Genomic DNA, 57,428 nt, shown 5'->3' on the forward strand with positions numbered 1-57,428 from the left:
TATTACTCACAAAACTGTCTGCATTTACTTTTATAACTTCCTCTGTATTCATTTCTAGTTCTTCAGCAATCTCTTCTGCTGTTATCAATCGACCTTTTTCTTGTTCAAGCCGTTCAGTCACGTCATCAATTTTTTTGGCTTTATCCCGCACGGAACGAGGAAGCCAATCTTCGCGACGGAGCCCATCAATAATGGCCCCCCGCACCCGAAATGAAGCATATGTATCAAATTTCAAATCACGACTTCTATCGAATTTTTCCAATGCATCGTACAAACCTATTAGTCCATGGCTGATTAACTCTTCTTTATCTACATTTTTAGGAAGGCCCACTCCAATTCGATGAACATGATAATGAACGAGTGACATATAAGATTCCACCAGCACATCAGCTGCGGTGCTTGAACGATTTTCTTCCCACTCTATCCAAGCTTTATCAAGCGTCTCTTCTGTAATTCGAATGACGATTACCCCCTATCGTTCATTGACCATTTCTTTTAAAACGTTTGCCGTAGCTTCGGCATTTTCTTCGGAGAAATCAGGGTCCTCTTTACGCTCAGTCTGGTAAGAAGAAGGAGAGTTTTCCTTCGTTTCAGCCTCTTCCTGTTTACGTTGTTCGATCTGTTCAGGCGAGTCTTCTAACTGAGTACCGTCATCTTTTAATAATGCTGTGTAAATAAGGTATCTAATACCATATGAAGCAACAAAAAACACCGCAAAGCCAATCCCTGCCCGAAGGAGGGCACGTTCAGGCAAAACAGCTGTCAGCGAAAGAAAAAATACTGTTAGAAATGCAAAGGTCGCGATTACAGCATTCATTTTCCAAGTTCCTATCATCATTAAATCACAACTTCTCCTTGGTTAACTGTTCGTATTTTCAAACTTGCATCCTCAGGATCAAATTCTATCGTCCTGCCATTACTTCCACCGGTGTCTTCGGCAATCAGCCTAATCTGATAATTGTTTAAAAACTTTTTAACTGCTTCAACATTACGAGGGCCGACGCGCATGATTTCAGATGAACCAGCAAATGAAAACATTTGTGCGCCCCCTGCGATTTTTGCTTGCATATTAATTTTCATGCTTCCAAAGGATTCTAGTTTTTCAATGGCAGCTGCAATGGCGGTGTCTGCATATTTAGCTATATTCAACGCCCCTGGCTTGCTCATTGACGAATCCGGGAGCATCACATGAGCCATCACTGCCCTTTGGCATTGCTCATCGTATATCACTAGTCCTATACATGATCCGAGACCTGAAGTACGCAACAGCTGTGGTGGACTGCAGTCATTCATATCCGCCATTCCCACTTTTACTACTTGTCTGACACTAGGCATGCAAGTCGACTCCTAAAGCGTGAAATAAAGGTGTAAACGAATCCGGATCCGGCAATAAAAAGAATTGTCCAGTTGAAGCATAGCCATATTCATTTGTCACTTCACGTATCTCCGTATCAATGACAATTGCAAAGTCACCAACACGTGAAATTTCAAGTAAGCCAAAACTAAGGATAGCCCCTGCCATGTCAATTGTTAACGAAGGAACGGATGGTTGGATGTTTAAATTAGTGAAATCCGATAACGCTGATAAATACGAACCAGCTAAAATGTTGCCTAATTCTTGTAAAGATGAGAGTCCCATTTCACTGTATCCTATTTTACTTGATTCCCCGGTTAAGTCATAAATCAACTGCACCGCTTCATCTTCAGGCACGATTAAAAACATGCTGCCGGGCACTTCGCCCTCTATCCGCAAAAAGGTGGCCGCTACTACCTCTTCAGCCCCGCCAACTAATTCGGTAATCTCTTGAAAGCTAACAATTCGAACGGAAGGAACTGTCATTTCAATCGGTTTTGCCAACAGTGCAGAAAACGCAGTGGCCGCATTGCCTGCTCCAATGTTTCCAATTTCCTTTAAGATATCAAGGTGATAAGACTGAATCCGCTTCATAATTTCCACCCACACGCACAACCTTTAATTTCCATTATTTTTACCCGCTAAGGTCTTAACGTCTAATTCAATTATACCATTTCCAGGCGAATCTTGGCATAATTTCGGAATTAATTCATTCCGTCAACAGTTTGGTTGGTAGCTGCTACGATTTCAGCAGCAACATCCGGAAGAGATACAACTGCATCAAGTTCGCACGCTGCTTCTGCTGCTTTCGGCATGCCATACACAATAGAAGTAGACTCATCTTCAGCAATCGCATAACAGTTACCAGCCTGCTTTAAATAGTGGAGGCCATTGCTCCCATCATCTCCCATACCAGTTAGAATCACTGCCACAGCAGCATAGTCTTCGAGCTGATAAGCTGATAAGAACAAGCTATCAACAGATGGACGATGCCCTTTTATTGGAGGTGCATCACTCAGTTGAATCGTAACGCTTCGGCCAGTCATTTTCACTTCCATATGAGAACCACCCGGCGCGATGTAAATGGTACGGTTTTGTACAATCTCGCCATCTTCTCCTTCTTTAACAGTTAAAGAAGTTAATGAATTCAAGCGCGCTGCCAGCGACTTTGTGAACTTCGGCGGCATATGCTGTACAATAAGCACGGGTACAGAAAAATCTCGCGGCAAGTCAGTGAGTACTTGTTGAAGAGCTTTGGGTCCTCCAGTTGAAGTCCCAATTAAGACAAGCTTTTTACCATCTGGTTCAAAAGAAAGGGGGGCAGCACTTCTTTTGCGAGCTGGCCTTTTCTCCAGTTTGTTCAAATTAATACTTGCAGCTGTTTCAATCTTTTGAAGCAATTCCTCTTTAACTTCTTCCATGCTAAGAGAAATAGCGCCTCCAGGTTTTCTCACTACATCAACAGCACCTAAGCTCAAGGCTTTAATCGTATTTTCTGTTCCAAGAGCGGTGGTGCTGCTTACCATAATTGTAGGAATGCGGTCGTGCTCCATGATTGCCTGTAACGTAGCTAACCCATCTAATACAGGCATCTCTATATCGAGGGTTATCACATCGAATCGTTCTTGAGAAAGCTTTTTCAGCGCATCTTCTCCATTTCTAGCAGTTGCTTTCACTTCCATGTTCAAAGAAGTATCGATGAAATCTGATAGAACCTTTCTCATAAATGCTGAGTCATCTACAACCAGCACTTTAATCATATCATCCCTCCTCTTTGCCAAAAAAACGGCGAAAACGGGTAGCAAACGCCGTAAATGTGGAAGAAGGATTCACGGCTTCTTCCCCTGAGAACGTTTCAGCCAAATGTTGTATCGCCCGGCTCGCTTTTGCTTTTGGCTGGTTAATTAGAACAGGCACCTGCCTCCGCACTGCTGTTAAAACAGATGAATCATCCGGGATGGTGCTTAATACTCGAAGCTCTTTTTGCAAAAATTGGGCGGTAACACGGCTTAAATTCTCCCCTGTCTGTTTCCCTTCATGAGGCGACTGGACCCGGTTAACTATTAAAGAAATCGGCAAGTCTTTATCTTCAAGGTGTAAATACTTTATCATCGAATACGCATCCGTAATTGAAGTGGGCTCCGGCGTAGTAACTAAGAGTGCTTCGTGAGCTGCCATTATAAAATGCATGCTGTCATGCGTAGCTCCCGCTCCCATATCGAGGACAATCGTATCAATATGTCCCTTTAATGATTCAAGTTGAGTTAAAAAGCGTTCGCGCTTTTGTTCATTCATTTCAAATAAATTGGTAAGTCCACTACCGCCAGCAATAAACTTCAACCCGTATGGCCCTTCATTCATAATGTCCCAGATAGAAAACTCACTATCTATCATGTCGACAATAGAATAAGGCGAGCTTTTCCCAAGTAAAATATCGATATTAGCCATCCCTACATCAAGGTCTAAAAGCAACACGCGCTGCCCTGCTTGTGAAAGAGCAACTGAGAAATTGACAGAGACGTTGCTTTTGCCTACGCCTCCCTTACCACTTACAACTGTGACTATTTTCATCTCTTCAACAGTCTTTGCTTGCCTCGCTTCCATCCGCTTTCTTAAATTTCTCGCTTGGTCACTCATTGGATAGTCCCTCATTTAATACTTCAGTCATGCGATCTGATGTAGCTTCAAACATATCATCAGGCACATTTTGACCAGTTGTGACGTAGGCGATGCCAGTACCATAAGCTGCAATCATATTCATAATAGCCCCATAGCTCGTTGTTTCATCTTTTTTAGTGAAAATCAACTTATGAATTGGAATTAATGAAAAAGATTCATATATTTGCTTCATATCTTGATATTTAGACGTTAATGCAAGAACGAGGTATGTTTCCATTTCCGTATCAAAGTCTATCAGCTTTTTTAATTCTTCAACGTATAGTTCGTTACGAAAGTTACGGCCAGCTGAATCGACGAGCACGACATCGTACTCTGCATAGTTTGCTTTTGCTTCGCGAAAGTCTTCGATTGAATAAGCTACTGACACTGGCACATTTAATATTTTCGCATACGTTTTCAACTGATCTACCGCTGCGATTCGGTAGGTATCCGTGGTTATAAGAGCGACTGATTTTTTCTTTTTTAATTGAAAATCTGCGGCCATTTTTGCAATAGTCGTCGTTTTACCTACGCCGGTAGGTCCAACGATGTTAATGAAGCGGCCTCCTCGCTCCGATTCTCCGCCAAAGGCAATGCCTTCCATTAATTGCTGAACGTAAGAAGATAACCACTGAAGAATGGTTTTTTCACTTGGTTCGCTCTCTTCCTCGTACCAACGCTTTAATAAATGACGCATCATATCGAGACGAAGCGTATCATCAACCTCTTGTTGTTCTAGTTTTTGATGAATGGTTTCCAATAGTGGTGGATAAGAAGTGTCTTTTTGCTGTGATAAACCTGCGATCATCTTTTTTAAATCTTTTACTTCTTCATGCAAGTCGTCTCGCTGAGCTTCTTTAGACACTAGCTTCTGCCGGTTATCTTCATTCTCAGCCAGCATTCCTTCTGGATGCCGGGCAGTAGTCTTTGGTGTTCGAAGCGGTGGCTCCTGCTGTTTATTCATATGAGTGGGCTTACTATGCTTTTGTTCAGCTTTTGGCGGTTTAGGGTCAATGGCGGCAATAACTTCAATTGATTGCCGCTTAAAAAAACCTAAAAAACCGCCGCGCTCCACTTTTTTTTGATTTAAAATGACAGCCTGGTCTCCCAGTTCATTTCGGACCTGCTGCATCGCTTCAGGCATAGAGCTTGCTTGAAATTTTTTCACTTTCATTGATCCTTCACCACCCCTACACTTTGAACTTCCACATTTGGCTCAAGCTCGTTGTAAGATAAAACCGGAACTTGTGGAAAGTACCTGGCTATGAGCTGTCTAACATGCAAGCGGACAGCCGGAGAACACAGAAGAACCGGAGTCTGCCCCATTTCAGACAGACGTTCAGCTTCTTTTGCGATCGACTCTACCAATTGCTGGGCTTCTTGCGGATTTAAAGATAGAAAGTTCCCGTGTTCAGAACGCTGAATATGATCTGAGATTTTCTTTTCAACTTCTCCGCTTAGTGTTACCACATACAACGTATCCCCGTCCGGAACATATTGTTTTGTAAGTTGCCTGGACAACGATTGGCGAACGTACTCTGTTACTAAATCCATATCTTTTGTCATTGGAGCATAGTCCGCCAACGTTTCAAATATGGTCGGCAAGTTTCGGATTGATACTTTTTCTTTTAGCATATTGGTGAGTACTTTTTGAATTTCCCCGAGGTTAAGGGGGTTGGGCGTCACTTCTTCTACAAGTGTCGGATAAGTTTCTTTTAAGTTATCAACGAGCTGCTTTGTTTCTTCCCGGCCCAGTAATTCATGAGAATGGCGCTTTATCACTTCGGTTAAATGAGTGGAAACCACAGACGGTGGGTCTACTACCGTATAACCAGACAGCTCAGCCTGCTCTTTCATGTCTTCACCAATCCAGAGAGCAGGCAGACCAAAAGCAGGCTCTACTGTATCAATGCCTGTAATATTCTCATCTTCCACCCCAGGACTCATAGCCATGTAATGGTCAAGCAGCAACTCTCCTTTTGCTACTTCTCCACCTTTAATTTTTATCACATACTCATTCGGCTGCAGCTGAATATTGTCCCTAATTCGGATTACAGGCACCACCATTCCGAGTTCGAGTGCCAGTTGCCGGCGAATCATAACGACCCGGTCTAGTAAATCGCCACCCTGGTTCGCGTCAGCCAACGGAATCAGCCCATAGCCAAATTCAAATTCAATCGGATCAACAGAAAGTAAGCTGACGACGTTCTCGGGTGATTTCATATCATCTTCTTTTTCTTCTTCTTCTGCTACTTCCTCGTCTGCTTCCTTTGCTCCTTGTTTTTCATTGCGATTAAGCAAGAAACCCCCACCTATTAGGAGACATGCCATCATCCCTGTAACTACAATAGTAATGGGTGTAAATATGCCTAGCAGCAAAATGGTAGCTCCTGCTACGTATAATAGCTGCGGATAACGGAACAATTCTCTTGTTACATCCTGTCCCAAGTTCCCATCAGACGTTGCTCTTGTGACTACAATACCTGTTGCTGTGGCCACCAACAGGGCAGGGATCTGTGAAACAAGTCCATCCCCAACGGTTAAAAGTGTATAGGTCGAAGCGGCTGTGCCAAGGTCCATTCCGTGCTGCATCATGCCAATGACTAAACCAAAAATGATATTAATAATAACAATGACTATTCCAGCAATGGCATCTCCTTTTACAAACTTGCTGGCACCATCCATTGAACCGTAAAAATCAGCTTCTTGTTCAATTTTCTCGCGTCGTTCTTTTGCTTCCATTTCTGAGATCATGCCTGCATTTAAATCGGCATCAATACTCATTTGTTTACCCGGCATGGCATCAAGAGTAAAACGAGCCCCCACTTCAGAAACACGCTCCGCCCCTTTTACTATAACAACAAACTGGATAATGACTAAAATTAAGAAGACGACAAAACCGACCAGCGGGTTGCCACCCACTACAAACGAACCAAACGTAGCGATCACATTTCCCGCTTCAGCGTTTCCTAAAATGGACCGAGTGGTAGAAACATTCAACCCAAGTCGAAAGAGGGTTACAAGCAGAAGCAGCGTTGGAAAAATAGAGAACTGAAGCGCTTCTTTTGTATTCATTGCGACCAAAATAATAATTAACGCAAGAGATATGTTTGTAATAATTAAAATGTCTAGAATTTCAGTTGGCAAAGGGATAATAAGCATAACAACGATCATGATTACGCCAACGAGTACAGATAAATCTCTTGCTCCCATACTGATAACTCCTCTTTCTCAAAAATGATTAGATCTCGCCTTGAAGGCGATAGACGTAGGCCAACACTTCTGCTACAGCTTTAAACAAATCTTCTGGAACTTCATCACCAATGTCTGTCTGGTGATAGAGGGCACGGGCGAGAGGCTTGTCTTCCACTAACACCACTTCATTAACTTGTGCGAGTTGCCGCATGCGCAGCGCCACAAAATCTACCCCTTGAGCTACAATAATCGGGGCGTCCATTTTCTCTTCTTCGTATTTCAGGGCTACTGCAAAATGCGTCGGGTTAGTTACTACAACATCAGCTTTTGGTACTTCCTGCATCATGCGCTGTGTCGCCATTTCTTGCTGTTTCTGTCTTCGTTTTGATTTGATTTTAGGGTCGCCTTCCATTTTCTTGTGTTCATCTTTCACGTCCTGTTTGGACATACGAATTTGTTTTTCATAATCATGTTTTTGATAGACATAATCGGGAATAGCAAGAAGTAATAACAAAAAAGCAACTAATACACCGATTAATCCAGTTAGAAAAGCTACTTCCAAAAAGCCTTCCATCACATCTTTTTGCATGAGCTTTAAAAGAGAATCCGCGTTCATCCACAAGATAAAAAAGGCTAACAGTCCAACTAGGGTTATTTTAAGCAAGGATTTTGCTAGTTCAACGAGGGCACGCACTGAGAAAATTCGCTTTAAGCCTTTAAGTGGGTTAATTTTTGATGGCTTCGGCTTGATTGCTTCAGGAGCAAACATGACCCCAACTTGAAGCAAATTAGCAAGTACCCCTCCTGTAACTGCCACCAGCATAATAGGCAACACGACGATCGCTGTTTCAACTGCTACTTCTTGAAGCATCGCAGGCAGAGATTGCATCGTGATTTCGTTTGTAAGAAATTCAGTAAAAACATGCTGTGTCATCAAGAAAATATGCTCACCTAAAACCCCTGCGTATAGGAACATAAAAAGAAAGACAAGCAGAAGCACAATAGCTGTATTGACGTCATTGCTTTTGGCAACTTGTCCTTTTTTACGGGAGTCCTGCTTCTTTTTCGGCGTGGCTTGTTCTGTTTTTTCTTGATTAAAAAACTGCAAATCTACTTGAAGTTTCATTCATCCACCCCTCCGAACATTTCTAAGAGTGTTCGGATTGTAATACCTATAAAATCAACCATATCACTGACGACTGTAAAAAAAGCAGGCAGCATTAACAATAGGATCGGCAGCCCGAGGAAAATTTTTAAAGGCAGTCCGACAACAAATACATTCATCTGCGGAACAGCCCGCGACATCATCCCCAGAGCAATATCCACCAGAAATAAAGACCCTACAATCGGAAAGGAGATTTGAAAGGCAATCAAAAACGTTTGTGAAAAAGTCTCAACAATAAACCGGGCAATTCCTTCTTCTCCAAACGGTAAGTAAAGTTGCGTGAGCGGTACATATTCATAACTATAATAAATGCCGTCAAGCATAACATGATGGCCGTCTACGGCTAACAAAAAAAGAATGGCAAATGCATTGAGTAGCCCTCCCGAAAGCGGAGTCTGCGCACCTGTTTGGGGGTCAATGACGTTTGCTACTAAAAACCCCATCTTGTAATCAATAAAAGCCCCTGCTGTTTGAACAGCGCTAAAAATAATATTTGCAGCCATGCCTAAAAACAAACCAAGCATGATTTCTTTACCTATGAGCAAAAAATACAAACCGTCAACAGGAATGGGGTCTGGTTCAACGATAAAAAACATAATAAATGATAAATAACCAGCGATTCCTATTCGAAATGTAGTAGGAAGGGTTTGAAATGAAAAAATGGGCAAAGCTGAAAAAAATGCTAATACTCGTACAAACATAAGCAGCCAGGCAGGAAACAAATTCAGCCATTCAAGTTCCACAGGCTCCCCTCCGTTCCATTACCCGACAAAATTGTGCAAATTACTAAGCACTTGGTTGGCAAAATTTACGACATGGTTTAGCATCCAGGGGCCAAATACAACAAGCGCTCCCATGACGCCAGCGATTTTTGGAATAAATGCTAATGTTTGTTCCTGAATTTGCGTGGTAGCTTGAAAGATAGCAACCCCTAGACCTAATAGTAAAGCTACCAGTAACAGTGGCCCAGCCACTATAAAGATAGTCAGTACGCCATTTTCAGCTACTGTAAGCACTGTTTCTGCGCTCATTTTTGATCACACCTTCTAATAACTGAGCAAGAGCGATTCGACAATTAAATACCACCCATCCACCAACACAAATAATAGGATCTTAAACGGCAGAGAAATCATAACTGGCGGAAGCATCATCATACCCATAGACATTAAAACACTCGCCACAATCATATCGATAACAAGAAAAGGAATAAAAATGAGAAATCCTATTTGAAAAGCCGTCTTTAATTCACTAATAGCAAATGCCGGCACCATCGCTGTTAAAGGAATATCTTCAATGGTTTCAGGCTGCTCCATTCCCGCATAATCAATAAAAAGTGCCAAGTCTTTTTCACGGGTATGCTCGGCCATAAATTCTTTCAATGGAATTGAAGCTTCTTCAAAAGCTTCATCCTGATTAATATCTCCATCTAAAAATGGAGTGAGAGCTTCTTCATTTATTTCAGCAAACACCGGCGCCATAATGAAAAATGTTAGAAAGAGCGCCAGGGCAATTAATACTTGGTTCGGGGGCATTTGCTGGGTCGCAATACCTTGCCGGACAAATGACAAGACCACCACAATACGAGTGAAGCAGGTCATTAAAATCAAAATCGCCGGTGCCAGCGATAACACAGTAAGAAGAAGTAAGAGCTGAAGAGCTGTCGACATGTTTTCAGGATCGTCCCCTAAAAAGTTTCCTATATCAATAGCTGGTACCATTGCAATCATCGGTTCTGATCCCTCACAACATTCTTGATGTCTTCTCTTGATTTGTTCACATCATCTAATCGTTCTTTCAGCAGTGGCTCTAGTTCTTGCGATGAAGCTTGGGGAGAATTTTTTGCCCTTTGCTGGCGCCACCAATCCAACGCTTTTTTGGACAGATCGGGCGCAGGAGCTTCATCTTCTTTTAGAAGCTGCTCAATTTCTGCTTCGTCTTCAATCTCCCGCAGCAATTGAATTGAATCCCCTACCCCGACAACAAGCAAACGGTCGCCAACCTTTACAATTTGGACAGATTTATTGCTGCCAAGTGGCACCCCGCCCACATTCTGAAGGGTCCGTTTCCCCCGGTACGCCTGGGACCTGCTTTTAATAATTTTCAGCAGGACATACATAATAAGAACAACAATCCCTAAGCCTATCATCATTTGAAAAAATGAACTGACAAGCGATTGATCAGCTAGAGGAGCAGTGTCGTCACCTTGTTCTCCTACCGGAAGTTCGCCTTCTTCTTCTTCTTCCTCTTCGGATTCTTCGGCTTCTTCGTTATTTAGCATGTCATCGACACTACCGTCTTCTTCCTCTGCTAACGCTGCACCTGGAGTCCCCAGTAAGCTAAGAAGCAGAATCAATATAAAACAAGTTATCCGTTTTCTCAGCTGAAACACATTGAGCACCCTCTCTTCTTCTTATGCCAGGGTTTTATTAATCGCTTCTAATACGCGGTCTGCCTGAAAAGGCTTGACAATGAAATCTTTTGCTCCGGCTTGAATCGCATCAATCACCATAGCCTGCTGCCCCATAGCAGAACACATAACGATATTTGCTTCCGGGTCGAATGTTTTAATTTCCTTTAATGCAGCGATGCCGTCTTTTTCTGGCATGGTAATGTCCATTGTCACTAAATCAGGAGTTACTTCTTTATAAAGATCAACTGCTTCCTGACCGTCTTTTGCTTCTCCCGCAATTTCATACCCATTTTTCTCTAAAATATCTTTAACCATCATGCGCATAAAAGCAGCATCATCTACGATCAAAACTGTATAAGCCATCATTTCCACCTTCCGTGTTCTATAGGTTTATTTCAATTTTTTGAGCCGGTCTTCTGGACTTACAATATCCGTCACACGTACGCCGAAGTTTTCTTCAATCACTACAACTTCCCCTTTGGCAATCAGCTTTTGATTCACAAGGATATCGACTGGCTCTCCTGCTAATTTATCCAGTTCAATAATAGACCCTTGAGAAAATTCGAGAATCTCTCGAATTGAACGCTTCGTTCTGCCCAGCTCGACTGAGACTTCAAGTGGAATGTCCATCAGCATATTTAAATTCTTCGTTTCTGTTTCATTTAATTGCGGCGCGTCAAATGAAGAAAAAGCAGCCGGCTGCACATCTTTTGCTCTATTATTCATGTGCCCTCCCAATTGCTGTGGCTCAGAAAAACCTCCCGGCGCCTGTTGATAAGCGGGCTCCTGATTCGTGCTCATGCCTTGATTCGGCTGGGTATTTGGCTGAGGTTCGGGCTCTATTTGTTCTGACTCACTTGTTTCAGGCGAAGCAAGAGTTTCTGCTTCCTCCTCAGGCGGGTTCATTAAGTCTTCTACCATTTGCTTCGCAAACCCTACTGTTACTAATTGCATCAACACTGAATCTATCAGATCTCCTACTTGGAGACGGAAGGAGATTTTTATTATTGTTTCATCTCCTGGCACTTTGTCTGTGCCTTCTTTTTCTGTAACATCCAGTACATCAATGCCAGGAGGGGAAATATCCACCCGTTTGTTAAAGACCGTCGACATAGAAGTCGATGCACTACCCATCATCTGATTCATCGCTTCTTGGACAGCACTTAAATGCATATCGCTTAATTCCTCAGCTGGTGCCGTGCCGTCGCCCCCCAGCATAAGATCGGCAATAATTGCCGCATCCGTTGAATCAATAACGAGTAAATTCGTGCCTTCAAACCCATCTGTATATTGGACATGGATCGATACATGTGGGTTCGGGAATTCAGCTTCTAATAATTCTGAGTGAATAGCACTTACGACCGGCGTTGTAATATCTACTTTTTGGTTTAAAAGCTGAGCTAACGCTGTTGCCGCGCTCCCAAATGAAATATTTCCGATTTCACCTAGAGCGTCCTGTTCAATCGTGGTCAAGTAATCATCTACATTTAATGCCGCTTTACTGTTCGGTGGAGGGTAGCCGTTACCATCTCCACCATCATCTCCGCCGCCTCCTCCAGTTGGAGGCTGGCTGTCACTGTCCTTATCTCCTGCATCATCATTATTTACGCCTTTTAGCAGTTCATTGATTTCATCCTGCGACAGCATATCATCATTCATCATCTTCACCCTCCTCAATTTCCTCGGTTACTTGAACCGCTAAATGGTGGTTCACTTGTCCCGGCTGTGCTTTATATTTTCTTTCGCCACCGACATAAACGGGCAATGGCTCGTCAATTCTTTGGTCAAGTTCCATAACATCGCCAGAGTTTAAATACAACAATTCTTCTACCGTAATCTGCGAGCGGCCAAGTAGAGCCTGGATAGGTAATGGAGCTTTTTTAACAGTAGCTTCAAGCGCTTGTTCCTCTCCTGCGTTTCGTTCTCGTTTTTTGGTCTGCATCCAGTGATGGACATTCAATTTTGGCAGAATCTCTTCTAGAACCACGTGTGGAAGACAAATGTTAATCATGCCGGTCGTTTCATTTATCGTGGTAGAAAGGGAAATGACAACGACCGTTTCATTCGGAGAAACCATCTGTAAAAACTGGGGGTTCACTTCTAAATCTTCCATAACTGGTTCCATGTCAATGACTGAACTCCACGCTTCCTGAAAGCTGTCAAGCATTCGTTGAAATAATTGAGATATAATTCTCGTTTCAATTTCAGTAAGATTATCTACTTTATTTATGCTTGACCCTTTTCCCCCTAACAACCGATCAAGCATGGCATAGCCAATGTTTGGGTTCGTTTCCATGAGTAAGCGCCCTTCAAGCGGATAAGAATCAAAAACATTTAACAGCGTCATTTTGGGCACTGACCGGATAAACTCTTCATATGGAAGCTGATCTACTGAAGCAACAGAAATTTGCACGAAGGTGCGAAGCTGAGCTGATAAGGCAGTAGTTAAAAGCCGGGCAAAGTTTTCGTGGATTCGAGAGAGGGAACGGACCTGATCTTTTGAAAAGCGAAGCGCTCGTTTAAAGTCATATGTTTTTACTTTTCGCTCCGTTTCTTCTTGTTTTAAATCATCCGCATCCATTTCTCCAGTTGATATCGCGGACAAGAGTGCGTCAATCTCACCTTGCGACAGAACATCGCTCATGTAGTTCACCTCTTTTCTTCCCTGTACAAACGTTGATTATTGAATCATGCGTTCTGTCGTATAGACCCGGATAATAGACCCTTCATCAAGAAGTTCATCGGCCTGGAGACGCACACGTTCCTCCAATTCATCGATGCCATCCTGTGAAGAAAGCTCAGATGCAGACATACCGGCCAATTCACGAATAATAATATTATTAACCTGAAAATCACGCTGCTCCAGCTCATCACGAGCATTACCCGAATCAGCATGAATTCTAAATTGAGCACGAATAAATTGGTTTCCATCTTCAAGGTTGGTCGTAATCTCTTCAGTTTCCCATGAATGTTCAATAATTTCATCAATCGTTGGCTCACCATCAGGTGACGTATTCCCTTGCGCAAACTGATTCACTAATACAAGAGTCACTACGCCGACAAGTGTCAGCGCTACGAGGATGATGAGCATGATATTTATGAGCCGATTTTCAAACATAATTAAGTCCCCTCCTCATCTGTCAAAAAACCACGGACTCCGACAAGGCCGAAGGACCGGTAGCAAGCATGAATTAACCGTTTCACTTCATCGAGCGATTCTTTAACCACAATCTTTTTGCTGTTGGTCAATGTAATCGTCGTATCAGGAAACGCCTGAATTTGTTCGATATGAAGTGCGTTAAGTAAAAACGCCTGTCCGTTCAGACGGGTTAGTTCAATCATATGTATAGGGGGGCCAGTGGCCAATGCCCCGGCCCGCACCTCCCTTAATAATAGATTCAAAACCTTACTGCTTTAAGTTTACAAGTTCCTGCAAAATTTCATCCGATGTTGTAATAATGCGCGTATTTGCCTGGAAACCACGCTGCGCGGTGATCATTTCCGTAAACTCTTCAGAAAGGTCGACGTTCGACATTTCAAGCGTCCCGGCTACAAGTTCACCAGCTCCATCGGCGGTTGGAGCACTGATTTCAGGCTCCCCTGAGTTAGCTGATTCTTGTAATAAATTATCTCCTATTTTATTAAGTCCCTCTGGATTTGCGAACTGAGCCACTTCGATTTGTCCCGCCACTTCTGTTTCTCCATCTTCTACAAAGTTCACCGTACCATCTTGTCCAACACTAAAACTCTCAGCATCTACTGGAATTTGAATCGTTCCATCACCATCTTGATCTCCAGCAAAGTCTTCCTCATCATTGCCAATCAAATATAAACCATCCTGATTTACAATATACCCCTCTTCGTCTAGGTAAAAATTCCCAGCTCTAGTGTAAGAAATGGCTCCATCCTCTTCCGGGTCTTCTTGTACCTGAAAGAAACCATCACCAGAAATCCCTAAGTCCAACTCTCGATTTGTATTCTGCAAGCTTCCTTGGGTATGGATGTTGTCAATAGAACCCATTTGCGCACCCAAACCAACTTGCTGGGCATTTACGCCGCCCCGTTCATCAGTTGGGCCAGTAGCGCCCTGTGACTGTTGGCTGACCATATCACTAAAGGTAGCCCGCCCTTTTTTAAAGCCGAAGGTGTTAACGTTTGAGATATTATTACCTAACACATCTAATTTTTCTTGGTGGTTGTTTAAGCCGGAAATCCCGGAATACATGGATCTTAGCATTCACTTCACGCTCCTGTATAAGTTCTTTACTCACCGCTTCAATCGGTCCGCGGTGGGTCGGCTTCCATTTTGGTCCAGCCGTTACTTTTTGTTCATCACAATTGTTCCGTCAATGTTGGTAAAAATGTGGCTTTCTGCTTCTCCCCGGTCCATGGCTGTCACGACAGTGTCATTTTTTGCACTGATGACAAGAGCAGCATCTTCAGTTAACACAAGCGAATCACGTACGCCTTTCTCTTTTGCTTCAGCTACTTTAGCTTGTATCTTCGTCCACTCTTCATCATTAATTTGAATATCTCGACTTTCCATCCGTTCGGCCGCATGCCTGCTCATTTTCAGTTCTTTAGTATCATCAATCTTTTGTTGAAGCATATCCTGAAAACGGGTCTGGCTTTCTTTACTTTCGGTTTCAGGCTTGCGGGTTGGTGTCGGTTTGGGCAACGGCTGGAGGCTGTACGGGTGGATAGTAGGATCCATAATTACGCCCCCTTATTTCTTCTTAAAATAGTTCGTCTAAGCTCGGATCTTGATCTTGGTCCACAGGCTCATCGATGAAATCTTCTTCCTCTCCGAAACTCTCATCAGCAGGCATTTCATCTACGACAAGCTGCCATCTGTGCCATCTGAGACGGTTTAATCAGATTCATCGTCCTCTGGCATCTCATCCATCTCTTCTCCTGGTGCAGCAACTTGAGCGAGCTGTTCACTCGATATCCAGTTATCATCATCTAATAAGAGACGTATATTTCCATCACTGTCTCGTTTAACAGATACAACTTCGTTTTCTACTAGCTCTGTTTCTGTCCGGTATTCATCAACTTCTACTTCTCGTTCCCACTGAATTTTATTACCGATCAGTTCGCTATGCTGTACGAGCGCACCGCCTTCATGAGCATCCACAAAGTCCTGGATGGCATCGCTCATATTGGTCATTTGTTCTAATGAAGTGAATTGAGCCATCTGCGCCACAAAATCTTTATCATCCATGGGGTCGAGCGGGTCTTGATTTTGAAGCTGGGCAATCAATATTTGCAGAAAGTCGTCTTTTCCCATGACTGTATCTTCGGGGTCTTTAATTTCTGCCTTTCGTTCCTGGGGAATGCTGTATGTTTCGTGGACTGTATTGGACAATCCTCTCACCTACACTTTTTCGTTAAATGTTAATTCATCAAGAAGTTCCTCAAAGCTTTTTTCTTCCTCTTCCTGGTCGTCAGCTACCTCGGCCTCTACCTTGTCTTTGTCTTGTTGTTCTTGCTGGCCTTTGCGTTGTTCACGTTCTTCATGCTGTTGCCAGTACGTAGACTGCTGTTGCAATTCAATCCGTTCAATATTGATATTCTGCTGCTGGAAAGCATTACGCAACTGATGAAGCTGAGATTCAACCAATTCTCTTGCAGCCGTACTGCTTGTCATAAGTCTTGCAATCACCCCTTCATCTGAACGCGTAAGTTGCACATCTAACCGCCCCAGATTTTCAGGATAGAGCTTTATAGAAAGCTGTTGGGTATGTTGGTTCACTTGTTGGAGATTCCCTTTTGCCAAAACATTTTCAAACTGCCGTAAAAACTGGCTTTGCTGTACTTCACTTGACTTACTTTCCCCCATATGAATCGCTAATTGCTGGGCCCGGTTTAAAGCCTGGTTCGTGTCACTTAATTGTAAGGATGGCTGGCCCACAGCTGAATCCGCAGATCGGGTAAACGTCCGGTTTAATAACTCCTGCATAAACGATTGCGAAGAAGAACGATTGTTTTCTGTACGTTGAACTTGTGTTTGCTCTCGTTCGAGACGCTCACCTGCACGTCCGTCTAACATGCTGCGGTCAAATCGCTGTTCAAAAGTCCGCTCTCTTACTAGTCCTTCTTGTCGATGCAAGCTATTCGCACTACTCTCATTGGAGTTTAAGTAAGCGGCCAGCCAGGCCACAGCCCCCTCTTCTTCGATCTCTTCTCCACCATCTAGAGTAGCTAGCCACTCATTCATTTCCGCTTGTACTTGCAGTGCTTCGTCACTTTCTGTGTTTTCTGTTTGCTTAAAAAGCATGGCAGTGGCACTTAATAGTGAAAGCGGATCAAGCTGAGCACTTTGGAGGTCAATTACCTGTTCAATCGACTCTTCATCTTTTATAGCATCTTCCAGCGTACGAGCAAGTTCTTCCGGCATACTTTCAAGCAATGCTTGAACCTCACCATCTTCTAGTAACTCTTTTTGAAAATAACCGTCTTCTAATGCCATAGTTTCGAAGAGCTCTTCCCATTTGGATAAGTCAAGGAGGCTTTCGTGTTCTCCTTTGTCTGCCCTCTCTTCTGTTAATAAAGCTAGCAGCTCTTCTTCGTCCATTCCTTCAGCAGCTTCTTTATCGGTGCCTGCTGCTCCGCTCAGTAATTCCAAAAAAGAAAACGCCCCGGTCCCCTTTTCTTTTACTGAAGCTTTGCCTTCTTGTCCGGGAACAGGCGGGGAAGCCGTTCCCATTTGCATCATGTTTGCCTGCACATATCTCACCCCCTTTCAACGTTTTACAAAGAAATCTTACTCCTTTCAGCCCTGTTAACTTACAAAGCTTTGAAAAGAACTATCATTCTTGAGCTGCAAATTGTTGCATGATTGTAGCTGCAAGTTCTGCGTCCATTTCTGATAAAATATCAGCCCGGTTTTCTTCATCCATCTCTGACATATGTAACAAGATTTCTTCTGTTGACATTTCCATTAAAATAGCTGCTGCATCATCAGAAGACATGTTTTCATATACGCGGGCAAGCCTTGAGATTTCTTCCTGTACATCAGTTGAGAATTCTTCCTCTAATTCGAGTTCAATTTCTAATTCCTCAAACTCATTGGCCAAGTCAGCATAATCCTCTTCTTGTTCTTCCAGCTCTTGTTCTAGCGCATCGATTTCATGTTCATAACGATCGATCATTGCCAAAAGTTCTTCCCGGCTCGGACCTTCCCCCTCTTCCTCTTCCTCTTCAGGCATCCAGTCAGAAACGATAGGAACCGCTCCGCCGATCGAACGAGCTGTATCAGCAAGGTTAAATCCCATAAAATAAAGCATTACACCCGCCAATAACACGGCAAAAAAACCAGGAATCATGACGATAAAAAAGAACCACTGCAACCTATTCGGGCCTTTTTGTTCGTTTTTTTCTTTACGTGCCATTTCCTCACCTAATTTCAGCGCATTGCGTAGAGCTGAGTTGCAATTTCATCCATCTGCTGTTCTTCATGCTTTTTTATTGTTTCTTCGTATTGTTGCCGTTTCATCGCTTTCATTCGTTCATATTTTTTCACTTCAACAGCAGCTTTCTGCACTTGTTCTTCCTGTTGATACATCAGATCACGCGCTTCGTTTGTCTTCGATTGTGCCTGCAAAATACGCGTTTTCATTGTCATTAATGCTGATTCTGCTTGTTGAAGCTCTAGTATGGCGACCCCGTTCTTTAATTTTTCGTTATAATCAGCTTCCATTTCTTCTTTTGCTTTCAATAATTCATAGAGCTGGGTTCCCATTTCTTCAAAGGTTGACCGTGAAGATTGGTAGTTTTCTTCGGCTTCTTTTTTCTCACGCTCTTTTAATTCCAAGAGCTTTTGCAATGAGAACTGAAACGACATAAATTACGACTCTCCTCTGCCAAATAATTCGACTAGTAATTCTATCGTCTCTTCAAACGAATAATTATCAGTTGTTCCTTGCTGTAAAAATTCTTCAATTTTTGGATACATCTTAACCGCCCGGTCAACTTTTTTCGAAGAGCCTCGCTTGTAGGCCCCAATTTGAATCAAATCTTCGGACTCTGTATAGGTAGAAAGCAGCTGCCTCACATTTTCTGCTGCTGCTTTATGATCGGGGGATGCTATATCACCCATGATCCGGCTTACGCTTTTAAGCACATTAATTGCAGGATAGTGACCTTTATTGGCCAATTCACGGTCTAGTACAAAATGGCCATCCAAAATGCCTCGCACCGCATCCGCCACCGGTTCATTAAGATCATCACCGTCCACAAGCACCGTATAGAAAGCGGTAATGCTCCCATGTTCACTGGTTCCTGAGCGCTCAAGAAGTTTAGGGAGTAAGGCAAATACAGAAGGGGTATACCCTTTTGTAGTAGGGGGCTCTCCTATTGCCAGTCCAATTTCACGCTGAGCCATTGCAAATCGTGTGACAGAGTCCATCAATAAGTTGACAGTTTTGCCCTGGTCCCGAAAATACTCTGCTATAGCTGTGGCTGTCTGCGCTCCTTTAATTCGCATTAATGCAGGCTGATCTGAAGTAGCGACAACGATTACTGTATTTTTTAACCCTTCCTTGCCCAAGTCCCGCTCAATAAATTCTTTAACCTCCCGGCCTCGTTCGCCGACTAGTGCAATCACATTTATATCGGCTGCGGAATTTTTAGTGAACATAGCAAGAAGTGTGCTTTTCCCTACACCGCTACCCGCAAAAATGCCAACCCGCTGGCCTTTCCCAACTGTAAGCAATCCATCTACCGCTTTCACCCCTAACGTTAACGGTTCTTCAATTCGGGGCCGCTCCAGCGGATTAGGTGGTACGTTGTTGATAGGGTAAGGGGAAAGACCTATGGGTGGAGCACTACCATCAAGCGGTTCTCCAAGCCCGTCAACAACCTTGCCTATAAGGCCAGTTCCTACTTTTACTTGCAAAGGTTTTCTGCTTGCTTCTACTAAACTTCCCGGACTGATGTCTCCCGTAGATGTTAAAGGCATAAGCAGTACATGTTCTTCTCTAAAACCGACCACTTCTGCTTTAACGGGTGGATGCAGTTTATTAGTGTAGATAAAACACAACTCACCAACCGCCGCTTGTGGACCTTTAGCTTCAATCGTAAGCCCAACGACCTGGGTCACGCGGCCGTACATTTTATAAGGGTTAATGGCAGGAACTTCGTGCACAAGGTCAGCGGCTCTCATGAGAATTCTCCTTCAAGCTGGTATGGAGCTGCGCTTTAATTTCTTCTAATTGGCTGTCGACTGACGCTTCAATACGCCCATAGCTTGTCTCTACCACGCAACCATCTGCCTCTAGTTGAGCGTCGGGATAAATAAGTAAATCCTGACTATAACTTAATAAAGCTTTTAATTCTTCTTTCTGTTTTAACGTCGTTTCATAGTGAGCTGGCGCGACAAATAGTTTCACTTCTTCATGTTCACGCACTTCTTGAATGGCTTCTTTCACAATATTCTTCCAAATGCCCTCATCTTGTTCTAATGCTTCACCTAAAACCCTTTTAGCTACGGCATGAGCTAAATCAATAATGACAGGTTCCGCCTCGTGTAAATGAGTCTGATAATCTTCCCGGGCGGAAGCAATGATTTTTTGTGCTTCCTTAATCTTTTTTTTATAAGACTTTTCTCCAGCTGTTTCACCTTTATTGAACCCTTCTTCATAACCTTCCTGTTTAGCAGTAGCAAACGCCTCTTCAATTCGTTGTTTGGAATCTGCTTCTTCAAAAGCTATCTGTTGACGGGCATTCTCTAGTTCCTCTTCAGCTTGCTGCCTTATTTGTTCGGCTTCTTCTTGTGCTTGTTGAAGACGCTCGCTTCTTTCTATTTCAATCTGTTTACTTGCCTCAGCAAGGCTGGGGGCAACGGTTTCACTATGTTGCCTTTCCTGCGCTGAATCTTCTAGCTCTTCTGGCTGGGAGTGTATTTGCTGAACAGAAATTGTTACTTTTTCACGTTCTAAACGATTGGCCCGAGAGGCCTTGATCAATTTAGACAATTACATCATCCCCTCCACCGCGGGCAATCACAATTTCTCCAGACTCTTCCAACTTGCGGATCACAGCAACAATGCGTGTTTGAGCTTCCTCAACGTCTTTCAGACGCACAGGGCCCATAAACTCCATTTCTTCTTTGAAGGTGTCTGCCATCCGCTGGGACATATTATTAAAGACGATCTCTTTCACTTCTTCACTTGCTACTTTCAGTGAGAGCTGCAAGTCTTCGTTTTCCACGTCGCGAATAACACGCTGAATGGACCGGTTGTCAAGAGTGACAATATCTTCAAATACAAACATACGTTTTTTGATCTCTTCAGCAAGTTCTGGGTCTTGAACTTCAAGTGAATCCAAAATGGTCCTTTCTGTACTGCGGTCAACGCTGTTAAGCACTTCCACTACCGCTTCGACCCCGCCTGCTTCCGTATAATCTTGGGTAGCTGTGGCAGATAACTTTTGTTCAAGCATGGTCTCAACTTCATTTATAATTTCAGGAGAGGTACTATCCATTGTTGCAATACGTTTGGCAACATCTGCCTGAACTTCTTGTGGAAGCTCGGAAAGAATCTGGCCTGACTGCGCTGAATCCAAGTATGAAAGAATCAAAGCAATCGTTTGCGGATGCTCATTCTGTATAAAGTTCAATATTTGCGTGGGATCTGCTTTCCGAGCAAAATCAAATGGCCTCACCTGCAAGGTGGAGGTGAGACGGTTGATAATATCCATTGCCTCATTTTCTCCCAACGCTTTTTCGAGCACACTTTTGGCGTAACCGATGCCACCCTGAGCAATATAATCTTGAGCCACTGCAATTTGATGGAATTCTTGAAGTACTTCTTCTTTCGTATCACTATCTACTTTGCGGACGTTGGCAATTTCAAGCGTCAACTTCTCAATTTCCTCTTCCGACAAATACTTATAAACTTGAGCTGATACATCTGGTCCAAGGGAAATGAGGAGCATTGCTGCTTTTTGTTTGCCGGTTAATTCTTCTTTGTTGCTTCTAGCCAACTACCTCTCCCCCTTTAATCATCAGATAACCACGAACGTAATAGTTTGGAAAATTCATCAGGACGTTCTTTAGCTAAGCGCTCTAACTGCTGCCGTGTCATTGACCCTTCCGAATCATCCGGTAAGTCAGGTACTTCTTCGACTGTTTCGATTTCTTCCATTTCTTCGCTTGTTTCGCCTCGTCTTCTAAGCGCCATTATGAGTAATAGAATAACAGCTGCAATTAAAATAACCCCTACGACATATACCCAGAGCGGGATTTGCGGCCCTGGCTCTTCAAAATCAGTCGCTCCCATAAACTCCTGCGATGAAACAAAGATATTTTCTTCAATATCGTCATCGTCAAGTTCTGCTAAGTATTCTTGGTCAATACTTGTGCGAGCAATTGTACTTAATATCTCTTCAATATCGTCTAAGGTCTCCGGCGGCAGAGAATCGGGATCTTCAGGATCAGGAGGCTCTACCATAACCTGTAACCCTAAATCCCTTAAAGCATAGGGACTTTCTTGAATCTCGCTATAAATTCGATTCACTTCATTGTTTACGCGCTCTTCTGTTCTTTCATAATCAGAGTCGCCAGCCCCGGCTCCGGCTGGGAAGTTCGGAATATCGTCTTCCCCTGCGCCAGGGATCCCGCCTTCATCTAATCCTTCTGTTTCGTATGTCTCTTCGATGTTTTCTACACTTATGGCAATGCCTTCCATGTTTTCTTCATCAACTGGTTCAACAAGTTGTTCTTCCCGATTTTCACGCGTAAAGTCCATATCAGTGCTTACGGACACTAGCACTTTTTCTTGCCCCATCATTGTTCCTAACATTTGCTGCACCTGACGCTGAATATCCTGCTCAATATCTTGTTGAATAGCTCGCTGCTGTTCATATATATCCCCAGTGGAATCGACACTTCCACCATCTGCATAATCAAAATGATTAAACATATGGTCCATGATGACGATATTATGAACAGGAAGGTCAGGAACACTGCGTGAAATCAAATGATAAAGCGCCTGAACCTGATCATCTTCCGGGTTGTAGTTCCCACTTGTCTCCAAAACGACAGAAGCCGATGCTTCTTCTGAATCTTCACCAACCCACATCGTCTCATCAGGCAGAGTAATCATTACATCAGCATTTGTGATCCCATCAATGCTTAGCAAAAGGTTGGAAAGTTCAGTTTGCATCGCCGCACGTTCCATGACAGAAAATTCATTATCTGTCATTCCAAAGCCCATTTGGTCCTCAAAAACACTATAATCAATGGTGCCGCTTTGTGGAATCCCTTCAGCTGCCAATTCCACTTTTAGTGTATCGACATGCTGTTCGGGCACTCTTACTGTTGTACCATCATCTGTCACTTCTGAAGAAACCCCTTGGCCGTCTAATGTTTCAACAATTTGTCCTGCCTCTTCCGGAGAAAGGTTTGAGTAAAGTGGAACATAGTGAGACCTGGTACTCAGAAGGATCGTCAGAACGATGAGAAGAAGAACTAGCAAAGTCCCTCCAATTAGGAGCCCTTTTTGCCACTTTGTGCGCTCCCGCCAATATGCAACTATTCGATCTCTGGCTTGTATAACTTTTTCGTTCATGGCCCCTCCTGCTTACCTTCCCTAATGATTAAATTTGCATCTGCATAACTTCTTGATACGCTTCAATTACACGGTTTCGTACTTCAGCGGTTGTTTGGAACGTTATATCTGCTTTTTGAGCTGCAATTGTTACATCATGAATATTATCTACATCTCCTGCAGCCAAGCGTTTAGTCATATCTTCTGAATGCAGTTGGGAGTCATTCACACCCTCCAGCGCTTCTTGAAAAGCCTGTTTAAATGACTCCTGAGCTTCATGAGCTGTCGCCGCTCCTTCCTGGCTGGCATTAACTTCCCTCTGTGGAGCTATCGCATTTGTTCCCGGCTGTTGCAACTGTCCAATTTCCATCACTTAATCACTCCTTATGTACCCAGATTATTGCCCCTGGCCAATTTCAAGACCTTTCAACATCATATTTTTATTGGCGTCCATTACCGTGACATTCGCTTCATAGGATCTGGTGGCACTCATCATATCGACCATTTCTTTTAAAGGGTCAACATTAGGTAATTCTAAATACCCATCTTCATTTGCGTCGGGGTGTTCAGGCCGGTATTCCGTTCGAAACGGAGCTTCGTCCTCCACAATCCGGGAAACCCTGACCCCTTCGCCCCCCTCTTCAGAAGCAGCCATCGCCCGACCCAATTGCGAACGAAACCCTTCACCATTCGGCATGAATTCCGTCATTTTACGGCGATACGGTTCCCATTCGCCATCTTCATTAAGCTGTGCTCTGGTAGTATCTGCGTTTGCCATATTTGAAGAAACGACATCCATACGCAAGCGTTGACTCGTTAGCGCAGAGGCGGTTGTATCCATACCTTGAAACACTGACATTACAATTAACCTCCCTGCACCGCGGTTTGAAGCTTATTAAATGAACTGTTCAAACGATCGGTCATCGCATTATAATAAATTTGGTTCTTAGCCATTTCAGCCATTTCTTTATCAATGTCAACGTTATTGCCGTTATGGTTATACATCGTACCTTCCTCCGTTGTGGTAAAAGGTTCATTCTGAGAAGTGCCAAACTGCATGTGCCTTTCATCCGTTTGATACGAATGCAATTTTTCGTTTTCAACTGCTTCACCAAGGGTATGTTGGAAATGAGTTCTTTTAGCACTGTAGTTTGGTGTATCGACATTGGCAATGTTATTTGAAATGGTTTGTTGTTTTAAAGCCGAACCTTGCATACCGGCTTCAGCCGCCTGAAGGGCACTACTCGAAAATAAGCTCACAGCCATACCTCCTTTTTTCTACAAACATTTCACACATAATGTTGTTCCTTTCCACCTATACCGTTATGCTACATAAAAAATAAAAATTCTCCTAGGAATAACTGATTAAATTGTATAAAAAGGTGTAATTAATGTCTAACTTTCATGGAAAATTGTCGAATTTAAAGAACAAAGACCTAACACTTTTATAGAGAAATAGAGCCACCCTAGGAACTAAGGTTTATTTCCCTCATTATTAAATACTTCTCGAATCTTATCGGATCTTGGCAAATATGTCTAGTCTATTCCAAGTTTATTATAAAAAATCACATCGATTGTCCCCTTCAATCAGTTTCCTGGTCTCAGAGAAATAACAAAAAATCCCTTTCCTTCAAGCAATTGAAGGAAAGGGATTTTTATTTCTGTATTACTCGTCTTTTAATTTTTCCAGTTCAAATAAAAATTTATCATTTAATACTTTAATGTACGTCCCTTTCATTCCAAGTGAACGGGATTCGATGACGCCTGCACTTTCAAGTTTTCTTAAGGCATTTACAATAACAGAGCGGGTAATCCCGACACGGTCTGCGATTTTACTAGCAACTAACAGCCCTTCATTACCTTCTAACTCTTCAAAAATATGCTCAACTGCTTCAAGTTCACTATAGGAAAGAGAACTGATTGCCATTTGAACAACAGCTTTACTTCTCGCTTCTTCTTCAATTTCCTGGGTTTTTTCGTGAAGGATCTCCATTCCAACCACAGTAGCTCCATATTCAGCTAAAATCAAATCATCATTATCAAATGAATCATTCAATCTGCCTAATATAAGGGTTCCAATACGTTGACCACCGCCATTAATAGGGACAATCGTAGTTAGGCTAGATTTAAACAATTCACTATTTTCCACTGGAAATGCTGTGAATTCACTGTCTATCCCTAAGTTTGAAGATGTTTCTTCAATCTTAAAGAGACCTGTGGTGTATTCTTGCGGAAACTGACGCTCTTCTAGCATCTGTTTCATCCGCTCATTTTCAATTTCTTGTTTGATTGCGTATCCTAATAACTTACCACGCCGGCTTACGACAAACACATTAGCAGCGATCACATCTCGCAACGTTTCTGCCATATCTTTAAAATCTACGTGCTGACCTGCTGATTTTTGTAACATGTCATTAATTCTTCTTGTTCTTGATAATAAATCCATTTTTCGTTCCTCCAGTCAAGCATTTATAAAATATAGTGACTTAAATCTTTGTCTGTAGCTATGGATGCTAGTTTCTCTTCAACATAGGCTGGTGTGATGACGATATGAGCAAGATTGATATCAGGAGCTTCAAATGATAATTCTTCTAGAAGCCTTTCCAATAAGGTATGCAGTCTTCTGGCCCCAATATTGTCTGTGTTATGGTTCACTTCCGCTGCCATAGCTGCCAGTTTATCTAGAGCATCGTCAGAAAATTCAACCTCTATACCTTCTGTTTTTAATAAAGCCTGATATTGTTTCATAAGTGCATTGTCCGGTTCTTTTAGTATACGGACAAACTCCTCTTTTTCCAGACTTTCAAGTTCAACACGCACAGGGAAGCGCCCTTGCAGCTCTGGAATTAAATCAGAAGGCTTAGCTGTATGAAAAGCACCGGCAGCCACAAATAGGATGTGGTCGGTTTTGACTGTCCCATGTTTTGTCTGGACGGCCGCACCTTCAACTATTGGTAAAATATCACGTTGCACGCCTTCTCTGGACACTTCACCGCTGTGCTGATTTTTTCCGGTCACTTTATCAATTTCATCTATAAAAATAATACCCAGCTCTTCGGTTCGCGAAACAGCTTCCTGTCCTATTTCGTCAGAATCGATCAGTTTCTGCGCTTCATCCTCCGTTAAAATCTCACGGGCATCCCGTACAGCCATGCGACGCTTTTTCTTTTTTTTGGGAAGCATATTCCCCAGCATATCCTGCATATTCATACCCATTTGTTCCATACCTGAACCTTGAAACATATCCGAAAATCCGGCAGATTGTTCGTCTACTTCTACTGTCACAAGATGATCTTCAAGCTCCCCTAGTGCAAGCTGGTGCGCAATTTGACGCCTTTTTTGGGCAATTGTATCATCTGTTGTCCCTTTGTCATCATCTTCACCTTCATCTTGCTGCTGAAAGATCATTTCAAATGGATTTTTGTAGGTAGATTGTTTTTTCGCTTCAGGAACGAGCAGCTTCACGATGCGTTCATCCGCCTGTTTTCTAGCTTCTGTCTGCACTGCTTGCATCCGTTCTTCTTTTATCATTCGGTATGATGTATCCACGAGGTCTCGAACCATAGATTCGACATCGCGCCCTACGTAACCAACTTCAGTAAATTTTGTTGCTTCCACTTTTGCAAAAGGAGCACCGACTAACTTGGCAAGACGCCTGGCAATTTCTGTTTTCCCAACCCCAGTCGGCCCAATCATTAAAATGTTTTTGGGGGTAACTTCATCTTTGAGATCTTCCCCCAGCATCGTACGGCGATAGCGATTCCGGAGGGCAACTGCTACAGAACGTTTCGCATCATTCTGGCCAACAATAAATTGATCGAGCTTCTCAACGATTTGTCTTGGCGTTAATTCGTCTTTCATCTATCAATCACCTTTCTTCATCAAGATGAACTTTTACTTAGTTTAACGTTTTTACGGTGCGCTCATGATTCGTGTAAACACAAAGGTCGGCAGCTGTTTTCATGGCTTCAGTAGCAATTTCTTCAGCCCCAAGGTGAGAGGCATGCTGAACAAGTGCACGCCCAGCAGCTAATGCGTAATTCCCTCCTGAGCCGATCGCTACTACTCCGTCATCTGGTTCAATTACTTCTCCTGTACCGGAGACAACTAAAAGATGGTCCTTGTTCATTACAATTAACATCGCTTCTAAACGACGCAACATTTTATCACCGCGCCATTCTTTAGCCAATTCAACTGCAGAGCGTTTTAAATCTCCATTAAATTCTTGGAGTTTGGCTTCAAATTTTTCAAATAGTGTAAACGCGTCAGCTACAGAGCCAGCAAACCCGGTCAATACACTATCATGATAAATTTTACGGACTTTTTGAGCTTTATGTTTCATTACTACAGCTTGCCCAAACGTCACCTGGCCATCTCCTGCCATCGCACATTTCCCATTATGATGACAGGCAAAAATCGTGGTGGCATGTAATTGCTGGTCCATGAATACCCTCCGTTTCAATTAAGCTCTAGGATGGCTTTGATTGTACACAGCCTTTAATCTTTCTTTTGTTACATGAGTATAAAGCTGGGTTGAAGATAAGTGTTCATGTCCTAAAAGTTCTTGAACAGCCCGTAAGTCAGCACCTTGGTCCAATAAATGGGTCGCAAATGTATGTCTGAGCATATGAGGGCTGACATGCAGCGTGTGCGAAGCTTCTTTAACTCGCTTAGATAACATATGCCTGATCCCTCGGTCTGTAATGGGGTCCCCCCTGTAATTTAAAAAAAGAGTTTTATCTCTTTTTTGTCTCAGCAATTTTTCACGTCCGTCATTTAAGTAACTCTCAAGAGCGTTCAAAGCAAACGCCCCTACAGGAACGTAACGGTCCTTTTTCCCTTTACCTTGCACAAATACTGTGCCTAATATGGAATCGATATCTCCGGTTTGTAAACTGCAGCATTCACTTACGCGAAGTCCCGAGGCATATAAAAGCTCAATAATGGCCAAATCTCTTTGATCTAGAGGCTTCGACCCAGCCACCGTTTCTAACAGCATCTCTATTTCCTCTCCATACAAAAACCGAGGTAAACGCACAGCTTTTGAACGTCCACTCACAAAAGAGAACGGGTTGACTGTTACCACTTCTTCCCGTTCTAAGAAATTATATAATGACCTTAGCCCTGACAATCGCCGGGCCACCGTCACCCGTGATAAACCTTGGTTATGCCAGGCGGTTATGAGTTTTCGGACATGATCATACGTCGTATAACGAAAGTCTTCAATCTCTTCGTCTCTCATAAACTCCTGCCACATCTTGGCGTCTTTTTGATACCCCTTAATGGTCAACGGCGATGCATTTTTTTCCATTTGAAGTGTTCGCAAAAAGTGTTGGAGCCACTCGTTAAACAAAGGTTCATTCATCCTTAGCACCCCACAAAAGCTATTTGATTTTATCATACTTTTCTGAGAGCGGCAACGGAGTTTACACTTTTTTCATAAAATTCTGAATGGTGTCTAATGCCCGTTCAGCTAATCGACCATAGCGTTCTTGCTTCTTTTTCACCTTTTCATCGAGTGATGGAAGCAGGCCGAAGTTAGCATTTATAGGCTGAAAGTTATCTGGATTAGCAGTCGTAATATAATTAGCCATACCGCCAAGCACCGTTTCCTTAGGGAATATAATCATATCTTTATTCTGAACGAGTCTTGCCGCATTTAAACCAGCAATTAATCCAGCGGCTGCTGATTCCACATATCCTTCAACACCTGTGATTTGCCCGGCAAAAAATAGATCCTCCCGCTTCTTTGATTGATACGTAGGTTCGAGCAGATTTGGAGAATTTACGAATGTATTTCGATGCATAACCCCAAAGCGCACAATTTCCGCATTTTCTAAGCCTGGAATCATGCGGACAATTTCTTTTTGCGGCCCCCACTTCATGTGCGTTTGAAAACCAACTATATTATAAAGGGTTCCTTCTTGGTTATCTTGGCGTAATTGAATGACAGCATACGGACGTTCTCCTGTTTCAGGATGTTCCAGACCAACTGGCTTCATCGGACCGAATAAAAGCGTTTTCTCGCCTCGTTCTGCCATGACTTCTACCGGCATACAGCCTTCAAAGTAGATTTCTTTTTCAAACTCTTTAAGTGGGACTCGCTCTGCTTCAACTAAAGCCTTTTGAAACGTTTCAAATTCTTCCTTTGTCATCGGGCAATTAATGTAAGCTGCTTCTCCTTTGTCATACCTTGATTTTAAATACGCTTTATTCATATCAATGCTATCTGTCTCAATGATGGGCGCAGCTGCGTCATAAAAGTAAAGGTACTCTTCCCCGGTAAAGTCCAGAATCGCTTCAGAAAGGCTTTCAGTAGTTAGTGGTCCTGTAGCGACAATAGTAGGCCCAGCAGGCAACTCAGTAATCTCTTCATTTTTCACTGTAACATTCGGATGTTCTTTCACCTTCTCTGTGACGCGGGCAGCGAACTCGTGCCGGTCTACAGCCAATGCTCCACCAGCTGGAACGCTGGAAGAATCCGCTGCCTCTACAATCACTGAATCAAGGTGCCTCATTTCTTCTTTCAGCACACCTACCGCATTCGTCAATGCATTTCCCCGCAATGAATTACTACAAACTAATTCCGCAAATTTATCCGTGTGGTGAGCTGGTGTCTGTTTGGCAGGCCTCATTTCATAGAGGGTAACGGTTATCCCGCGCTTAGCTAATTGCCACGTGGCTTCACTACCCGCCAAGCCCGCTCCGATCACGTTTACGTGTTGTGAATTCATTCTAAACACCTCTTCTTGCTTTCTAACTAGTTGTCCAGACATGAGAAAACCCCCTTTTTAAAAAGGGGAAGTCTCAAGGTAAATCCAAAGACTGCATATTCACAAGTCATACAGCATTAATTTGGATCTTCTTTATAATCACACTCCGTACACTGAACATGAATTCCTTTTTTCGTTTTCTTTTCGACCAGTAGGTTTTCACACTTAGGACACGGTCTGGAAATTGGTTTATCCCAGGAAATAAAGTCGCAGTCCGGGTACCGGTCACATCCGAAAAAGGTTCGGTTTTTCTTGCTCTTTCGTTCAACGACGTTACCTTCTGTACATTTCGGGCACTTCACTCCGATTTCTTTTAAAATCGGCTTCGTGTTACGGCAATCAGGGAAGTTAGAGCAAGCCATAAACTTGCCGTATCTTCCCATTTTATAAACCATTGGATGACCGCATTCTTCACAGTCTTCACCGGCCGGTTCATCCTTAATTTCTACTTCTTTCATTTCTTCTTCAGCAACTTTTAACCGTTTGTCAAAGCCTTGGTAAAAGTCATCAATAATGTGAACCCAGTTTGCTTTGCCTTCTTCAATGTGGTCAAGGTCACTTTCCATTTGGGCAGTGAACTCCACATTTAATATTTCCGGGAAGAACTCGACGATTAAGTCGAGTACAATTTCACCAAGCTCTGTCGGCACAAAGCGGCGGTCCTGCAAAGCCACATAATTTCTACGCTGAATCGTATCTAACGTTGGCGCGTATGTGGACGGACGCCCGATCCCCAGTTCTTCCATAGTCCGAACGAGACGGGCCTCTGTATAACGCGGCGGAGGCTGAGTGAAGTGCTGGTTCGGTTCAAGCTCTTCTTTTTTGGCTGTCTCGCCTTCTTTTAAGTCAGGCAACAATTTATTTTCTTCTTTCTTTTGATCGTCGCTGCCTTCTACGTAGACTTTCATGAAACCTTGGAACTTCACTTTAGAACCAGTTGCACGAAACATCACGCCGTTATTCGATAAATCGACTGTCATCGTATCCATTACGGCCGGCGCCATTTCACTTGCGACCATTCGTTCCCAGATCAATTTATATAAGCGGTATTGATCCCGACTCAAATAAGGCTTCATATTCTTCGGGTCTTTAAAAATAGCAGTTGGGCGGATGGCTTCGTGGGCGTCCTGCGCATTATTATCTTGCTTTTGCTTGCGCTCGTTTTTGCGCGTATAGTCTGCCCCATAATTTGCTTCTACGTATTCTTTCGCTTCTTGTTTCGCCGTATCAGAAATCCGGGTCGAGTCTGTACGCATATATGTGATCAGACCCACTGTTCCTTCTTTACCGACATCTACCCCTTCGTAAAGCTGTTGAGCTACCATCATCGTTTTCTTTGCGCGGAAGTTTAATTTTCGAGCTGCTTCTTGCTGCAAGGATGATGTTGTAAAAGGCAATACTGGGTTTCGCTTACGTTCACGTTTTTTAACGGTGTCGACCTGAAAGTCTTCACCTTGAATCGCATTTAGAACTTGGTTAACTTCTTCTTCAGTTCCTAAATCCTTTTTCTGACCATCCTGACCATAAAACTTGGCTTCAAAGCTTTCTTTTCCGTACGTAAAGCTGCCTTTAATGCTCCAGTATTCTTCCGGCTGAAAGTTTTGAATCTCTTGTTCACGGTCTATAATCATTTTAACAGCAATCGACTGAACACGCCCAGCACTTAAGCCTTTTTTGACTTTTTTCCATAATAATGGACTGATGTTGTACCCAACCAAACGGTCTAAAATTCGTCTCGCCTGTTGGGCATCAACTAGATCATAATTAATTTTTCGAGGGTTTTTAAATGAATCTTTAATAGCTGGTTTTGTAATCTCATTAAATACTACCCGGCATTCACTATCTAAATCCACGCCTAAGCTATAGGCGAGGTGCCAAGCAATTGCCTCACCTTCACGATCTGGGTCGGCAGCTAAATAGACTTTTTTAGCCTTTTTGGCCGCAGTTTTTAACTCTTTTAATACAGGACCTTTACCACGGATCGTAATATACCGCGGTTCGTATTCATTTTCAACGTCAACACCCATCTGACTTTTTGGCAAGTCTCTTACGTGTCCCATTGAAGCTTTCACCGTATATTTTTTCCCCAGATATTTACTGATTGTTTTTGCTTTGGCGGGAGATTCAACTATTACTAAATAATCTGCCATCTCGGATGTTTCCTCCCCCTTTGGGAATTTTAAAATCTTCCCTATTATTAAACATGGGTTTTAGGTTTGTCAAATATAAGAAACGCTCCAACCCGCTTGATTCAGCCCTTTCAGGAGTGGTTAAACCGTGTTTATATCAGCCTTACAGCTTTATTTATTTCCTTGTACATTTTTTATTTACCTACCCTTTTGGGAAGCTACCTTCAAGTCCTCAACTTGTAAAATTGGATACGCTCCGTCTTGAATAAGCCGGTTCGTTCCCATAGAAACTGGTTCATGAATAGGACCAGGAAGAGCAAGTACATCTTTTCCTTGTTCCAACGCCATTTCTGCTGTAATTAAAGAGCCTGACTTCAATCCTGCTTCAACAACAAATAAGCGGTCAGACAATGCACTGATAAGTCGGTTACGCATGGGAAAGTGCCATTTTTGGGGAGGGGTGTGGGGAGGGAATTCACTGATGAGCAAATGATCTCTTGCAATAAGTCGGGCTAAGGCAAGATTGGACTTGGGGTACAGATAATTAAAACCACTGCCAAGAACTGCAATCGTTTGTTCCTTCGAAGCTACTGCAAGCCGGTGCGCTATGGTATCAATACCGACAGCCAGGCCACTTACAATGACTGTTCCTTCTTGAACTAACGGCGGAAGTATTTCATGGAGCATTGCTTCTCCGTACGGAGTTGCTTGCCGGGTGCCAACTACTCCAAGTAGATCAAAGTGGTTCCATGTCTTTTTTTGGCCTTTTAGATAAAGGACATAAGGAGGGTCATGCATTCTTCTAAGACGTGTTGGGTAATCTTGGTCAAAGATAGTAACCGTTTGGATGTTCATCTTCGCAAGCATTTGTTTAAACTCACGAAATGTCGGTGCATCAGCCAGCGCTTTGAGCTGCTGTGAGCGCACGCCAGCATAAGAGGCAAGCTCTTGGACGGAGAAGTTGGCAGCGTCTTTCGTAAACAAATTTGCGCGTTCCATGTTCGTAAAGAGCCGATTATTGGGTCCAAGATACCAATGATAATACGAAAGAGCGAGGGCAGATTCGTCCATATTCAACCTCCTATATAAATAGTAAGAGTATGGAAATAATAAGAAGGAAAACAAAAAGAAGGGAAGGATAGTAGAGGAAAAGGGCTGGTGTCTGCCCAGCCCTTTCTATAATTTCACTTATTTTGCGTCGTGTGTGAGGCATTCTTCATACAAGTTGTTTTCTTTTAAGGACTCGATTAGCGTTTCACCAATCACTGCAGGTGTATCAGCTACGCTCACCCCACAATTTTCTAGGGTTTTAATCTTTTCATCGGCTGTACCTTTGCCGCCGGAAATAATGGCGCCTGCATGGCCCATGCGTTTTCCTGGAGGTGCTGTACGGCCGCCGATAAAGCCAACAACTGGCTTCGACATATTTTCTTTGATCCATTCAGCCGCCTCTTCTTCGGCTGTACCGCCGATTTCACCAATCATCACAACAGCTTTCGTATCAGGATCTTCATTAAACAATTTCAAAGTATCGATGAAGTTTGTTCCGTTTACCGGATCGCCCCCGATACCAACTGCAGTCGATTGCCCAATGCCTGCGGTAGAAAGCTGGTCTACAGCTTCATAAGTTAACGTTCCAGAACGTGAAACGACACCAACATGGCCTGGTTTATGAATATAGCCAGGCATAATGCCGATTTTACACTCCTCTGGTGTGATAACCCCCGGGCAATTTGGACCGACAAGTCGTGTTTTCTTGCCTTCCATAAAACGACGTACGTTTAACATATCAAGTACAGGAATTCCTTCAGTGATACAGATTGCCAAATCCAATTCAGCATCTACTGCTTCCATAATGGCATCCGCTGCAAATGCAGGTGGAACATAAATGACAGAAGCTGTTGCTCCTGTTGCTTTCACTGCATCTTCGACTGTATCAAAAACTGGAACACCTTCGATTTCTGTGCCGCCTTTTTTTGGTGTGACACCGCCTACAATATTTGTTCCGTACTCAATAGCCTGCTTCGTGTGAAACAGTCCTGTCGAGCCCGTAATACCTTGTACAATGACTTTGGTATCTTTATCTATCATGACACTCATGCCAGCACGTCCCGCCTTTCTATTTCACTAGCTCTACGATTTTTTGTGCACCATCTGCCATTGAATCAGCAGCAGTAATGTTCAAGCCGGATTCTTCAAGAATTTTCTTGCCTTGTTCAACGTTTGTACCCTCTAAACGAACAACTAACGGAAGCTCAAGACCAACTTCTTTTGTAGCTGCGATAACACCTTCTGCAATCACGTCACACTTCATGATGCCGCCGAAGATATTAACGTAAATCCCTTTTACATGTTCATCGTCAAGAATAATCTTAAATGCTTCAGTTACTTTTTCAGCACTTGCGCCGCCGCCCACATCAAGGAAGTTGGCAGGGTCGCCGTTGTAATGCTTAATAATATCCATCGTCGACATCGCAAGACCTGCACCATTTACCATACAGCCAATGTTGCCATCGAGAGCGATATAGCTCAAGTCATGTTTGCTCGCTTCAATCTCTTTAGGATCTTCTTCGTCCAGATCGCGGAATTCCAATAGATCCTTCTGGCGATAAAGCGCATTAGAATCAAAGTTCAACTTTGCATCAAGCGCCATTACTTTTCCATCACCAGTTGTAACAAGCGGATTAATCTCAGCAACTGAACAGTCTTTTTCTACAAACACTTGATAAAGGCCGCTCATGAATTTAACAGCTTGTCCGAGCAAATCAGACGGAATATTAATGTTAAATGCTAGACGACGTGCTTGATACCCCTGCAGTCCTACTGCTGGGTCAATAAATTCTTTGAAAATCTTCTCAGGCGTTTCTTCAGCGACTTCTTCAATCTCTGTGCCGCCTTCTTCTGAGCCCATTAACACAATCCGGGAAGTCGCCCGGTCCAATACGAGGCCGATATAAAACTCGCTTTGAATGTCACATCCCTCTTCAATTAAGAGACGTTTCACTTCTTTACCCTCTGAACCAGTTTGATGCGTAACAAGTGTCTTCCCAAGAATCTCATCTGCGTATGTACGCACATTGTCCAGGTTTTTAGCTACTTTAACACCACCTGCTTTACCACGGCCACCAGCGTGAATCTGGGCTTTTACCACATTCACATCAGTGCCCAGGGCCTTTGCAGATTCCACCGCTTCATCCACGGAGAATGCAACTTTGCCATTTGGCACAGCAACACCGTACTGTCTCAGGAGCTCTTTCCCTTGATACTCATGAATATTCATGTTTTTCTCCATCCTCCTAACGGTTCCGTACGTATTTTCATGCGGACTAGGTCGCGCACGGAATAAAGTCGAACTATGTGTTTTTTCACACAGTTCGGCACACACCCTTAATCCTATATAAAAACTATTATTATTTCAACATTTCGTCAAAAGTTTACAAAAAATTTTGCAACCGTTCTCATTCAAACTTACTTAAGAATGAACATTTTGATCGATCCGATAAACAAATGCAAACACTTCTGCCACCACTTCATAGAGCTCTGTCGGTATGGATTCATTGATTTCAAGCTGGCTCAAAAGCTCTACAAGCGACTGGTCTTCCTGGATCGGTACATTGGCTGCTTTGGCTTTAGCAATCAATTCTTCAGCCATATAACCTTTTCCCTTTGCCTTTACTTCCGGAGCATCTTGAAATTGTTCGTTATAACCGAGAGCTACTGCTCGTTTGCGTACAATTTCTTCATGTGCTTTATCTTCGTGTTCACTCATACGCGAACATCCACTCCTTCATAGCCAGTATAGTTCTGATAGGCAGTTGCTGCATTATTGGGTCCGGACTCCTGTATTTGTTTCCACGACAAGCCTGATAACTGGTAGTTTTTGGATTGGAGCTGTTCTTGTAAAAAAGGTTTTAACAAAGAAAGTAACGTTTTCGGTTCTTTTTCATCATTTAAAACCTGCACTGAAACGATTCTGTTTTGAATTTGGACATCTACCACTGTATGCCCTAATTGCTCCAGCTCCAAATAAAATAGCACCCTAGCATGGTCTGGATGAATCGATCCATCTTTCTGTCGGCGCCCTTCCCATTGCATCGTCAAGTCCGTCTGAAAATTACCTAGCTGCAACGGAATTTGCTGCGTTGTTTGTTGGAGAGGACCTTGTTGCTCAGTTGATAAGAGCTGTTGACCGGTTAAACGATGTACCAACTGTTCAGCTTGGAGGCGCAGCCCATCTGGAAGCTGTTGCATATGCTGCAATAATAACGGTTTTAGACGCTCCGATACTTGCGCGTCACTAAGTGATTGCTGTCCTTCTGCACTTGCTGTCAACACTGATCCAAGTTGGCGTTCATGACCGAGGCCCATCATGTTGAAGAGCTGCTGCAGCTGAGCTCCTGGGCTTGCATTCGTTCCTTCTATTGCTCCATGTGTAGATGGAGTCGTTAACATCCGGGTCAGCACTTGTTGTTCAGCACTTGAGAAGTTGGTGTTCTGTTGCAGAAGTGTATTAAGGCGTTCCGTACCTGTGGCTGCTTGGACCTGGCTGGGCAGAAGTTGGCTCAACTGAGAAAGTTGACGTTCTCCAGCTGTTCCTTCAGCCGGTGTTAAGCGGCTCATTAAAAAATTAAACAGCTGCGCAGGCTCCATTTGCGAAAGGCCTGACCCTTGACCTGCCCGCGACAAAGAAGGCCATAACTCGCGTACCACCTCTTGATTGGAGGGGTTGAGCACATTTTGTTGGACGCTTTGCAGGAAGGCTTCTCGTCCCATCCCCTCAGAGAGCAGCCCTATGCGCCGCGCTAACTGTTCTGCTCCCTGATTGATGTTTGCCGGCACTTGAGTAGAAGTCATGGCCTGAAGCAATGAAACGAGGCTTTGGGACCCTCCTGTACTAGAGCTTGATTGAGCAGGAAGCTGCATGGACCGAAGGATCGAATCTAACCCTGCTTGCAGCTGCCTTCCTTCCTGAGAGCTAGCACCACTAGATTGAAGATGCTGACTTAAGTTGTTTTGCAGTTGGGCAAGCTGCTTGGCTAGCGAACTAGAATCCGTCGCTGCTTGCACAGACTGAAAGGTTGTAGCTGTTAGGGGCAGCTCACGCTGAATCATCGTTTGTACAGTCCGCATCCCCTCAGCATTCAGACGCCCCATTTGTTGAAGCATATCAGCACCTTGCTGTAGTTGTTCACGAGTAAAAGGCACCTGCTCTCGTTGCAAATGAGAGAGCAGCTGTTGGTTGGCTCTTGTATCTCCCAATCCGAGCTGACTGAGCACCGTTGTGTGGCTTGAAGACGCAGCCTGACCTGAAGCTCTTGCTTCCGTATTCCCAGTACCAGCTTGCTGAGCTTGGCTTTCAGGAGGCCGGACGGTATTCGAATCCAACACTTGGAGACGGGGAATACCTTCTCCTTTTTTCACCTGAAAGGTATAGGACTGCCCGGTGGATAGCGCCGCTTCAAGCCGCGCTGTGACATTCATATCCCCAATTCGAAGTGTAGCCAAACTCTGCGGAAAAAGCTTCATCACTTGGCCTTGAAAAATTTGCCCTTGCCTTAAGTTTAATGACTGACCTGTCTGGAGCTTTGGGCGGGATAAATTCGAAGAATCCAGAGATAGTCCTTTCATCCAGACCGCTCCCTTCACGTTTCGTTATAAATGCTCAGCTACTGGCTGAAAACTACGACGGTGGGCATGACACACCCCTGTCTTGCGGATAGCCTCCAGATGTTCGCTCGTGCCATATCCCATATTTCGTTCAAACCCATAGTCGGGAAAGCTAGTTGCCAGCTCTTCCATATAGCGGTCACGGTATACTTTTGCCACTATAGAAGCAGCAGCGATGCTCGCACTTTTTAAGTCGCCCTTTACAATTTTTTGTTGTGGCACTTCTACTGGTACATGCATCGCATCCACCAATAAATACTGGGGAGCTACACTAAGCTTCTCCACTGCTCGCTTCATAGCAAGCTGGGTTGCTTTATAAATATTATATCGATCAATTTCAGCAGGTGTCGCTTCAGCGACGCCTACCAGAGACCGCTCTCTTATTTGTTTGTCAAGTTCTAAGCGCCGCTTTAAGGAGAGGGCTTTCGAATCTGTTAATCCGGGATACAACGTTTCTTCATCTAACACAACAGCCGCTGCTACTACCGGCCCGGCTAAAGGGCCTCTACCGACTTCATCTATTCCCGCAATCCCCATCGTTCTAGCTGCTTGTTGCTGGTCAAACGTTCGCTTGTCCAAAAATGCTTGTCTCTCGGCTGCCGTTTTCTTTTGTCTTTGTTCATACTGCTGAAGCAGCTTTTGCACGCCTTTGCGTTCGTCTTGTTTTAATTGCGCTATCAATGTTTCATCAATGGACTGCGGTTGAAAAAGCAGATGCTTGATTTCTTGAATGGTTTTTTTCTTCATTGCCTAAAATGTCTTCCTTTCTTATATCGGAAAAAGTAGCTTGTTCGTAAATCGTATCAAAGAAATAGCTTGTTCGCAGTCTGAATCATAAAAAAGCCTCTCACATAATTAGAAGCAAACAGAGGCAGGGGGCCGGAAGAAAACACAAAAAGAGCGCCTCGTCTGAAACGCTCTTGGGCAACCTTTACATCCAATCATTAGGGTGTTCGAGACTAATACGTCCTAACTTTTCTTTACGAAAATCACGCAATATGAACTCAGCAGCCTTATCAAAATCAACATGCCCGCCACCGACTAAACAACCGCGGTGCCTGCCAATTGCCTCAAAGCACTGAACTCCATCTTCTAACGCTTCATCACTGACTTTATACCTTTCTTTTAAGGCATGTGGATAACGTTCTTTTAACGTATTAACGACGTATAAAGCGACATCTTCAAAATCGAGCCGTTCATCTTTAATTGCCCCAGTTGCTGCTAGCCGGTAGCCCACATCATCATGCTCGAACTTAGGCCATAAAATCCCGGGCGTATCCAATAGTTCTATTTCCTTCCCAACTTTTAACCATTGCTGGTGTTTTGTAATGCCAGGCGTGTCGCCAATTTTTGCTGTTTTTTTATTCAATAAGCGATTAATCAAGGTGGACTTCCCAACGTTGGGAACACCGGCCACCATCGCGCGGGCAGCTCTTGGCGTTATCCCTTTATCTTTCCATTTTTTAAGAGCCGGTTCAGCCAGCTCTTTACTTGCCGCCAGCAATTCCTTTACCCCTTGGCCGCTACGAGCATCGACTGATACCACTCGCTCACCACCGGATTCAAAATGTTCGATCCACTGCTTCGTTACGTCTTCATCAGCCATATCCCGTTTAGTTAACGCAATGAGTCTCGGCTTATTTTGCACAGTTTCATCGAGCATCGGATTACGTGATGATAAAGGTATTCTGGCATCAACAAGTTCAATCACCACATCAACTTTATTTAAAATTTCCTTTAATTGTCGGTTCGCTTTTGCCATATGGCCCGGAAACCATTGAATCGTCATCTGCCTCACCTCCTCTTAAATATGTACCATCTTTTTATTATGGCACTCTTTTTGCCATATTAAAAAAAGGAGCCTGCCAAAAAGCAAGCTCCCTTACATTCGCTTTAATTGTGCTTCTAGCGAAGTTCTTTAACACGTGCTGCTTTTCCTTGAAGCTTACGTAGGTAGTAAAGACGTGCTTGACGTACGCGTCCGCGACGTTTAACTTCGACTTTGTCGATGCGAGGTGAATGAACAGGGAATGTCCGCTCTACACCTACACCAAAAGTAACCTTACGTACCGTGAACGTTTCGCTAATGCCAGAACCGCGACGCTTAAGTACAACACCTTGGAACTGCTGGATACGCTCTCTAGAACCTTCCACAACCTTAACGTGCACATTTACTGTGTCTCCTGGGCGGAAGTCAGGTACGTCAGTTTTAAGTTGTTCTTTTGTCACTTCACGAATAATTTCATTCATGGGTATCTTTTCCTCCTTCCCTCTCGAATGCTCTTGCGGAAAGCCGCAGCGGAACACCGGATTCAAGGCTTTCGCCACAACGTTTATCGTATCACAATACTGACTAACTTCGCAATTACAATTTACAAATTACGTTCATTTTCTTTTAACCATTCTCGTTCTTCATCGCTCAACGCGTCTTCATCGATTAGATCAGGACGCCGTGTTACTGTCCGTAAAAAAGCTTGTTTATTGCGCCATTTTTCAATGCGGCGGTGGTGGCCTGATAACAAAACCTCCGGGACCTGGTGGCCGCGGAACTCAGCAGGGCGAGTGTACTGGGGAAATTCTAGCCGTTTTGTTTCTTCAGCAAAAGAATCTCCTGCTGCTGATTGGTCATTTCCTAACACCCCTGGCAGGAGCCGAGTCACACTGTCTGCTACTACCATGGCCGGGAGTTCGCCACCTGTTAACACGAAATCACCCAAGGAAATTTCATCTGTCACTAATTCTGACCGAATACGTTCATCAAAACCTTCATAATGTCCGCAAATAAAAATGAGTTCTTCTTCCTGAGCCAGAGTTTCAGCCTTTTCCTGACGAAAAGGCTCCCCCTGAGGGCAAAGTAAAATGACGCGGGCTGACGCTTTTTCTTTTACATCTTCTACCGCATCAAACAACGGCTGGGGCGTTAATACCATTCCAGCCCCTCCACCATACGGGTAATCATCTACTTTGCCGTGTTTATTTTTGCTATAGTCACGGAAATTAGTCACTTCATAAGAAACATGGCCTCTTGAAGCTGCCTGCTGCATAATCGAAGCTTGAAATACCCCGCTGAACATTTCCGGGAAAAGAGTTAAAAAACGCATCTTCATTCAGGAAGCAACCCCTCTAACAAACGAACAGTAATGGTTTGCTCTGCAACATTCACATCGAGAACTACATCTTCAATGAAAGGCAGCAGCACGTCTTTTTTTTCGTGGCCACGCTTTACGACCCAAACGTCATTGGCACCAAGCGGAAGGATTTCTTTCACTGTTCCAAGCTCTGTACCATCCTCTGTATAAACGAGTGCCCCAATGATTTCATCGTAATAAAACTCATCATCTTCCTCTGTTGGTACCCGGTCTTCTTCAGCTACCATTAACATTTGGCCTTTTAACGCGCTTGCTTCATCCATTGAATTAATCTCTTCGAACGTGACCAGATCAAATTGTTTGTGCTTTCGATGGCTTTTCACCGTAACTTCTTGCGCTCCACCGGATCCTTCCACATACAAGCGCGCTCCGTTCGTGAACCGTTCCTCTGGTGCGTCCGTTACTGCGATTACTCTAAGTTCACCACGAACGCCATGAGTATTAACAATCTTTCCGACATTATATAAAGTCATCGTCTTCTTCTGTCCTTCCTCGTTTTCGAATGGAGTCAACAATCCCGTCTTTTACGATGATCTCCTCTTCACCAGAAATCTCTGCCCACACGTCTCCTACTTGGACATTGCGGTACGTTTCAACCGTTTCTCTTGGGATCTCTGCATCTTCGGGAAGAGCACTAATTCGACTTTCTTTAAAGGAAGCTTGTTCAATTCGTTCGCGTCTCCGCGACATTTCACCTTCATATTTATCTTTAATAAAACGGCGCCTGCTTCCATCCGTTTCTTCTTTCATTCGTTTATGGAGCTGAAATTCTAATTGTTCCATCTCTTCCTGCGCTTGATAACGGTCTTTTTTTATTTCACTTAAGAGATGGTCCCGGTACCGGGGGGTGAGAATATGCTTCACAATTGCTCGTTTTTTTATTTTCATATTAGCCCTCCAATTTCAACAGTGAGGGTACAAAAAAGGAGAGGCAAGCCCCTCCTCTTCTTAAATTCCTATTATTCAACAATGTCAAGACGGACACGTTTCTCTAATCTGGTTGAAGCAGCCGTCAGCACTGTACGGATCGATGAAGCCACACGGCCTTTCTTTCCAATCACACGACCTATGTCATCTGAATGGACATGGAGTTTCAAGTAAACAGTGGCCTCTTCTTCTGTTGCAGTGACCTTTACTTCCTCCGGATAATCTACAATGGCACGGACGATTCGTTCCAGTAAAGTTTTCACGCTGCCGCCTCCTCAACCAAGAATCGAACAATCTGCTTATTGTTCTTTTTTCTTATTATGAACGCGTTCCATAAGACCTGCTTTGGAAAACAGATTACGTACTGTATCAGAAGGCTGTGCACCTTCAAGCATCCAATTAACAGCTTTATCTTCATCTACGTTAAAAGCAGACGGCTGTTTTAGTGGGTTATACGTACCAATCTCTTCAATAAAGCGGCCATCACGTGGCGCGCGGGAATCCGCTACAACAACACGATAAAATGGTGCCTTTTTTGAGCCCATACGCTTTAGGCGAATTTTAGTTGCCATAAATCGTCACCTCCAAGTGTTTTTACGCACATTTGCAAATTATAAAGGTTCTCAATCAATCTGTAAAGGGATTTTCCTTTTCACGTTAGAGAAATTTATTCTCTTTTACTCTCTTGCGTGGGAAAAGCTGTTTTCCCGGGGCAAGCAGTTGTTTTTATTGCATAAAGGAAAAGGGATTCATCTGTTTTCCTTTTTTCTTTCCCTTTCCTTTTTGCATCGAACTCATCTGCTTCATCATCTTCTTCATGTCTTCAAACTGTTTGAGCAAGCGGTTGACATCTTTGACCGTGGTGCCGCTACCTTGCGCAATGCGTCGTCTCCGGCTAGCGTTAATAACAGATGGGTCATCTTTTTCTTGTTTTGTCATCGAACGAACGATAGCTTCCACTTGGGTAAGCTGGCTTTCATCCACTTGGGCATTTTTCAGCCCTTTCATTTTGTTTGCTCCTGGCATCATTTGCAGCAAATCATCCAACGGCCCCATATTACGTACTTGTTGAAGCTGTTCCAAAAAGTCATCAAAGGTAAGGTCAGCGGATCGCATTTTCTTTTCAAGCTCTTTTGCCCGCTCTTCATCTACGTTGGTCTGCGCTTTCTCAATCAGAGAAAGAACATCTCCCATACCTAAAATCCGTGAAGCCATACGTTCTGGGTGGAAGGGCTCAAGCTGGTCAATTTTCTCCCCCATCCCGGCAAATTTTACAGGAGTATCCGTAACTGCTTTAATAGAGATAGCCGCACCACCGCGTGTATCTCCGTCAAGCTTAGTTAGAACAGCTCCTGTAACATCAAGCTGTTCGTTAAAGGATTCTGCTACGTTCACTGCATCCTGTCCGGTCATTGCATCAACGACTAACAAGATTTCAGCAGGATTGACTTCACTTTTAATTTGCTCCAATTCACCCATAAGAGCTTCATCGACATGCAAACGGCCAGCTGTATCAATAAGGACATAATCCCGATGTTCTTCTTTTGCTTTTTCAACCGCACCCTTGGCAATATCGACTGGATTTGCTTCTGTGCCTAAAGAGAAAACAGGCATCTCCAGCTGTTTACCCAGCGTTTCTAATTGATCAATGGCTGCTGGACGATAAACGTCTGCTGCAGCTAAAAGAGGACTCCGGTTGTGCTCTTTTCGCAAGTGATTTGCCAGTTTGGCCACAGTCGTCGTTTTACCTGCCCCCTGCAGGCCGACCATCATAACGACAGTCGGTGCTTTGTCAGCAACTGCAATCTTACTTTGCTCTCCACCCATCAAAGCTTGCAATTCTTCATTTACAACTTTAATCACTTGTTGGCCAGGGGTGAGGCTTTTCATGACCTCCTGGCCGACCGCACGTTCTTTCACACTGTTTATAAACTGTTTAACAACCTTGTAGTTCACGTCAGCTTCAAGCAACGCAAGCCGTACTTCCCGCATCATTTCCTTAACGTCCGCTTCCGAGACTTTTCCTTTCCCTTTGATGCGGTCAAGCGTCCCTTGAAGCCTTTCAGTTAGACCTTCAAATGCCATTCTTTCTGTCCCTCCTCCTCTAACTGTTCGAGGCGTTCAAGCATACGCAAAAGCTCAACGCTATCTTCTCCCAGCAGCTTGCGCATATCTTGGTAGACCTGCAAACGTTCACGGTACCTGTAATATAAGCCAAGTTTCTTTTCATACTCTTCAAGCATCATTTCTGTCCGCTTAATATTATCATATACTGCCTGCCTGCTGACATCATACGTATCTGCTATCTCGCCTAGTGAATAATCATCTAAAAAATAAAGTTCGAGATACTTTTGCTGTTTTTCCGTTAATAGATGGTGATAAAAATCAAATAATGCATTCATTCGCACCGTTTTTTCCAGCATTGGATCATCCCTTTTAATGGGCGCGCTTTGTTACATCCCCTTGACGGACAAAGCCACTAACTAAAACCCTTTTCTAACCGAAATCATACAGGAGAGGGAAAAGACGTGTCAAGTTTTTACCTTTACGCTACCCGCTCTTTATTCTTTTTCTGTATCTTCTTGTTCAACCATTTCTTTAAACAAACTGTAGACGAACTGATCCGCTTCAAAGGGCTGCATATCTTCTGCTCTTTCTCCAAGCCCTACAAATTTAACCGGCACATCCAACTCGTTTCGAATAGCTAGAACAATTCCACCTTTTGCTGTACCATCAAGCTTAGTTAACACAATTCCTGACACATCCGTAGCTTCTTGGAATGTTTTCGCCTGGCTCATCGCATTTTGACCTGTCGTTGCATCTAACACGAGCAATACTTCATGCGGAGCGTCCGGGATTTCTCGGCTGATTACCCGCTTTACTTTTTCAAGTTCTTTCATCAAGTTTACTTTGTTCTGCAGCCTGCCGGCAGTATCACAAAGTAGTACATCCGCTTTTTTAGAGCGAGCTGACTGAATCGCGTCGTACATGACCGCTGCCGGATCGGATCCAGCCTGCTGTTTAACCACGTCCACACCGACACGGTTCCCCCATTCTTCCAATTGCTCAATCGCCCCGGCACGAAATGTATCACCTGCAGCCATGACGACATGCTTCCCTTGTTCTTTAAACTGGTGAGCAAGCTTTCCAATAGACGTTGTTTTCCCCACTCCATTTACTCCGACAAATAAAATAACGGTCATGCTGTCTTCTTGCATGTTCAGCTTCGTATCTTCACCGCTTTTATCCAATTTGGCAGCCAATTTTTCACTAATGACTGGCGCTAGCTTCTCAGGCTCTTTAATATTGCGAAGTTTTGCTTCACGTTCAAGCTCATCGATTAATTCCATTACTGTTTCGACCCCGACATCAGCGCCGATCAACAATTCTTCTAATTCCTCAAAGAAATCTTCATCTACTTGGCGGTATTTCGCCATCAATTCATTCATTTTGCCTGCAAACGATTCTCTCGTTTTCGAGAGACCATCCTTAAACTTTTCGGTCATCTGGTCCGTTTGCGTCGTCATCTTATCTTTTAGTTTTTTAAAGAAACTCATACGTTACTCCTTTCAAGTGGCAGATGGATGAGGCTTCTGCTCCGTATATAACAAGGACTCTTCTAATTGCACGGAAACGAGCCGTGACACGCCTGATTCTTCCATTGTCACTCCGTACAAGGCATTTCCTTCTTCCATGGTAGCTTTACGGTGGCTCACGACAATGAATTGAGCCTTATCACTTGCCCTTTTTAAATAAGAGGCAAAACGAGCCACATTCGCTTCGTCTAATGCTGCTTCTACTTCGTCAAGTACACAAAATGGCACAGGTTTTACTTTTAAGACGGAAAATAGCAAAGCAATTGCGGTTAATGCTTTTTCGCCGCCAGAAAGCAAAGAAAGGTTTTGTTTTTTCTTTCCTGGCGGCCTTGCCACAATCTCAACCCCGGTAGAAATTAATTCGTCCGGTTCAGTCAAGGTAAGGTCTGCTTCTCCGCCGCCAAACAGTTCACAGAAGGTGTCTTTAAAATGAGTACGGATTTGCGTGAACGTCTCTTGGAAACGCCGTGTCATTTCTTCATCCATTTCATAAATGACTTGTTCTAGCCCTGATTTTGCTTCACTCAGGTCTTCTTGTTGGCCGCTTAAAAATTCTTCACGTTCTTTGATGCGCTCATATTCATCAATCGCGCCAAGATTTACAGCACCAAGTTCATTAATATCCATTTTTAAAAGGTTTACTTTTTCTCTTGTTTCTTCAGGGTCTTCCTGTAATGAATATTCTTCATTCGCTCTTTCAAAACTCAGCTCATATTCTTGTTCTAGTTTATTTAACAGGGTGTCTAGTTCCATTTCCACCCGGTTTATCTTCATCTGACGTTGGTGGATTTGTTCTTTTGCCTGTTCTCGAGAAGCTTGAAGTTCCTTGATCTCTTTTGCGAGTTTTGTCGAATTTGATGTTTCGGTATGAAGGCTTTTTCGTTTTTCTGCCAACACTTGTTCTAGCTTTATTTTCTCTTCTTTTGCCTGAACCACATCTTCTTCTAAATGGTTCGTCCCACCACTTACTTCATTTAATCGTTCTCTTAATACTTCTAATTCTTCTTTAACCTCTTCTAACAGGCGTGCATGTTCTTCTTTTTCATTCGTTAAGCGTTCTACCAGCTGCTCTTGACTCCTCGTTTGTTCACGCTGAGTAGCCAATGTTAACTTCAACTCTTGAATTTCTTCTCTATTTTTAGATTGAGAGGCTTCCACTTCGTGTTGTTTGGCTTCTTGTTGTTTTAAGCTGCGGTCTAGTTCTTCTAACTGCTTACTATAACGTTGTTCTTCTGCTGCAGCGGCTTGTTGACGAGCGGTAGCGTCCTGTGCATCGTCTTCAAGCGCTGTTTTTTCGCGGTCGAATAGTTGAAGCTTTGCATCTAGTCTTGCCAAGCGGCCATCAATTTCAATCCGTTCATTTCGTAACTCCGCCAATTCATGTTCTAGCGTTTCTTTGGACAGCTTGGCTTCTTCAAGCGCGTTGTTCTGTTCATCTACATATGCTTGAGCAGTTTGGGTATTTTTTTCGATCACGAGAGTTTTAGCTTCCATCTTCGTAATCTTTGTTTGCAATTCTTTTATTTCACGCTGACGCCCTAACAATGGATTATTGTTTTGCTTACGACTCCCACCGCTCATCGCCCCGCCCGGGTTTACGATATCACCATCTAAGGTGACGATGCGGAAGCGATAACGAAGGATACCCGCAATTTCATTTGCGTCTTTTAATGTTTCCGCTAAAATGATCGCACCTAGCAAATGGCGCACAACGGGTTGATAAGATGCATCAGCCTCCACCATGTCAGCTGCCACACCTACAAAACCTTTTAAGGACTTAACCCGGTTTAACTGGTCTGCATCAATGGAACGTTCTTTTACCGTTTCCAAAGGCAAAAAGGTCGCTCTGCCTTTTCCATTTGTTTTTAAATACTGAATAGCTTGGCGCCCATCTTTTTCTGCGTCTACCACCACATGCTGCAGCGCCCCGCCAAGAGCCGTTTCAATTGCTGTTTCGTACGATTCCGAGACATGTATGAGTTCTGCTACTGCCCCGTGTATGCCACTAAGCCCTGATTGCTTAGCTTTTAAAACTTCTTTCGCGCCTTGATGAAAGCCTCGAAAGTCTGCTTCCATCTCTTCAAGCATCTTTAAACGCGATTTAGCATCCTGGATATGTTGATAGGCCTGGTATTGGTTGCGTTCAGCTTCTTCTTTTTCCGTGCGGGCAGTTTGCAAGGTCTGTTCAAGCGACTTAAGCGACTCGTTTTCTTTTTCGAGTTTCTTGCTTACAGATTCAATTCGTTCTTCAAGCTCCTCTTTTTCTAGCCGCACCTGTTTACGCTCTTCAATATTCCCATAATTCTCTTCTTCCAGCTTTTCCAAGCGTTTATTTGTGCGCTCGAGCTGTTCAGAGGCTGACTTGATTTCATTGCGAACAGCTGCCTGCTGGTTAAGAGCGTCAATATACTGACTTTTTAGCCGTTCAATCTCATCTTTTAACTCATCTGGGTTAAATGCGCTGTCCGGTTCTAACCGTGCTAAGAGTTGGCTCGTTTCTTTTTCTTCTTTCTTCTTTGTCTGCAGCTTCTTTTGTTCGGTCTGCCATTCTTCATTAGCAGTGGCAAAAACATGTTCTAATTCGTCCTGGCGGGATTCTAGTTCTTGCAAGCGTTCTTTTGCATGCTTTCCTCTTTCTTGAAAAAGTGCTCGCTGTCCTTCTTGTTGTTCGACTTTTTCAGTTGCTTTCATAAGCTTTTCCTGCTCGAGTGATATAGCTTCTTCTAGCTCGCGCACTGTCTCGTTGCCTTTATTTTGTTCGGCTTCTAGCTCTGTTTTCTTCGTTCGTAGAGTTTCTTCCTTCTCGGTCAAAACATCAATCGCCTGTTTTTCTTCTTCCCAGAAGCGGTGTGCTTCTTTAATATCATAAGTTAAGAGAGCAACTTCCTTACTTTTCAATTCTTCCTTTTTTGAAAGGTATTGTTTCGCAACTGAAGCTTGTTCTTTAAGAGGTTCAAGCTGGTCGTATAGTTCATGCAGAATATCGTTCATGCGGTTAAGGTTATCTGTCGTATCAAGCAGTTTTTTTTCTGCTTGTTCTTTTCTCGTTTTATATTTAAGTACTCCCGCTGCTTCTTCAAAAATGCGGCGGCGGTCAGCCGGTTTGCTAGAAAGGATTTCATCGACCTGACCTTGGCCAATGATCGAATATGCTTCTTTTCCAAGCCCTGAATCAATTAATATCTCAATAACATCTTTTCTACGGCAAGGGCTTTTGTTAATAAAATACTCACTCTCTCCAGAGCGATATAATTTTCGAGTTAAACTAATTTCACTATAATCCATCTCTAAAAATTGGTCTTCATTGTCTAATATGAGCGTAATTTCAGCCATGTTTACGGGTTTTCGCTCAGAGCTTCCAGCAAAAATCACATCTTCCATCCGCTGGCCGCGCAATGATTTCACAGATTGTTCACCCAGGACCCAACGGATGCCATCAGCAATATTGCTTTTTCCACTTCCATTTGGTCCTACAATAACGGTAACGCCTGGGGTCATATCAATATGTACATGGTCAGCAAAAGATTTAAATCCTTTTAGTTCCATTCGTTTAAGGTACATAACTCCCCCTCCTTCCTCGTGCTGTGCTTTTCATCATTCTGTGATGTGTAAGACGATTAAATTGATACTTTGAAAAATAGACGGCAAAGGTTACAATACATGCATAGTCGTATTAGGAAGGGTGAACAACACATGGATCTTGAAACAAAATCAGAAGAAAATTTAGCTTATATGCTCGATGGCATTCGCGATAAGCTTCAACTTGTAAACGCGCAAGCGCTCAATCCAGAAGGCTTTGAACTGTCCCGCTATGAAGAAGTTAAAGACTTGTATGAACTCATTATATCTAAAGACAATATTAGTGTTAGTGAGATGGAAGCGATCGTCGCTGAAATCGCTTCGTTAAAAGCATAGTCCTGCCATTGCAGTAAGCGAGGCTTTGTTACAGCCAGTATAAACATTTTTGTTCACAAAAAAAGAGGAACTTGTCCTCTTTTTTATTTGTTTGCTCTCTTAACTGTTGCCGTTCTTAACGCCTCAGTGGGAGGGAAGGGATTCTTCTCTCTCGATTTTCTTTGCTGTAGTGTTCATAATGAGTTCTTTATCACCACTACCTAACAGAGAAAGCCGATGGGACACGTGGGCAAGTGATAAGCGCCTAGATAGTTCGGCTGCTTTTGCCAATGACTAGACTGACTTATGATAGGGTAGCCCATTTACTTTAGGCTCAGCTTACCAGCCCACTTTCCCTCATGTCCCATCCAAACCTTAATAGAGACTACAGCCTATTCTTCCTATTTGAGATGACGTAGAACGGGGTCTTCTCCTCCTAGTTCAGTTAAGGCCTGCTGTGCTGCCAGTTGTTCTGCTTCTTTTTTCGACCTTCCAACGCCTTTTCCGGTTGTTTCCTCATTTAACTGAACAACAGAAACAAACTCACGACTGTGAGCCGGACCTTTTTCTTCAACGATTTCATAACGTATGGTCCCAAGATTATCACGTTGCACGACTTCTTGAAGCTGGCTCTTAAAGTCCATCATGTGAGCAAATGAACCATTAGCGATCTTTAAGAAAACCGTCTGCTCCAAAAAACTATAAACCTGTTCCATTCCTCCATCCAGATACAGTGCACCGACAAACGCTTCAAACACATCTGCAAGCAAAGCAGGACGCTCTCTGCCTCCAGTCATTTCTTCACCTTTTCCTAAGAGGACAAGTTCTCCAAACCGGAGTTGCTCTGCTAAAGCTGCGAGCGAAGGCTCACATACGACTGCAGCACGCAGTTTCGTCATCTCCCCTTCACTCATGGCAGGGAATCGTTTAAATACGTGCTGGGAAACGGCCAGCTCTAGCACAGCATCTCCAAGAAATTCAAGCCTTTCATTATCATGAACCGTTCGTATCCTATGCTCATTTACATAAGAAGAATGAGTAAAAGCTTGAATAAACAGCTTATCATCTTTAAAGCTTAATTCTACGGAATCGAGCATTTGCTGGAGCCGGTCGCGATGTTCTTGCGATATCTTTAATTGCTTCTTCCCTTTTCGGACTTTACCATTTGATCCTTTTTTATTTGTTGAATGTCCCATATCTTCACCCCTTTTTTATAATGTGAGCTCTGTGAAAGAGTAGTACTAATATTCTTTTGATCTCCTTACTACCCGCAGGACCTCGGCATTTCCGGAATATCATCGACCGTTAACAACTACGTTCTTTTAAAAAACTTTTGGCAAAGCCAAGCCGACGGCGCAGGCCGAACCTTAGTTGTACGTATACCGTTTCCTTCAACTATTTGTACATTCTTACGGTGTACCAAAGCCTGGATGTAATTCTATGCCTTTATTGACTCAAGGCGTTGTGAATAAGAAACAGCATGTGGATCTTCTCATAAAAACGCTTGTTATATAAGAGGAAGTCCCATTCAGCAAATGGGACTTACCGCCTAAGGCTGCCTCTTATACATAGTTGTTATTGCTGAGCGTTTATGTAATCCACCACGTCAGCAACGGTAGCAATTTTTTCAGCTTCTTCATCAGAAATTTCAAGGTCAAACTCATCTTCAAGTTCCATGACAAGCTCTACTACATCAAGAGAATCTGCCCCAAGGTCATCCTTGAATGTCGCCTCCGGCTTAACTTCGGACTCTTCCACACCGAGACGATCAACTACGATTTTTTTAATTCTATCTAGTATTTGTTCTGCCAATGCTTTCACCTCCTCTGCAAAATGAACGAAAGGAGAAAGATGGTTCTTTCTTTATCCAACAACGTTCCAAGCTCATTATAGGACATAGCCTTTGAAATGAAAAGGCTAAAACTTACGGCATGACCATTCCACCATCGACATGAAGGGTTTGGCCCGTCATATAGCGGCTGTCCTCACTTGCTAAGAAGCGAACAACCCGGGCTACATCTTCTGCTTGGCCTAGTTCATTTAATGGAATTTCAGCCAATAGCTTTTCCTTTGTCTCTTCACCTAACTCATCTGTCATTTCTGTTTGAATAAAGCCAGGCGCAACCGCGTTCACACGAATATTTCGGCTCGAGAATTCACGGGCCAGGGTTTTGGTAAGTCCAATCACTCCTGCTTTAGCTGCCACATAATTGGCCTGGCCGGCATTCCCAAGCACTCCAACTACAGAAGAGATGTTGATAATCGTCGCTTCTTGTTGTTTCATCATCGGGCGCACAGCTGCTTTTGAACATTGAAAGACACCTTTTAAATTCGTATCCATTACTGCATCCCAGTCTTCTTCTTTTAACCGCATCAACAAATTATCTTTTGTAATACCGGCATTGTTTACTAAGATATCGAGCGCACCAAATTCAGTTGTCACTTGTTTAACCATTGCTTTTACATCTTTTTCATTTGCTACATCCGCCTGCACAGAGAAGGAGTGTACCCCGTACTCCATACAGGCTTTAACTACCTCCTCCGCTTTTTCTTGATTGCCGGAGTAGTTTACAGCTACGTTGGCCCCACTGGCCGCAAGTTCTAAAGCAATGGCACGCCCTATCCCTCGTGAACCGCCAGTAACTAATGCGTGTTTTCCAGTTAGCATTATGAATTTGCCCCTTTCGCTTCGATAAATGCTTCCAATGATTCTTGGTCAAATACAGCATGTACCTCTATCCCCTTGCGCTGTATTTTTCGGACCAACCCAGAAAGCACTTTGCCACTACCTATTTCCACAAAAGTGTCTACCCCTTCGTCGATTAGATAACGGATGCTGTCTTCCCAAAGTACAGGTGAAACAACTTGAGAAATTAACTGTTCCTTAATCTGGTCTTTATCTGTCTCTCCTACTGCTTTCACATTAGATACCACCGGTACTTCTGCGTTCTTAAACGTCTTTTGTTCTAATGTTTGAGCTAATTGATCAGCAGCCGGTTTCATTAAACTTGAATGAAAAGGCCCACTGACATTCAATGGTATGACTCGTTTGGCTCCTTTTGCTTTTGCCTCTTCTCCGGCACGCTTTACACCTTCAGCTGTCCCAGAGATAACAATTTGGCCTGGCGCATTTAAATTGGCCAGCTCAGCAGTTTCTCCATCTGTCGAAGCTGCTTTTACTGCTTCTTCCAAAGTTTCTCGTTCCATTCCCATGACGGCCGCCATTGCACCTTGGCCAGAGGGAACAGCTTCTTCCATGAATTTGCCACGTGCATGCACTGCTTCAACAGCCTCCTGAAACGTAAGACTGCCAGCAGCAACCAAGGCTGCATATTCTCCTAAACTGTGCCCGGCCGTGAAATCAAATTGAACGCCTCGCTCTTTTAATACTTCAAAAGCTGCACACCCTGCTGTTACCAGGGCCGGCTGCGTATTCTCCGTCTGTTTCAGACTATCTTCCGGTCCTTGAAACATAATTGAAGACAACGAATAGCCTAAATACTCATCAGCTTGTTCAACAATTCTTCTGGCTGTTTCAAAATGCTCAGCCAGATCCGAAGCCATCCCTACTTGTTGTGAGCCTTGGCCTGGAAATACAAAAGCAGTTTTTCCCATCACATGTCTTCCTTTCTCTCCCTAAGTAATTGAGTTATCTACGTTGTCCCAATTCGAGACATTTTCTCGGATCGTTGTAGCTACATCTTCTACCACCATCTGCCTGGCCTGTCGAACTGCATGATAGATTGCAGTATGGTCGGACGATCCATGGGCTTTAATAACTGGTGCATTTAACCCAAATAACCCAGCTCCGCCATAATGGGAATAGCTCATCTTTTCTTTAATAGTAGAAAAGCTTGGCTTTAACATGCCGGCTGCCATTTTATTTTTCACAGAAGATGTCAATTCTTGCTTTAACAGTGAAAAGAGAGTGCCAGCTGTCCCTTCGATAGATTTAAGCAGGACATTTCCTGCAAAACCGTCGCAGACTACAATGTCACAAGCACCATCCAACAGATCTCTAGCCTCAATGTTGCCATAAAAATCAATCGGTGCTTGGTCTAGGAGGTCATAAGCTTGTTTTGTCAGCTCATTACCTTTACCCTCTTCAGCACCTACATTTAAAAGACCGACCTTTGGTGCTTTCTTTTTTTTCACTTCTTCCATGTAAACGTGTCCCATCAACGCATATTGCAACAAATGCTCTGCTTTAGCTTCTATGTTAGCTCCGACATCAAGCAGTAAAAATCCTTCCCCATCCAAAGTTGGCAGCATCGGGGCAAGGGCCGGTCTGCTGACTCCTTCGATGCGTCCTACGTGCAGCAAGCCGGCCGTCATCAACGCACCAGTATTACCAGCAGATATACAGGCATCCGCCCCGCCTTCTTTTACTTGCCGAACTGTTTGCACCATAGAAGAATCTTTTTTACGGCGCACGGCTTTTGTTGGAGCATCTGTAGAAAGAATAACTTCTTCAGCATGTAAAACATCAATCGTTTTGGGATATCGGTCCCCAAGGTGTTCCATGATTTGCTCTTTATCCCCCACAAGCGTAATCGACAAGTCTTTAAACGCTCGTGCAGCAGCTATTGCCCCTGCTACTTGGGCTTTTGGGGCGTGATCGCCTCCCATAGCGTCAATCGTAATTTTCATAACTTCGACTCCTTTATTGATCGGCTTCGGAACGTGTCGATCTATACATGAGAAACTCCCCAGAAAACACGAGCTCTTCTTCCACGTAACTATGAACAGAAACTGTCGTTCGCGCAGCATGTACATGGGTTACTTGAGCCTTAGCAATCACTCGCTCTTGTTCTTTTACTTGCCGTCTAAAGTTTACAGAAGCTGTGGACGTTAACGCCAGCTCATCGTTGATGACAGCAACTGCAAGTGAGTTAGCCTGGGCAAAAAGGTGGTGTCCTCTGGCAATTCCTGTGCGTGAAAACGTATGCTCTCTGTTGACATCCAGTATTGATATGGCTTTCTCATCCAGAGTCAAATCAACAATATCTCCGATAACTTCTTCTTCCTGTAAAGCTTTAACATCATCTAGCTGTAGCCTGGCCACATGCTTAATGCGCTCGCGAAGTTCAGGTATAGATAAAGCCATGCGATCAAGACGTATGGTTTGAACACTGACTTGAAACGTTGAAGCAAGTGTTTCATCAGTTACAAACGGGTTTTCCTCAACCGTTTTTTGTAATTTCTGTTGTCTTTCAGCCTTTGAAAGCTTCATCCGCAAGCCACCGCCTGTTATTATGACTAGGTGCTAATGGTAGTATATAATCCAGCAAATGGACATGCAACCATCTAATCTAATGTCTGGTGTTCAAGAGCTCCTTTTTCTTCTAAGTATTCCCGAAGCGCTTTATAGTCAGGATGTTCCCAAAAACTGGCTGAGTTCACAAGCTTGTCTGCATCGCTGCGGGCTGTTTCCAGGGCGCGGTAATCGTGAACGGGGTCAGCCATCTTAAATGAGGGCATGCCACTTTGTTTATTTCCGAAAAAGTCCCCCGGCCCGCGTAACTTAAGGTCCCGCTCTGACAGCTCAAAGCCATCAGAAGTTTCAGTCATGATCCGCATCCGCTCCTGCCCCTGTTCAGTTTTCGGGTCGGCTATTAAGATACAATACGCCTGTTCACTGCCCCGCCCTACTCGCCCTCTTAGCTGATGGAGCTGAGCTAAACCGAAACGGTCAGCATCACTTATAACCATTACAGTTGCATTGGGGACATTTACCCCCACTTCCACCACCGTAGTGGAAACTAGCAGCGATGTTTCGCCTGCGCTGAATGCTCGCATAACTTCTTCTTTTTCCTCTTGCGGCAAGCGCCCATGCATTAAACCAACTGTTTGATGAGGAAGCATTTCCTCTAACTCTGCATGAATATCAAGCGCATTTTGTACATCTAATTGCTCCGATTCTTCAATCAATGGACAAATGACGTACGCTTGCCTTCCCTGATTTATTTCTTTATCAAGAAAGCGAACAATCCGCTCAAGCATCGCCGGCTTGGCCCAATATGTTTCTATAGGCTTTCGACCCGCAGGCAATTCGTTAAGCTTTGAAACATCCATATCTCCAAACACAGAGATCGAAAGTGTTCTCGGAATTGGAGTCGCAGTCATGAATAAAATATCGGGATGCTGCCCTTTATCACGCAATGTTCTGCGCTGTTTAACGCCAAAACGATGCTGTTCATCTGTTATGACAAGGCCCAAATCACGAAAAGGCACCTCAGGCTGAATTAAGGCATGGGTGCCGATAATAATGTCAATCTCTCCGCCAGCCAACTGTTGATACGTTTCTTTTCGTTGTTTCTCCGTACGGCCTCCAGTTAACAATGACGTCCGAATGCCATAAGGCGTAAGGCGCTCTTCAATTTCTTTAGCATGCTGCTCTGCCAAAATGCTGGTTGGAACCATAAAAGCTGCTTGCTTCCCAGCTATCACAGCTGCATACATCGCAATCATTGCTACTACTGTTTTCCCTGAGCCCACATCTCCTTGCAACAACCGATTCATGCGAGCAGGCAAAGCCATATCCGCAAGAATGTCTCGGATAACCTGCTGTTGGGCAGAGGTCAACGAAAAAGGAAGTTCAGCTATGAAAGCACGCAGGAGTGATTCTTCAAATTTGAGTGGCGTGCCTGGCTCCTCTTGTTTTTGCTTTTTTCGGTAGGCAAGCATTGACAGTTGAAACAAAAAGAACTCTTCATAGACGATGCGCCGCCGGGCATGCTTTAAGGCAATTCGGTCTGTAGGCTGGTGAATTTCATGCATTGTTTCTACTATATCAGGAAGTTTATAGGCTTCCTTCAAAGCTGAAGGAAGCAAATCTTCCATTTCATGCCCCGCTTCGTGCAACGCTGTTTGAATCCATTGCTTTAAATGACGGACGCTTACATTTGCTGTGGAAGCATAAACGGGCTCTAAGCCGGAAGACTCCTGCATTTCTTCTTTGCTGATATATTGAGCTGTTAAAATTAAGCGATGTTTATCCCACTTCCCAGTAGCTGAGATGGTTGTGCCTGGTTCTAACTGGTTTTTTAAATAAGCCCGGTTAAATACAACTACCGTAACGAGAACATAGCCAACTAGCATTCTCACCGTCAGCCGATTTTTCTTTTTGCCATAATAGCGGACAACTGGAGTTTCTTGCACCACTCCCTGCAGAGTTCCTCTTTCTTGATGTTCCAATTCCTCTGGGGAGCTTACTTTGAAATCTTCATAACGAAAGGGCAAATGACCGATTAGGTCTTTTACTGTAAAAATTCCGAGTCCATTTAACTTCTTTTCTGTTTCTGTGCCAATCCCTTTTATAACACCTACATCTTGCTGTAGTTTAGTAGTCATGAGCGTTCCAGGGAGATGTTAAATATTTCAGTTTCCAGCGCGCGTCCAGTAGGGGTAGCAGCAAGTCCGCCACGGGCTGTTTCTTTTAAGTCATCAGACATATTCTCCCCAATTTTATACATTGCTACTATGACTTCATCACAAGGTATACGGCTTTTCACGCCCGCCAGTGCCATATCAGCAGCCATCATGGCAATAGAGGCTCCTGCAGCATTTCGTTTCACACAGGGCACTTCGACCAGGCCAGCCACTGGGTCACATACAAGACCGAGCATGTTTTTCAAAGCAATGGCCATAGCATCAGCTGCCTGTTCTGGTGTACCACCGGCTAATTCCACTGTAGCCGCTGCTGCCATGCCAGCAGCCGAGCCTACTTCAGCTTGACAACCACCTGCCGCCCCTGAAATGGAAGCATTATTTGCTACGACCATACCAAAAGCACCAGATGTAAACAGGTAATGAATCATATCCTCACGACTCGGCTGTAATTGTTCTTTTACTGCAAACAAAGTACCTGGAACAACTCCGGCTGATCCAGCAGTTGGGGTTGCACAGATCGTTCCCATTGCTGCATTCACTTCATTGGTAGCCATCGCTTTACTAACGG

Annotated in this window: 63 protein-coding genes (2 of these 63 running past the window's edge); 1 reads left to right on the plus strand and 62 read right to left on the minus strand. The window is 43.6% G+C overall.

Annotated features, from left to right (window positions below; genetic code table 11):
• From D469_RS0106275 to smc, 54 genes are all read right to left on the minus strand, one after another.
• Nucleotides 1-454 carry the 5' portion of a FliA/WhiG family RNA polymerase sigma factor gene (locus D469_RS0106275; RefSeq protein ID WP_026286128.1) on the minus strand. The gene continues 311 nt to the left of window position 1, outside the view, so 454 of the gene's 765 nt are visible here — the first part of the coding sequence; it begins with the start codon at nt 452-454; its stop codon lies beyond the left edge, outside the window.
• Nucleotides 455-472: 18 nt separating this feature from the next.
• A complete protein-coding gene (locus tag D469_RS0106280; RefSeq protein ID WP_018922530.1) occupies nt 473-838 on the minus strand; it encodes a hypothetical protein in 366 nt (121 codons plus the stop codon).
• Complete coding sequence (locus tag D469_RS0106285; RefSeq protein WP_018922531.1) at nt 838-1,335, minus strand: chemotaxis protein CheD; 498 nt, start codon at nt 1,333-1,335, stop codon at nt 838-840. The genes D469_RS0106280 and D469_RS0106285 overlap by 1 nt, the downstream gene beginning before the upstream one ends.
• Nucleotides 1,328-1,957, minus strand: coding sequence for a chemotaxis protein CheC (locus D469_RS0106290; RefSeq protein WP_018922532.1), 630 nt, complete (start codon nt 1,955-1,957; stop codon nt 1,328-1,330). The genes D469_RS0106285 and D469_RS0106290 overlap by 8 nt, the downstream gene beginning before the upstream one ends.
• 101 nt (nt 1,958-2,058) lie before the next feature.
• Nucleotides 2,059-3,114: a protein-glutamate methylesterase/protein-glutamine glutaminase gene (locus D469_RS0106295; RefSeq protein ID WP_018922533.1), complete on the minus strand. Its 1,056-nt coding sequence runs from the start codon at nt 3,112-3,114 to the stop codon at nt 2,059-2,061.
• 1 nt (nt 3,115) lies between these two features.
• Nucleotides 3,116-3,991, minus strand: a complete 876-nt coding sequence (locus D469_RS0106300) for a MinD/ParA family protein (protein ID WP_018922534.1) — start codon at nt 3,989-3,991, stop codon at nt 3,116-3,118.
• Entirely contained in the window at nt 3,984-5,186 is a 1,203-nt protein-coding gene (gene flhF, locus D469_RS0106305) for a flagellar biosynthesis GTPase FlhF (RefSeq protein ID WP_018922535.1), read from the minus strand. The genes D469_RS0106300 and flhF overlap by 8 nt, the downstream gene beginning before the upstream one ends.
• Entirely contained in the window at nt 5,183-7,225 is a 2,043-nt protein-coding gene (flhA, locus tag D469_RS0106310; protein WP_018922536.1) for a flagellar biosynthesis protein FlhA, read from the minus strand. The genes flhF and flhA overlap by 4 nt, the downstream gene beginning before the upstream one ends.
• Nucleotides 7,226-7,253: 28 nt before the next feature.
• On the minus strand, nt 7,254-8,333 hold the full coding sequence (gene flhB, locus D469_RS0106315; RefSeq protein WP_018922537.1) for a flagellar biosynthesis protein FlhB: 1,080 nt from the start codon (nt 8,331-8,333) through the stop codon (nt 7,254-7,256).
• Nucleotides 8,330-9,115, minus strand: coding sequence for a flagellar biosynthetic protein FliR (gene fliR, locus D469_RS0106320; protein ID WP_018922538.1), 786 nt, complete (start codon nt 9,113-9,115; stop codon nt 8,330-8,332). Before fliR ends, flhB begins: the two co-directional genes overlap by 4 nt.
• Before the next feature lie 18 nt (nt 9,116-9,133).
• Nucleotides 9,134-9,403, minus strand: coding sequence for a flagellar biosynthesis protein FliQ (gene fliQ, locus D469_RS0106325; RefSeq protein ID WP_018922539.1), 270 nt, complete (start codon nt 9,401-9,403; stop codon nt 9,134-9,136).
• Nucleotides 9,404-9,418: 15 nt separating this feature from the next.
• Nucleotides 9,419-10,099, minus strand: a complete 681-nt coding sequence (fliP, locus tag D469_RS0106330) for a flagellar type III secretion system pore protein FliP (RefSeq protein WP_018922540.1) — start codon at nt 10,097-10,099, stop codon at nt 9,419-9,421.
• The gene (locus D469_RS20990; protein WP_018922541.1) at nt 10,096-10,761 is read right to left on the minus strand and encodes a flagellar biosynthetic protein FliO; all 666 of its coding nucleotides are present in this window, start codon (nt 10,759-10,761) and stop codon (nt 10,096-10,098) included. Before D469_RS20990 ends, fliP begins: the two co-directional genes overlap by 4 nt.
• A 21-nt stretch (nt 10,762-10,782) precedes the next feature.
• A complete protein-coding gene (locus tag D469_RS0106340; protein ID WP_018922542.1) occupies nt 10,783-11,145 on the minus strand; it encodes a response regulator in 363 nt (120 codons plus the stop codon).
• A gap of 27 nt (nt 11,146-11,172) precedes the next feature.
• A complete protein-coding gene (gene fliY, locus D469_RS0106345) occupies nt 11,173-12,444 on the minus strand; it encodes a flagellar motor switch phosphatase FliY (RefSeq protein ID WP_018922543.1) in 1,272 nt (423 codons plus the stop codon).
• Nucleotides 12,434-13,426, minus strand: a complete 993-nt coding sequence (fliM, locus tag D469_RS0106350) for a flagellar motor switch protein FliM (protein WP_018922544.1) — start codon at nt 13,424-13,426, stop codon at nt 12,434-12,436. Before fliM ends, fliY begins: the two co-directional genes overlap by 11 nt.
• 36 nt (nt 13,427-13,462) lie before the next feature.
• On the minus strand, nt 13,463-13,900 hold the full coding sequence (fliL, locus tag D469_RS0106355) for a flagellar basal body-associated protein FliL (RefSeq protein ID WP_018922545.1): 438 nt from the start codon (nt 13,898-13,900) through the stop codon (nt 13,463-13,465).
• Between the two features lie 2 nt (nt 13,901-13,902).
• Nucleotides 13,903-14,124 carry a flagellar FlbD family protein gene (locus D469_RS0106360; protein ID WP_026286129.1) on the minus strand — a complete coding sequence of 74 codons (222 nt, stop codon included), beginning with the start codon at nt 14,122-14,124 and terminating at the stop codon, nt 13,903-13,905.
• A gap of 64 nt (nt 14,125-14,188) precedes the next feature.
• Complete coding sequence (gene flgG, locus D469_RS0106365) at nt 14,189-15,019, minus strand: flagellar basal body rod protein FlgG (RefSeq protein ID WP_018922547.1); 831 nt, start codon at nt 15,017-15,019, stop codon at nt 14,189-14,191.
• Nucleotides 15,020-15,100: 81 nt separating this feature from the next.
• The gene (locus tag D469_RS0106370; RefSeq protein ID WP_018922548.1) at nt 15,101-15,496 is read right to left on the minus strand and encodes a TIGR02530 family flagellar biosynthesis protein; all 396 of its coding nucleotides are present in this window, start codon (nt 15,494-15,496) and stop codon (nt 15,101-15,103) included.
• Nucleotides 15,497-15,652: 156 nt separating this feature from the next.
• Entirely contained in the window at nt 15,653-16,150 is a 498-nt protein-coding gene (gene flgD / locus D469_RS0106380) for a flagellar hook assembly protein FlgD (RefSeq protein WP_018922550.1), read from the minus strand.
• Between the two features lie 9 nt (nt 16,151-16,159).
• Nucleotides 16,160-17,512: a flagellar hook-length control protein FliK gene (locus D469_RS0106385; protein ID WP_018922551.1), complete on the minus strand. Its 1,353-nt coding sequence runs from the start codon at nt 17,510-17,512 to the stop codon at nt 16,160-16,162.
• 82 nt (nt 17,513-17,594) lie between these two features.
• Entirely contained in the window at nt 17,595-18,176 is a 582-nt protein-coding gene (locus tag D469_RS0106390) for a MotE family protein (protein ID WP_018922552.1), read from the minus strand.
• 14 nt (nt 18,177-18,190) lie between these two features.
• Nucleotides 18,191-18,628, minus strand: coding sequence for a flagellar export protein FliJ (gene fliJ / locus D469_RS0106395; RefSeq protein WP_018922553.1), 438 nt, complete (start codon nt 18,626-18,628; stop codon nt 18,191-18,193).
• A gap of 3 nt (nt 18,629-18,631) precedes the next feature.
• Complete coding sequence (gene fliI / locus D469_RS0106400) at nt 18,632-19,948, minus strand: flagellar protein export ATPase FliI (RefSeq protein WP_018922554.1); 1,317 nt, start codon at nt 19,946-19,948, stop codon at nt 18,632-18,634.
• On the minus strand, nt 19,935-20,759 hold the full coding sequence (gene fliH / locus D469_RS19790) for a flagellar assembly protein FliH (RefSeq protein WP_018922555.1): 825 nt from the start codon (nt 20,757-20,759) through the stop codon (nt 19,935-19,937). Before fliH ends, fliI begins: the two co-directional genes overlap by 14 nt.
• On the minus strand, nt 20,752-21,768 hold the full coding sequence (gene fliG / locus D469_RS0106410; RefSeq protein ID WP_018922556.1) for a flagellar motor switch protein FliG: 1,017 nt from the start codon (nt 21,766-21,768) through the stop codon (nt 20,752-20,754). Before fliG ends, fliH begins: the two co-directional genes overlap by 8 nt.
• Nucleotides 21,769-21,782: 14 nt before the next feature.
• The gene (gene fliF / locus D469_RS0106415; RefSeq protein WP_018922557.1) at nt 21,783-23,354 is read right to left on the minus strand and encodes a flagellar basal-body MS-ring/collar protein FliF; all 1,572 of its coding nucleotides are present in this window, start codon (nt 23,352-23,354) and stop codon (nt 21,783-21,785) included.
• A gap of 28 nt (nt 23,355-23,382) precedes the next feature.
• A complete protein-coding gene (gene fliE, locus D469_RS0106420; protein WP_018922558.1) occupies nt 23,383-23,703 on the minus strand; it encodes a flagellar hook-basal body complex protein FliE in 321 nt (106 codons plus the stop codon).
• A 27-nt stretch (nt 23,704-23,730) separates the two neighbouring features.
• Nucleotides 23,731-24,192, minus strand: a complete 462-nt coding sequence (gene flgC, locus D469_RS0106425) for a flagellar basal body rod protein FlgC (protein WP_018922559.1) — start codon at nt 24,190-24,192, stop codon at nt 23,731-23,733.
• Between the two features lie 5 nt (nt 24,193-24,197).
• Nucleotides 24,198-24,599, minus strand: a complete 402-nt coding sequence (flgB, locus tag D469_RS0106430; protein WP_338053731.1) for a flagellar basal body rod protein FlgB — start codon at nt 24,597-24,599, stop codon at nt 24,198-24,200.
• A 400-nt stretch (nt 24,600-24,999) separates the two neighbouring features.
• Nucleotides 25,000-25,779 (minus strand): GTP-sensing pleiotropic transcriptional regulator CodY, encoded by a 780-nt coding sequence (gene codY / locus D469_RS0106435; protein ID WP_018922561.1) that lies wholly within the window; start codon nt 25,777-25,779, stop codon nt 25,000-25,002.
• 23 nt (nt 25,780-25,802) lie between these two features.
• Nucleotides 25,803-27,194: an ATP-dependent protease ATPase subunit HslU gene (gene hslU / locus D469_RS0106440; protein ID WP_018922562.1), complete on the minus strand. Its 1,392-nt coding sequence runs from the start codon at nt 27,192-27,194 to the stop codon at nt 25,803-25,805.
• Nucleotides 27,195-27,231: 37 nt separating this feature from the next.
• Nucleotides 27,232-27,777, minus strand: coding sequence for an ATP-dependent protease subunit HslV (hslV, locus tag D469_RS0106445; protein WP_018922563.1), 546 nt, complete (start codon nt 27,775-27,777; stop codon nt 27,232-27,234).
• An 18-nt stretch (nt 27,778-27,795) separates the two neighbouring features.
• Entirely contained in the window at nt 27,796-28,698 is a 903-nt protein-coding gene (locus tag D469_RS0106450) for a tyrosine recombinase XerC (RefSeq protein WP_018922564.1), read from the minus strand.
• 61 nt (nt 28,699-28,759) lie between these two features.
• A complete protein-coding gene (gene trmFO / locus D469_RS0106455; RefSeq protein WP_026286130.1) occupies nt 28,760-30,067 on the minus strand; it encodes an FADH(2)-oxidizing methylenetetrahydrofolate--tRNA-(uracil(54)-C(5))-methyltransferase TrmFO in 1,308 nt (435 codons plus the stop codon).
• 116 nt (nt 30,068-30,183) lie between these two features.
• A complete protein-coding gene (gene topA / locus D469_RS0106460) occupies nt 30,184-32,256 on the minus strand; it encodes a type I DNA topoisomerase (protein WP_018922566.1) in 2,073 nt (690 codons plus the stop codon).
• Between the two features lie 177 nt (nt 32,257-32,433).
• The gene (gene dprA / locus D469_RS0106465; protein ID WP_018922567.1) at nt 32,434-33,306 is read right to left on the minus strand and encodes a DNA-processing protein DprA; all 873 of its coding nucleotides are present in this window, start codon (nt 33,304-33,306) and stop codon (nt 32,434-32,436) included.
• Nucleotides 33,307-33,423: 117 nt separating this feature from the next.
• The gene (gene sucD, locus D469_RS0106470) at nt 33,424-34,335 is read right to left on the minus strand and encodes a succinate--CoA ligase subunit alpha (protein WP_018922568.1); all 912 of its coding nucleotides are present in this window, start codon (nt 34,333-34,335) and stop codon (nt 33,424-33,426) included.
• Nucleotides 34,336-34,354: 19 nt separating this feature from the next.
• Nucleotides 34,355-35,515: an ADP-forming succinate--CoA ligase subunit beta gene (gene sucC, locus D469_RS0106475; protein WP_018922569.1), complete on the minus strand. Its 1,161-nt coding sequence runs from the start codon at nt 35,513-35,515 to the stop codon at nt 34,355-34,357.
• 192 nt (nt 35,516-35,707) lie between these two features.
• Nucleotides 35,708-36,004 (minus strand): EscU/YscU/HrcU family type III secretion system export apparatus switch protein, encoded by a 297-nt coding sequence (locus D469_RS0106480; RefSeq protein ID WP_018922570.1) that lies wholly within the window; start codon nt 36,002-36,004, stop codon nt 35,708-35,710.
• Nucleotides 36,001-37,863, minus strand: a complete 1,863-nt coding sequence (locus D469_RS0106485) for a hypothetical protein (protein WP_018922571.1) — start codon at nt 37,861-37,863, stop codon at nt 36,001-36,003. The genes D469_RS0106480 and D469_RS0106485 overlap by 4 nt, the downstream gene beginning before the upstream one ends.
• A 24-nt stretch (nt 37,864-37,887) precedes the next feature.
• Nucleotides 37,888-38,649: a ribonuclease HII gene (locus tag D469_RS0106490; RefSeq protein WP_018922572.1), complete on the minus strand. Its 762-nt coding sequence runs from the start codon at nt 38,647-38,649 to the stop codon at nt 37,888-37,890.
• Between the two features lie 184 nt (nt 38,650-38,833).
• Nucleotides 38,834-39,691 carry a ribosome biogenesis GTPase YlqF gene (gene ylqF / locus D469_RS0106495; RefSeq protein WP_018922573.1) on the minus strand — a complete coding sequence of 286 codons (858 nt, stop codon included), beginning with the start codon at nt 39,689-39,691 and terminating at the stop codon, nt 38,834-38,836.
• A gap of 116 nt (nt 39,692-39,807) precedes the next feature.
• Nucleotides 39,808-40,152 (minus strand): 50S ribosomal protein L19, encoded by a 345-nt coding sequence (gene rplS, locus D469_RS0106500; RefSeq protein ID WP_018922574.1) that lies wholly within the window; start codon nt 40,150-40,152, stop codon nt 39,808-39,810.
• 122 nt (nt 40,153-40,274) lie between these two features.
• On the minus strand, nt 40,275-41,009 hold the full coding sequence (gene trmD, locus D469_RS0106505; protein ID WP_018922575.1) for a tRNA (guanosine(37)-N1)-methyltransferase TrmD: 735 nt from the start codon (nt 41,007-41,009) through the stop codon (nt 40,275-40,277).
• A complete protein-coding gene (gene rimM, locus D469_RS0106510; protein ID WP_018922576.1) occupies nt 41,006-41,524 on the minus strand; it encodes a ribosome maturation factor RimM in 519 nt (172 codons plus the stop codon). Before rimM ends, trmD begins: the two co-directional genes overlap by 4 nt.
• Complete coding sequence (locus D469_RS0106515; protein ID WP_018922577.1) at nt 41,511-41,939, minus strand: YlqD family protein; 429 nt, start codon at nt 41,937-41,939, stop codon at nt 41,511-41,513. The genes rimM and D469_RS0106515 overlap by 14 nt, the downstream gene beginning before the upstream one ends.
• A gap of 71 nt (nt 41,940-42,010) precedes the next feature.
• A complete protein-coding gene (locus tag D469_RS0106520; RefSeq protein WP_018922578.1) occupies nt 42,011-42,241 on the minus strand; it encodes a KH domain-containing protein in 231 nt (76 codons plus the stop codon).
• A 36-nt stretch (nt 42,242-42,277) separates the two neighbouring features.
• Nucleotides 42,278-42,550, minus strand: a complete 273-nt coding sequence (rpsP, locus tag D469_RS0106525) for a 30S ribosomal protein S16 (RefSeq protein WP_018922579.1) — start codon at nt 42,548-42,550, stop codon at nt 42,278-42,280.
• 154 nt (nt 42,551-42,704) lie between these two features.
• On the minus strand, nt 42,705-44,063 hold the full coding sequence (ffh, locus tag D469_RS0106530) for a signal recognition particle protein (protein WP_018922580.1): 1,359 nt from the start codon (nt 44,061-44,063) through the stop codon (nt 42,705-42,707).
• Nucleotides 44,045-44,401 (minus strand): putative DNA-binding protein, encoded by a 357-nt coding sequence (locus tag D469_RS0106535; RefSeq protein ID WP_018922581.1) that lies wholly within the window; start codon nt 44,399-44,401, stop codon nt 44,045-44,047. The genes ffh and D469_RS0106535 overlap by 19 nt, the downstream gene beginning before the upstream one ends.
• Nucleotides 44,402-44,539: 138 nt before the next feature.
• Nucleotides 44,540-45,535 (minus strand): signal recognition particle-docking protein FtsY, encoded by a 996-nt coding sequence (ftsY, locus tag D469_RS0106540; protein WP_018922582.1) that lies wholly within the window; start codon nt 45,533-45,535, stop codon nt 44,540-44,542.
• Between the two features lie 12 nt (nt 45,536-45,547).
• Nucleotides 45,548-49,135 (minus strand): chromosome segregation protein SMC, encoded by a 3,588-nt coding sequence (smc, locus tag D469_RS0106545; protein ID WP_018922583.1) that lies wholly within the window; start codon nt 49,133-49,135, stop codon nt 45,548-45,550.
• A gap of 132 nt (nt 49,136-49,267) precedes the next feature.
• Between smc and D469_RS0106550 the strand changes: the two genes are divergently transcribed.
• Nucleotides 49,268-49,489 (plus strand): DUF1128 domain-containing protein, encoded by a 222-nt coding sequence (locus D469_RS0106550; RefSeq protein ID WP_018922584.1) that lies wholly within the window; start codon nt 49,268-49,270, stop codon nt 49,487-49,489.
• A 380-nt stretch (nt 49,490-49,869) separates the two neighbouring features.
• Here the strand turns inward: D469_RS0106550 and rnc are convergent, their stop codons facing one another.
• The 8 genes from rnc to sdaAA all read right to left on the minus strand — a co-directional run.
• The gene (gene rnc / locus D469_RS0106555) at nt 49,870-50,565 is read right to left on the minus strand and encodes a ribonuclease III (protein WP_240473319.1); all 696 of its coding nucleotides are present in this window, start codon (nt 50,563-50,565) and stop codon (nt 49,870-49,872) included.
• A 478-nt stretch (nt 50,566-51,043) separates the two neighbouring features.
• A complete protein-coding gene (gene acpP, locus D469_RS0106560; RefSeq protein WP_018922586.1) occupies nt 51,044-51,280 on the minus strand; it encodes an acyl carrier protein in 237 nt (78 codons plus the stop codon).
• Between the two features lie 112 nt (nt 51,281-51,392).
• A complete protein-coding gene (fabG, locus tag D469_RS0106565; RefSeq protein WP_018922587.1) occupies nt 51,393-52,136 on the minus strand; it encodes a 3-oxoacyl-[acyl-carrier-protein] reductase in 744 nt (247 codons plus the stop codon).
• A complete protein-coding gene (fabD, locus tag D469_RS0106570) occupies nt 52,136-53,083 on the minus strand; it encodes an ACP S-malonyltransferase (RefSeq protein ID WP_018922588.1) in 948 nt (315 codons plus the stop codon). Before fabD ends, fabG begins: the two co-directional genes overlap by 1 nt.
• Nucleotides 53,084-53,104: 21 nt before the next feature.
• A complete protein-coding gene (gene plsX, locus D469_RS0106575) occupies nt 53,105-54,118 on the minus strand; it encodes a phosphate acyltransferase PlsX (RefSeq protein WP_018922589.1) in 1,014 nt (337 codons plus the stop codon).
• Nucleotides 54,119-54,131: 13 nt separating this feature from the next.
• Nucleotides 54,132-54,701 (minus strand): transcription factor FapR, encoded by a 570-nt coding sequence (gene fapR / locus D469_RS0106580; protein ID WP_018922590.1) that lies wholly within the window; start codon nt 54,699-54,701, stop codon nt 54,132-54,134.
• A 74-nt stretch (nt 54,702-54,775) separates the two neighbouring features.
• A complete protein-coding gene (gene recG, locus D469_RS0106585; protein ID WP_018922591.1) occupies nt 54,776-56,821 on the minus strand; it encodes an ATP-dependent DNA helicase RecG in 2,046 nt (681 codons plus the stop codon).
• Nucleotides 56,818-57,428, minus strand: partial view of an L-serine ammonia-lyase, iron-sulfur-dependent, subunit alpha gene (gene sdaAA, locus D469_RS0106590; protein WP_018922592.1) — the 3' portion only. 277 nt of this gene lie beyond the right edge of the window; 611 of the gene's 888 nt are visible here — the last part of the coding sequence; its start codon lies beyond the right edge, outside the window; the stop codon is at nt 56,818-56,820. Before sdaAA ends, recG begins: the two co-directional genes overlap by 4 nt.

This window comes from Salsuginibacillus kocurii DSM 18087 (genome assembly GCF_000377705.1).
In the GTDB taxonomy this organism is placed as follows: Bacteria; Bacillota; Bacilli; order Bacillales; family Marinococcaceae; genus Salsuginibacillus; species Salsuginibacillus kocurii.

What these genes read in the sequence shown, in the direction of transcription:
- hslU (WP_018922562.1), bottom strand. Translation starts at nt 27,194, where the DNA reads ATGAAAGACGAATTAACGCCAAGACAAATCGTTGAGAAGCTCGATCAA.
- smc (WP_018922583.1), bottom strand. Translation starts at nt 49,135, where the DNA reads ATGTACCTTAAACGAATGGAACTAAAAGGATTTAAATCTTTTGCTGAC.
- D469_RS0106370 (WP_018922548.1), bottom strand. Translation starts at nt 15,496, where the DNA reads ATGGATCCTACTATCCACCCGTACAGCCTCCAGCCGTTGCCCAAACCG.
- D469_RS0106490 (WP_018922572.1), bottom strand. Translation starts at nt 38,649, where the DNA reads ATGAAGAAAAAAACCATTCAAGAAATCAAGCATCTGCTTTTTCAACCG.
- flgB (WP_338053731.1), bottom strand. Translation starts at nt 24,599, where the DNA reads ATGGCTGTGAGCTTATTTTCGAGTAGTGCCCTTCAGGCGGCTGAAGCC.
- trmFO (WP_026286130.1), bottom strand. Translation starts at nt 30,067, where the DNA reads ATGAATTCACAACACGTAAACGTGATCGGAGCGGGCTTGGCGGGTAGT.
- D469_RS0106535 (WP_018922581.1), bottom strand. Translation starts at nt 44,401, where the DNA reads ATGCTGGAAAAAACGGTGCGAATGAATGCATTATTTGATTTTTATCAC.
- flgC (WP_018922559.1), bottom strand. Translation starts at nt 24,192, where the DNA reads ATGTCAGTGTTTCAAGGTATGGATACAACCGCCTCTGCGCTAACGAGT.
- fabG (WP_018922587.1), bottom strand. Translation starts at nt 52,136, where the DNA reads ATGCTAACTGGAAAACACGCATTAGTTACTGGCGGTTCACGAGGGATA.
- flhA (WP_018922536.1), bottom strand. Translation starts at nt 7,225, where the DNA reads ATGGGAGCAAGAGATTTATCTGTACTCGTTGGCGTAATCATGATCGTT.
- fliF (WP_018922557.1), bottom strand. Translation starts at nt 23,354, where the DNA reads ATGAACGAAAAAGTTATACAAGCCAGAGATCGAATAGTTGCATATTGG.
- D469_RS0106550 (WP_018922584.1), top strand. Translation starts at nt 49,268, where the DNA reads ATGGATCTTGAAACAAAATCAGAAGAAAATTTAGCTTATATGCTCGAT.
- rimM (WP_018922576.1), bottom strand. Translation starts at nt 41,524, where the DNA reads ATGACTTTATATAATGTCGGAAAGATTGTTAATACTCATGGCGTTCGT.
- fliP (WP_018922540.1), bottom strand. Translation starts at nt 10,099, where the DNA reads ATGATTGCAATGGTACCAGCTATTGATATAGGAAACTTTTTAGGGGAC.
- D469_RS0106450 (WP_018922564.1), bottom strand. Translation starts at nt 28,698, where the DNA reads ATGAATGAACCTTTGTTTAACGAGTGGCTCCAACACTTTTTGCGAACA.
- D469_RS0106295 (WP_018922533.1), bottom strand. Translation starts at nt 3,114, where the DNA reads ATGATTAAAGTGCTGGTTGTAGATGACTCAGCATTTATGAGAAAGGTT.
- D469_RS0106280 (WP_018922530.1), bottom strand. Translation starts at nt 838, where the DNA reads ATGATGATAGGAACTTGGAAAATGAATGCTGTAATCGCGACCTTTGCA.
- fliY (WP_018922543.1), bottom strand. Translation starts at nt 12,444, where the DNA reads ATGATGAATGATGATATGCTGTCGCAGGATGAAATCAATGAACTGCTA.
- fapR (WP_018922590.1), bottom strand. Translation starts at nt 54,701, where the DNA reads ATGAAGCTTTCAAAGGCTGAAAGACAACAGAAATTACAAAAAACGGTT.
- D469_RS0106480 (WP_018922570.1), bottom strand. Translation starts at nt 36,004, where the DNA reads ATGAGTGAACACGAAGATAAAGCACATGAAGAAATTGTACGCAAACGA.
- ylqF (WP_018922573.1), bottom strand. Translation starts at nt 39,691, where the DNA reads ATGACGATTCAATGGTTTCCGGGCCATATGGCAAAAGCGAACCGACAA.
- rpsP (WP_018922579.1), bottom strand. Translation starts at nt 42,550, where the DNA reads ATGGCAACTAAAATTCGCCTAAAGCGTATGGGCTCAAAAAAGGCACCA.
- D469_RS0106360 (WP_026286129.1), bottom strand. Translation starts at nt 14,124, where the DNA reads ATGATTGAACTAACCCGTCTGAACGGACAGGCGTTTTTACTTAACGCA.
- rnc (WP_240473319.1), bottom strand. Translation starts at nt 50,565, where the DNA reads ATGCTCGATTCCGTAGAATTAAGCTTTAAAGATGATAAGCTGTTTATT.
- fliI (WP_018922554.1), bottom strand. Translation starts at nt 19,948, where the DNA reads ATGAGAGCCGCTGACCTTGTGCACGAAGTTCCTGCCATTAACCCTTAT.
- codY (WP_018922561.1), bottom strand. Translation starts at nt 25,779, where the DNA reads ATGGATTTATTATCAAGAACAAGAAGAATTAATGACATGTTACAAAAA.
- trmD (WP_018922575.1), bottom strand. Translation starts at nt 41,009, where the DNA reads ATGAAGATGCGTTTTTTAACTCTTTTCCCGGAAATGTTCAGCGGGGTA.
- dprA (WP_018922567.1), bottom strand. Translation starts at nt 33,306, where the DNA reads ATGGACGAATCTGCCCTCGCTCTTTCGTATTATCATTGGTATCTTGGA.
- fliQ (WP_018922539.1), bottom strand. Translation starts at nt 9,403, where the DNA reads ATGAGCGCAGAAACAGTGCTTACAGTAGCTGAAAATGGCGTACTGACT.
- fabD (WP_018922588.1), bottom strand. Translation starts at nt 53,083, where the DNA reads ATGGGAAAAACTGCTTTTGTATTTCCAGGCCAAGGCTCACAACAAGTA.
- D469_RS0106285 (WP_018922531.1), bottom strand. Translation starts at nt 1,335, where the DNA reads ATGCCTAGTGTCAGACAAGTAGTAAAAGTGGGAATGGCGGATATGAAT.
- fliM (WP_018922544.1), bottom strand. Translation starts at nt 13,426, where the DNA reads ATGAGCGATGTTCTGTCGCAAGGTGAGATTGACGCACTCTTGTCCGCG.
- topA (WP_018922566.1), bottom strand. Translation starts at nt 32,256, where the DNA reads ATGGCAGATTATTTAGTAATAGTTGAATCTCCCGCCAAAGCAAAAACA.
- D469_RS0106485 (WP_018922571.1), bottom strand. Translation starts at nt 37,863, where the DNA reads ATGAAAGGACTATCTCTGGATTCTTCGAATTTATCCCGCCCAAAGCTC.
- ftsY (WP_018922582.1), bottom strand. Translation starts at nt 45,535, where the DNA reads ATGAGTTTCTTTAAAAAACTAAAAGATAAGATGACGACGCAAACGGAC.
- fliJ (WP_018922553.1), bottom strand. Translation starts at nt 18,628, where the DNA reads ATGTCGTTTCAGTTCTCATTGCAAAAGCTCTTGGAATTAAAAGAGCGT.
- flhF (WP_018922535.1), bottom strand. Translation starts at nt 5,186, where the DNA reads ATGAAAGTGAAAAAATTTCAAGCAAGCTCTATGCCTGAAGCGATGCAG.
- sucD (WP_018922568.1), bottom strand. Translation starts at nt 34,335, where the DNA reads ATGAGTGTCATGATAGATAAAGATACCAAAGTCATTGTACAAGGTATT.
- D469_RS0106515 (WP_018922577.1), bottom strand. Translation starts at nt 41,939, where the DNA reads ATGAAAATAAAAAAACGAGCAATTGTGAAGCATATTCTCACCCCCCGG.
- fliL (WP_018922545.1), bottom strand. Translation starts at nt 13,900, where the DNA reads ATGTTTGAAAATCGGCTCATAAATATCATGCTCATCATCCTCGTAGCG.
- hslV (WP_018922563.1), bottom strand. Translation starts at nt 27,777, where the DNA reads ATGGACCAGCAATTACATGCCACCACGATTTTTGCCTGTCATCATAAT.
- rplS (WP_018922574.1), bottom strand. Translation starts at nt 40,152, where the DNA reads ATGAATGAAATTATTCGTGAAGTGACAAAAGAACAACTTAAAACTGAC.
- ffh (WP_018922580.1), bottom strand. Translation starts at nt 44,063, where the DNA reads ATGGCATTTGAAGGTCTAACTGAAAGGCTTCAAGGGACGCTTGACCGC.
- plsX (WP_018922589.1), bottom strand. Translation starts at nt 54,118, where the DNA reads ATGAAAATTACGATTGACGCTATGGGAGGCGATCACGCCCCAAAAGCC.
- D469_RS0106300 (WP_018922534.1), bottom strand. Translation starts at nt 3,991, where the DNA reads ATGAGTGACCAAGCGAGAAATTTAAGAAAGCGGATGGAAGCGAGGCAA.
- recG (WP_018922591.1), bottom strand. Translation starts at nt 56,821, where the DNA reads ATGACTACTAAACTACAGCAAGATGTAGGTGTTATAAAAGGGATTGGC.
- D469_RS0106340 (WP_018922542.1), bottom strand. Translation starts at nt 11,145, where the DNA reads ATGGCTTATACAGTTTTGATCGTAGATGATGCTGCTTTTATGCGCATG.
- fliE (WP_018922558.1), bottom strand. Translation starts at nt 23,703, where the DNA reads ATGGAAATTGGACAGTTGCAACAGCCGGGAACAAATGCGATAGCTCCA.
- D469_RS0106390 (WP_018922552.1), bottom strand. Translation starts at nt 18,176, where the DNA reads ATGGCACGTAAAGAAAAAAACGAACAAAAAGGCCCGAATAGGTTGCAG.
- flgG (WP_018922547.1), bottom strand. Translation starts at nt 15,019, where the DNA reads ATGCTAAGATCCATGTATTCCGGGATTTCCGGCTTAAACAACCACCAA.
- sucC (WP_018922569.1), bottom strand. Translation starts at nt 35,515, where the DNA reads ATGAATATTCATGAGTATCAAGGGAAAGAGCTCCTGAGACAGTACGGT.
- flhB (WP_018922537.1), bottom strand. Translation starts at nt 8,333, where the DNA reads ATGAAACTTCAAGTAGATTTGCAGTTTTTTAATCAAGAAAAAACAGAA.